The 54,883-nt window shown below is 58.1% G+C and carries 48 protein-coding genes and 8 pseudogenes; 13 read left to right on the top strand and 43 right to left on the bottom strand.

Going from position 1 to position 54,883, the window contains the following annotated elements:
• Positions 1-24: 24 nt before the first annotated feature.
• A complete protein-coding gene (locus PACILC2_RS21960) occupies positions 25-657 on the top strand; it encodes an iron-containing redox enzyme family protein (RefSeq protein ID WP_062494910.1) in 633 nt (210 codons plus the stop codon).
• Between the two features lie 19 nt (positions 658-676).
• Complete coding sequence (locus PACILC2_RS21955) at positions 677-1,123, top strand: hypothetical protein (protein WP_213530834.1); 447 nt, start codon at positions 677-679, stop codon at positions 1,121-1,123.
• 150 nt (positions 1,124-1,273) lie between these two features.
• On the opposite strand, the gene PACILC2_RS28940 is transcribed toward PACILC2_RS21955, so the two are convergent.
• The 11 genes and pseudogenes from PACILC2_RS28940 to PACILC2_RS21910 form a co-directional block, all read right to left on the bottom strand.
• Positions 1,274-1,723, bottom strand: a complete 450-nt coding sequence (locus tag PACILC2_RS28940) for an MMPL family transporter (RefSeq protein ID WP_307860680.1) — start codon at positions 1,721-1,723, stop codon at positions 1,274-1,276.
• Positions 1,714-4,464, bottom strand: a complete 2,751-nt coding sequence (locus PACILC2_RS21950; protein WP_307860679.1) for an MMPL family transporter — start codon at positions 4,462-4,464, stop codon at positions 1,714-1,716. The genes PACILC2_RS28940 and PACILC2_RS21950 overlap by 10 nt, the downstream gene beginning before the upstream one ends.
• On the bottom strand, positions 4,461-4,919 hold the full coding sequence (locus PACILC2_RS21945; RefSeq protein ID WP_213530832.1) for a MarR family transcriptional regulator: 459 nt from the start codon (positions 4,917-4,919) through the stop codon (positions 4,461-4,463). The genes PACILC2_RS21950 and PACILC2_RS21945 overlap by 4 nt, the downstream gene beginning before the upstream one ends.
• 73 nt (positions 4,920-4,992) lie before the next feature.
• Positions 4,993-5,148, bottom strand: coding sequence for a hypothetical protein (locus PACILC2_RS21940; RefSeq protein ID WP_213530830.1), 156 nt, complete (start codon positions 5,146-5,148; stop codon positions 4,993-4,995).
• Between the two features lie 163 nt (positions 5,149-5,311).
• Positions 5,312-6,106, bottom strand: coding sequence for a LutC/YkgG family protein (locus PACILC2_RS21935; RefSeq protein ID WP_244863728.1), 795 nt, complete (start codon positions 6,104-6,106; stop codon positions 5,312-5,314).
• Positions 6,103-7,302 carry a LutB/LldF family L-lactate oxidation iron-sulfur protein gene (locus PACILC2_RS21930; RefSeq protein WP_307860678.1) on the bottom strand — a complete coding sequence of 400 codons (1,200 nt, stop codon included), beginning with the start codon at positions 7,300-7,302 and terminating at the stop codon, positions 6,103-6,105. Before PACILC2_RS21930 ends, PACILC2_RS21935 begins: the two co-directional genes overlap by 4 nt.
• A complete protein-coding gene (locus tag PACILC2_RS28935; protein WP_307860677.1) occupies positions 7,299-7,610 on the bottom strand; it encodes a hypothetical protein in 312 nt (103 codons plus the stop codon). The genes PACILC2_RS21930 and PACILC2_RS28935 overlap by 4 nt, the downstream gene beginning before the upstream one ends.
• The gene (locus tag PACILC2_RS21925; protein WP_062497144.1) at positions 7,607-8,338 is read right to left on the bottom strand and encodes a (Fe-S)-binding protein; all 732 of its coding nucleotides are present in this window, start codon (positions 8,336-8,338) and stop codon (positions 7,607-7,609) included. The genes PACILC2_RS28935 and PACILC2_RS21925 overlap by 4 nt, the downstream gene beginning before the upstream one ends.
• A gap of 135 nt (positions 8,339-8,473) precedes the next feature.
• Positions 8,474-9,208, bottom strand: coding sequence for a FadR/GntR family transcriptional regulator (locus tag PACILC2_RS21920; protein ID WP_213530843.1), 735 nt, complete (start codon positions 9,206-9,208; stop codon positions 8,474-8,476).
• A 187-nt stretch (positions 9,209-9,395) separates the two neighbouring features.
• Entirely contained in the window at positions 9,396-10,358 is a 963-nt protein-coding gene (locus tag PACILC2_RS21915) for an aldolase catalytic domain-containing protein (RefSeq protein ID WP_213530828.1), read from the bottom strand.
• A 191-nt stretch (positions 10,359-10,549) separates the two neighbouring features.
• A pseudogene (locus PACILC2_RS21910) lies at positions 10,550-11,364 on the bottom strand (ZIP family metal transporter).
• 212 nt (positions 11,365-11,576) lie between these two features.
• Here PACILC2_RS21910 and mgrA point away from each other — a divergent pair.
• Positions 11,577-12,568 (top strand): annotated as a pseudogene (mgrA, locus tag PACILC2_RS21905) (L-glyceraldehyde 3-phosphate reductase).
• A 219-nt stretch (positions 12,569-12,787) separates the two neighbouring features.
• Here mgrA and PACILC2_RS21900 read toward each other — a convergent pair.
• The 12 genes and pseudogenes from PACILC2_RS21900 to ilvB all read right to left on the bottom strand — a co-directional run bounded on the left by PACILC2_RS21900 (position 12,788) and on the right by ilvB (position 26,438).
• Entirely contained in the window at positions 12,788-14,305 is a 1,518-nt protein-coding gene (locus PACILC2_RS21900; protein ID WP_213530826.1) for a leucyl aminopeptidase, read from the bottom strand.
• A 55-nt stretch (positions 14,306-14,360) separates the two neighbouring features.
• Positions 14,361-15,730 (bottom strand): annotated as a pseudogene (locus PACILC2_RS21895) (ATP-binding protein).
• Between the two features lie 3 nt (positions 15,731-15,733).
• Complete coding sequence (locus PACILC2_RS21890) at positions 15,734-16,138, bottom strand: ATP-binding protein (protein WP_062494931.1); 405 nt, start codon at positions 16,136-16,138, stop codon at positions 15,734-15,736.
• Positions 16,139-16,264: 126 nt separating this feature from the next.
• Complete coding sequence (locus tag PACILC2_RS21885) at positions 16,265-17,956, bottom strand: anti-sigma factor domain-containing protein (RefSeq protein ID WP_213530824.1); 1,692 nt, start codon at positions 17,954-17,956, stop codon at positions 16,265-16,267.
• Entirely contained in the window at positions 17,953-18,765 is an 813-nt protein-coding gene (sigI, locus tag PACILC2_RS21880; RefSeq protein ID WP_307860676.1) for an RNA polymerase sigma factor SigI, read from the bottom strand. The genes PACILC2_RS21885 and sigI overlap by 4 nt, the downstream gene beginning before the upstream one ends.
• A 145-nt stretch (positions 18,766-18,910) precedes the next feature.
• Positions 18,911-19,336 carry a hypothetical protein gene (locus tag PACILC2_RS21875; RefSeq protein WP_062494935.1) on the bottom strand — a complete coding sequence of 142 codons (426 nt, stop codon included), beginning with the start codon at positions 19,334-19,336 and terminating at the stop codon, positions 18,911-18,913.
• A 179-nt stretch (positions 19,337-19,515) separates the two neighbouring features.
• The gene (locus PACILC2_RS21870) at positions 19,516-20,064 is read right to left on the bottom strand and encodes a peroxiredoxin (protein WP_062494937.1); all 549 of its coding nucleotides are present in this window, start codon (positions 20,062-20,064) and stop codon (positions 19,516-19,518) included.
• Between the two features lie 161 nt (positions 20,065-20,225).
• Positions 20,226-21,305 carry a 3-isopropylmalate dehydrogenase gene (gene leuB, locus PACILC2_RS21865; protein WP_213530822.1) on the bottom strand — a complete coding sequence of 360 codons (1,080 nt, stop codon included), beginning with the start codon at positions 21,303-21,305 and terminating at the stop codon, positions 20,226-20,228.
• A 69-nt stretch (positions 21,306-21,374) separates the two neighbouring features.
• The gene (locus tag PACILC2_RS21860) at positions 21,375-22,904 is read right to left on the bottom strand and encodes a 2-isopropylmalate synthase (RefSeq protein ID WP_280515364.1); all 1,530 of its coding nucleotides are present in this window, start codon (positions 22,902-22,904) and stop codon (positions 21,375-21,377) included.
• A 156-nt stretch (positions 22,905-23,060) separates the two neighbouring features.
• Positions 23,061-24,053, bottom strand: coding sequence for a ketol-acid reductoisomerase (gene ilvC / locus PACILC2_RS21855; protein ID WP_062494941.1), 993 nt, complete (start codon positions 24,051-24,053; stop codon positions 23,061-23,063).
• Between the two features lie 157 nt (positions 24,054-24,210).
• Positions 24,211-24,696 carry an acetolactate synthase small subunit gene (ilvN, locus tag PACILC2_RS21850; RefSeq protein ID WP_062494943.1) on the bottom strand — a complete coding sequence of 162 codons (486 nt, stop codon included), beginning with the start codon at positions 24,694-24,696 and terminating at the stop codon, positions 24,211-24,213.
• Complete coding sequence (gene ilvB, locus PACILC2_RS21845; protein ID WP_213530820.1) at positions 24,693-26,438, bottom strand: biosynthetic-type acetolactate synthase large subunit; 1,746 nt, start codon at positions 26,436-26,438, stop codon at positions 24,693-24,695. The genes ilvN and ilvB overlap by 4 nt, the downstream gene beginning before the upstream one ends.
• Before the next feature lie 551 nt (positions 26,439-26,989).
• On the opposite strand from ilvB, the gene PACILC2_RS21840 reads away from it, so the two are divergent.
• Positions 26,990-27,502 carry a GNAT family N-acetyltransferase gene (locus PACILC2_RS21840; RefSeq protein WP_213530818.1) on the top strand — a complete coding sequence of 171 codons (513 nt, stop codon included), beginning with the start codon at positions 26,990-26,992 and terminating at the stop codon, positions 27,500-27,502.
• On the opposite strand, the gene PACILC2_RS21835 is transcribed toward PACILC2_RS21840, so the two are convergent.
• Positions 27,429-27,941, bottom strand: coding sequence for a hypothetical protein (locus PACILC2_RS21835; RefSeq protein ID WP_372447204.1), 513 nt, complete (start codon positions 27,939-27,941; stop codon positions 27,429-27,431). The two genes, PACILC2_RS21840 and PACILC2_RS21835, sit on opposite strands and share 74 nt — an antisense overlap.
• A gap of 205 nt (positions 27,942-28,146) precedes the next feature.
• Between PACILC2_RS21835 and PACILC2_RS29570 the strand changes: the two genes are divergently transcribed.
• Positions 28,147-28,305 carry a putative holin-like toxin gene (locus PACILC2_RS29570; protein WP_372447203.1) on the top strand — a complete coding sequence of 53 codons (159 nt, stop codon included), beginning with the start codon at positions 28,147-28,149 and terminating at the stop codon, positions 28,303-28,305.
• Between the two features lie 145 nt (positions 28,306-28,450).
• Positions 28,451-28,585, top strand: a complete 135-nt coding sequence (locus tag PACILC2_RS28125; RefSeq protein ID WP_256364498.1) for a hypothetical protein — start codon at positions 28,451-28,453, stop codon at positions 28,583-28,585.
• On the opposite strand, the gene rplT is transcribed toward PACILC2_RS28125, so the two are convergent.
• The 12 genes and pseudogenes from rplT to PACILC2_RS21780 form a co-directional block, all read right to left on the bottom strand.
• Positions 28,575-28,934, bottom strand: a complete 360-nt coding sequence (rplT, locus tag PACILC2_RS21830) for a 50S ribosomal protein L20 (RefSeq protein ID WP_062494950.1) — start codon at positions 28,932-28,934, stop codon at positions 28,575-28,577. The two genes, PACILC2_RS28125 and rplT, sit on opposite strands and share 11 nt — an antisense overlap.
• Before the next feature lie 73 nt (positions 28,935-29,007).
• A complete protein-coding gene (gene rpmI / locus PACILC2_RS21825; protein ID WP_062494953.1) occupies positions 29,008-29,208 on the bottom strand; it encodes a 50S ribosomal protein L35 in 201 nt (66 codons plus the stop codon).
• A 29-nt stretch (positions 29,209-29,237) separates the two neighbouring features.
• The gene (gene infC / locus PACILC2_RS21820; RefSeq protein ID WP_201024158.1) at positions 29,238-29,786 is read right to left on the bottom strand and encodes a translation initiation factor IF-3; all 549 of its coding nucleotides are present in this window, start codon (positions 29,784-29,786) and stop codon (positions 29,238-29,240) included.
• A gap of 322 nt (positions 29,787-30,108) precedes the next feature.
• A pseudogene (locus PACILC2_RS21815) lies at positions 30,109-30,938 on the bottom strand (carbohydrate ABC transporter permease).
• Positions 30,938-31,819 carry a carbohydrate ABC transporter permease gene (locus PACILC2_RS21810; protein ID WP_213530816.1) on the bottom strand — a complete coding sequence of 294 codons (882 nt, stop codon included), beginning with the start codon at positions 31,817-31,819 and terminating at the stop codon, positions 30,938-30,940. The pseudogene PACILC2_RS21815 and the gene PACILC2_RS21810 overlap by 1 nt, the downstream one beginning before the upstream one ends.
• Before the next feature lie 78 nt (positions 31,820-31,897).
• Positions 31,898-33,298, bottom strand: a complete 1,401-nt coding sequence (locus PACILC2_RS21805) for an extracellular solute-binding protein (protein WP_213530814.1) — start codon at positions 33,296-33,298, stop codon at positions 31,898-31,900.
• Positions 33,299-33,758: 460 nt separating this feature from the next.
• Complete coding sequence (gene nagZ, locus PACILC2_RS21800) at positions 33,759-35,402, bottom strand: beta-N-acetylhexosaminidase (protein WP_244863727.1); 1,644 nt, start codon at positions 35,400-35,402, stop codon at positions 33,759-33,761.
• Positions 35,403-35,543, bottom strand: coding sequence for an AraC family transcriptional regulator (locus PACILC2_RS27435; protein WP_244863726.1), 141 nt, complete (start codon positions 35,541-35,543; stop codon positions 35,403-35,405). It abuts the gene before it with no gap.
• A 14-nt stretch (positions 35,544-35,557) separates the two neighbouring features.
• Positions 35,558-37,036 carry a response regulator gene (locus tag PACILC2_RS27430; protein ID WP_244863725.1) on the bottom strand — a complete coding sequence of 493 codons (1,479 nt, stop codon included), beginning with the start codon at positions 37,034-37,036 and terminating at the stop codon, positions 35,558-35,560.
• 55 nt (positions 37,037-37,091) lie between these two features.
• Positions 37,092-38,375: a sensor histidine kinase gene (locus PACILC2_RS21785; protein WP_244863724.1), complete on the bottom strand. Its 1,284-nt coding sequence runs from the start codon at positions 38,373-38,375 to the stop codon at positions 37,092-37,094.
• A gap of 32 nt (positions 38,376-38,407) precedes the next feature.
• Complete coding sequence (locus PACILC2_RS27425) at positions 38,408-38,920, bottom strand: hypothetical protein (RefSeq protein ID WP_244863723.1); 513 nt, start codon at positions 38,918-38,920, stop codon at positions 38,408-38,410.
• Between the two features lie 346 nt (positions 38,921-39,266).
• Positions 39,267-40,503: pseudogene (locus tag PACILC2_RS21780) on the bottom strand (glycosyltransferase family 2 protein).
• Between the two features lie 676 nt (positions 40,504-41,179).
• Between PACILC2_RS21780 and PACILC2_RS21775 the strand changes: the two are divergent.
• Complete coding sequence (locus PACILC2_RS21775) at positions 41,180-41,734, top strand: phosphatase PAP2 family protein (protein WP_372447202.1); 555 nt, start codon at positions 41,180-41,182, stop codon at positions 41,732-41,734.
• Here the strand turns inward: PACILC2_RS21775 and trmB are convergent.
• From trmB to PACILC2_RS21760, 3 genes are all read right to left on the bottom strand, one after another.
• Positions 41,653-42,432: a tRNA (guanosine(46)-N7)-methyltransferase TrmB gene (gene trmB / locus PACILC2_RS21770; RefSeq protein WP_062494975.1), complete on the bottom strand. Its 780-nt coding sequence runs from the start codon at positions 42,430-42,432 to the stop codon at positions 41,653-41,655. The genes PACILC2_RS21775 and trmB overlap by 82 nt on opposite strands.
• Before the next feature lie 231 nt (positions 42,433-42,663).
• Positions 42,664-42,870, bottom strand: a complete 207-nt coding sequence (locus PACILC2_RS21765) for a hypothetical protein (RefSeq protein WP_244863722.1) — start codon at positions 42,868-42,870, stop codon at positions 42,664-42,666.
• 137 nt (positions 42,871-43,007) lie between these two features.
• Positions 43,008-43,232 (bottom strand): hypothetical protein, encoded by a 225-nt coding sequence (locus PACILC2_RS21760; RefSeq protein ID WP_145977268.1) that lies wholly within the window; start codon positions 43,230-43,232, stop codon positions 43,008-43,010.
• Here PACILC2_RS21760 and mnmL point away from each other — a divergent pair.
• From mnmL to PACILC2_RS21740, 4 genes and pseudogenes are all read left to right on the top strand, one after another.
• Positions 43,222-44,190 (top strand): tRNA modification radical SAM protein MnmL/YtqA, encoded by a 969-nt coding sequence (mnmL, locus tag PACILC2_RS21755; RefSeq protein WP_213530810.1) that lies wholly within the window; start codon positions 43,222-43,224, stop codon positions 44,188-44,190. The two genes, PACILC2_RS21760 and mnmL, sit on opposite strands and share 11 nt — an antisense overlap.
• A complete protein-coding gene (gene mnmM / locus PACILC2_RS21750) occupies positions 44,190-44,816 on the top strand; it encodes a tRNA 5-(aminomethyl)-2-thiouridylate-methyltransferase MnmM (RefSeq protein ID WP_062494980.1) in 627 nt (208 codons plus the stop codon). Before mnmL ends, mnmM begins: the two co-directional genes overlap by 1 nt.
• Before the next feature lie 37 nt (positions 44,817-44,853).
• A complete protein-coding gene (locus tag PACILC2_RS21745) occupies positions 44,854-45,252 on the top strand; it encodes a VOC family protein (RefSeq protein ID WP_062494982.1) in 399 nt (132 codons plus the stop codon).
• 51 nt (positions 45,253-45,303) lie between these two features.
• Positions 45,304-46,274: pseudogene (locus tag PACILC2_RS21740) on the top strand (type I phosphomannose isomerase catalytic subunit).
• A gap of 177 nt (positions 46,275-46,451) precedes the next feature.
• Here PACILC2_RS21740 and PACILC2_RS21735 read toward each other — a convergent pair.
• The 4 genes and pseudogenes from PACILC2_RS21735 to PACILC2_RS21720 all read right to left on the bottom strand — a co-directional run bounded on the left by PACILC2_RS21735 (position 46,452) and on the right by PACILC2_RS21720 (position 51,875).
• Positions 46,452-47,203 (bottom strand): annotated as a pseudogene (locus PACILC2_RS21735) (MerR family transcriptional regulator).
• Positions 47,204-48,200: 997 nt separating this feature from the next.
• Positions 48,201-50,082: pseudogene (locus PACILC2_RS21730) on the bottom strand (B12-binding domain-containing radical SAM protein).
• A 237-nt stretch (positions 50,083-50,319) separates the two neighbouring features.
• A complete protein-coding gene (locus tag PACILC2_RS21725; RefSeq protein WP_244863729.1) occupies positions 50,320-51,654 on the bottom strand; it encodes a trypsin-like peptidase domain-containing protein in 1,335 nt (444 codons plus the stop codon).
• Between the two features lie 11 nt (positions 51,655-51,665).
• A complete protein-coding gene (locus PACILC2_RS21720) occupies positions 51,666-51,875 on the bottom strand; it encodes a hypothetical protein (protein ID WP_213530805.1) in 210 nt (69 codons plus the stop codon).
• Positions 51,876-52,129: 254 nt separating this feature from the next.
• Here PACILC2_RS21720 and PACILC2_RS21715 point away from each other — a divergent pair, with 254 nt between their 5' ends.
• Together PACILC2_RS21715 and rlmD are read left to right on the top strand one after the other, a co-directional pair.
• Complete coding sequence (locus PACILC2_RS21715; protein WP_213530803.1) at positions 52,130-52,354, top strand: hypothetical protein; 225 nt, start codon at positions 52,130-52,132, stop codon at positions 52,352-52,354.
• 88 nt (positions 52,355-52,442) lie between these two features.
• Complete coding sequence (rlmD, locus tag PACILC2_RS21710) at positions 52,443-54,218, top strand: 23S rRNA (uracil(1939)-C(5))-methyltransferase RlmD (RefSeq protein WP_244863721.1); 1,776 nt, start codon at positions 52,443-52,445, stop codon at positions 54,216-54,218.
• Positions 54,219-54,883: the final 665 nt, after the last annotated feature.

Raw genomic sequence — 54,883 nt, 5'->3', positions numbered from 1 at the left:
ACATACTATACGAGGAGTGATGAAATGACGTCCAATGCTGCTGAAGTTGTCGAGAGCATCAAGGAAATCATCGACAGCGAGCTGGCAAGAGTGAAGAAGGAAAACCCTTTTTTCCGCCAGTTTCCAAAGGAAGCGAAGGCCGAGCATTTCAAGTGGTGCAGACATCTGTATCATCTGTCGAAACATTTTGGCGAGCTGCTGAAGCTTCGCTGGGAACGGTTTCCGGATGTCGGGCACGATGTGTTCTCCACCCATTACGAGGAAGAGAAAGACCACGCCGAGATGCTGCGCAAATGGATGATCGGCATCGGCCTGGAGGATCCCGAGCGATCGCTGCCGAATTATGAAACGGAGCATTTTATTTCCCTTCAATATCGTGCCGTCGCTTCGATGAGCGAGCAGATGTCGCTGCTCATTATCAACAGCACGAGCGAAGGCTTCGCCCACGCCGTATACCTGCACGCTTACGGCATCCTGAAGGAAATCGGTTTCGACAACCTGGAATATTGGGCGATTCACTGCGAAGCCGATGAAGAGCACAGCGACGTCTACCATCTCATCGGAGGCATGACCGACAAGGAGTTGCGGGAAGCGAAGCATCTTGTCAAATATACGTGCGACACATTGGACAAAATGCTCGCCTCCTGGTTCGAATAAGGAGGAGCAAGCTGGCATTATGGCATCAAATCTCAGACAGAAATTTATTCATCACATCGACAAAGCAAACGAAGTATTCGCCTGGCAAGTGCTCGACAGCCTGACGACGGAAGAAGCGACCGAAGCGGCCGACATTATCGTCCGCTCGGTGAAAGGATTCGCCCCCGTCAAACCGAAGCTGCTCGTGGACAACCGCTTTATGATCCGCAACGGCCGGGCGATCGTATTTTCGCCCGAAGTGAACGACATATGGGAAGATGCGCAGCGCACCGTATTTCCGCTCGTTTCCAAGGTCGCGGTGCTGTGCAGCGGCGCCATTATGAAAATGCAGATGGACCGCATCTCCCGCAATTCGGAAATTGCCCGGGTGAGCCAAAGCTTCTGGAACGACGACGATAGCGTGATGCTCCGCGAAGCGTTCGAATTTCTCGGCATCGCCGCGAACGACATCGTCAAACCGAGATAACGGCTCATAAGACAGCGTTCGCCGGACGGGCCGGACTGCGGCCGGCAGGTGAAACAAGCGCCCGATTCGCTTGCATGCGGATCGGGCGCTTTCTGCTTTCTGCTTTCTGCTTTATGCTTTGCCGCTTCCGCCGGGCGGAATGTCCCTCGCTCAGACGTCCTGCACGGTCCGTCCGGAAGCGGCCGGGCTTTCGTCGGCCAGCCGTTCGCCGCTTCTCATGAACGGCCACCAGTTCGCCTCGCCGAACGTGCGCACCATGACCGGAATGAAGAGCGGCAGCATGACGAGCGCGTACAGGAACAGGCCGACGAGAACGATCGTGGCGATTTGCAGCAGCGACAGCACGCCGGAAGGAAGCATCGCCGCGAACGTTCCTCCAAGGATGACAGCGGCGGAAATAATGACGCCCCCCATCTTCTTCATGGCAGTCAAAATCGCTTCTCCGGGCGGCAAGTGCCGGTATTCCTTAAACCGGCCCATCAAGAAAATGCTGTAGTCGACGCCGAGCGCCATCAGCATCACGAAGCCGAAGAACGGAACCGCCCAACTGATGCCGCTGTATCCGAGCAGATGGACGAAAATCGCTTCCGTCACCGCCATCGACGTGAAAACGTCAGCAGCAGCGACAGCATGACATAGATCGGAATGACGACAGAACGGAACAGCAAAATGAGAATGAGCGAAATCGCCGCAATAACGACCACGACCGTCCGCGAGTAGTCTTCTCCGGATACATGGCTGAGGTCGTTGTTCATGCTCGATACGCCCCCGACCGCAATTTCCGCGCCTTCCAGCGGCGTATCCTTGATGCCGCGTTTTACGGCCTCCTTCACCAGATCGATCGTACCGAGCATCCGTTCATCGTACGGGTTGCCGTCCAGCACGACCTGGAAGGTCGTCATCGTGCGATCGGCGGACATATACGTATCGAGTATCGTCCGGAACTGTTCCGATTGAAGCGCTTCGTCCGGCAAATACCATCCGCTCAGATCGTTGTCGCGCTCCCCGGCCAGACCGTTCAAATAACTTCCCGCCTCCGACAACCCGCCTTTAATTTGCAGCAGTCCGTCAGCGCTTTGCGTCAGTCCTTTCGTCAGCTCCTCAAGCTGGCCGTTCAGCTCGACAAAACCGTCTTGCAGCTCTTTCTGCCCCTCGATCATTTGATCGAAGCCGTTCGTCATCGATGTCATTTCGCCGACGATTCGCCCTTGGCCGGCAGCCGCCCGGGCGATCCCCCGCTGCAGCTCGCCGATGCCGGCGGTCAGTGCCCGCAGTCCCTTCGCCAGTTCCGCCTGGCCGGCGGACGCCTGACGGAATCCGGCATTGGCCTGATTCAGCCCGGACGCAATGCCGGACAACTGCTCGTTCAGCTGCGCAAGACCGTCGCCGAGACGCGAAGCGCCCTGCTCGAGCTCGGATACGGCGCCCTGCAGCGCAATAAAATCTTCGTCCGATTGCAGATCGGGATATTTCCGGGCGAGACCGCTGAGCCCCTGTCCGACCCGGGCCAGGCCGTCCGATAGTCCGGCAGCCTGCTTCGCCGCTTCGCCGTATGCCCGCTTAAGCTGCTGCAGTCCGCCGCCGAGCTGCTCGTAGCTGCGCTGCAGCTCGGCCGCTCCTGCGGCCAGCTGTTCGGCGCTGTCCTGCGCCTGCTTCATGCCGGCGGCCAGCTCCGACGCGCCTTTGCTGCCGTCCTTCAGTCCGCTCTCGATCGCCTTGAGCGCATCCCCGAGCTGCACGACGCCTTGCTTCAATTCATTCGTTCCTGCAATCAGCTGCGACACGCCGCCTGCCGCTTCCTCCAGCTTCGGCGCATTCTCGCCGAGCGCCCGGCTCGCTTCGCTCAAGCCTTCGCCAATTTGTCCGAGCGCTTCCTCGCCTTCGCTGAGCCCGCTGCCGACCGTCTCCATCTGGTTCGCGACGCGGAAATCGTCCGGCGCGCTTCCGGTCGGCCGGGCGGCGCTGCGCACCGCGCTCACCCCGTCAACTTGCATCAGCTCCCGGCTGACGCGTTCGATCGCCGCCATTCCCTGCTGCGTGTCGAGCGGCACCTTCGCTTTCACGACCACCTCGGCGGGCATCGATTCCCCGGGGCCGAAGCTGTCCGCGATCGCGTTGAACGCTTTGACCGAATTGTATTTATCGCCGATTTCCTCCAGCGAATTAAAGGAGGTCAGTCCCTGATAAGCGGCCAGGAACGGCGCCGCCAGCACGGCGATCAGCACGAGCGCCCACAGCGGCCGGCGCAGCGAGAACCGGCCGACCGCTCCCCACAACGCGTTGTCCCGATGCTCCAGCTTCCCTCTGGACGGCCAGAATATCGCCTTGCCGAGCACCGCCATAAAGAACGGCACAAGCGTCACGAGCGCCAGCAGCATGACGGCAATGCCGACCGCTACGGCAACGGCGGACCGGTACAGCGAAAATGCGGACAGCCCGATCGAGGCGAAGCCGATTAGCACGACGGCGCCGGCATAAAGGACCGTTTTCCCCGCCGTCCGGTACGTTTCGACGATCGCTTCGGTCCGGTCCCGGCCGTGCGACAATTCTTCCTTGAAACGGCTGATCAGCAGAATGCAGTAATCGGTGCCGATCCCGAACAGAACCGCCACCAGAAAAATTTGCGTAAAGTTGGACAGCGGGAAATCGACCCAATCCACCAGATAGGCAACGACCGACTGGGATACCAGATAGCTGATCCCCACCGTCAGCAGCGGAATGAGCGGCGCGATAAACGAACGGAATACGATCAGCAAGATGACGAGCAATAGGATGACCGTTATCCATTCGGTTCTGTGCAAGCCGTCCTGGGAGCTCTGAATGACATCCTCGTTGATAAGCCATTCCGCCGTATAATAATGCTCCACGTTCACACCGGCCAGCGCTTCGTACAGATCGTCCCGCAACTCGGCGGCCGTCCGCCCGTCCGCCGCGGCGTTGACGATCGCCAGTACCGTCCGGCCGTCTTCGGCCGCGAACTGCTCCTTCAATTCCTCGTTGTCGAAATGAGTCAGAACCGAGGTGATGCCGTATGTATCCCGGCCTTCCTTCAGCAGCCCGATGCCGCGTTCGATCTCCTTCCAGTCCTCGTCGCGCAAACCTTCATCCCGGTGAAAAACGAGAACCGCCGATATCTCTTTCTCGCCTTCCCCTTCCGACCCGCTCGCCTTGAATTCCGCGAGCAGTTCGCCGGCCACGGAAGACGAATAGCCTTCCGGTAACGTAATCTGCCCTTTGTCCCGCACGAGGGCCGCCATGTCCGGCGCGCCGGCGGCCAATGCCGCCGCTGCGGCGATCCACAGCGCCAGAATCAGCCATCTCAGCTTGACGACGGTTTTCATTCCCTGTTTCTCCTCTCGTCCTCCGCCATGACGGCGGCAAGCTTCTCATACGTTTCGATAAAACCGAGCGCTTCCTTTTCCTCGAAATACCCGATATACCCGGCCAGCATCCGGCCGATCGCCGCTTTGCAATCCGCAACCATCCGCTTGCCCTCCGGCGTCAAATAAAGCCAGATAATTCGCCTGTCGCGATCGTCCGGCTTCCGGCCGACCAGCCCTTTGTCGACGAGCCGCGTCACGATGGCCGTTATGGCGCTTTTGCCGACGCACATAAATTCCGCCAAATCGGACGAATGGCATAGTTGCCGGCTCTCGATGTAGCGGAGCACGCCATACTGCTCGATCGTGAGCTGGGCGGGCATCCGGTCGCGCAGGATGACGTGCAGGCTCCGGTTGACGGAGAACGTCGCCATTTCGTAGCGCTCGATCAGCTGCTCCAGCATGTTGCCGTCCATACATCCTCCCTCTCCGTCTGTTTCTCTTGTCCCAATTCGTTCACCTATGATACAGTTTCATTATTGAACTATATCACAGCAACAGCCCGCTTTCAACCAATCGCGACAGATCGGCCGCGCTCCATATTTCCGCATACCAGACGCCCGAGTCGTCGCCGTCCGGGTCGTCCAGATGAGCGTCCAGCAGTTTTCCGGCATCCCCGCCGCCAGCCCGGACGGCTTTATCCATTGATAATCCCCCGCTTCATGCGTTCGCTCCCGGGTTCGTTCATTGTCCGGTTCGCCCGATTTGCATGAATCATCCGCCAAAAACGCGAACGGACTGCGCGCCCTGCAAGGCCGCAGTCCGTCTTCTTCTTGCCGCTTTGCCGCTGTCCTGCGGCAAGCTCGGGTCACGGGCGAATAATGACCGCGTATACTTTGCCGGGGCCGTGTATGCCGATCGTCAAATCGTTCTCGATATCGGCGCTGCGGCTCGGTCCCGTAATCAGGTTCAGCGATGACGGCATCGACTCCAACGTCGGATGCGCCGCCTTGAAACGTTCGAAAGCCTCGCCCATGCGCGTAACGAGCTGGTCGGCGCGGAATACCGCCAGCAGCGCGTCCGTCAGCAGACTGACGGAGCGGCCTTTGCCGCCATGGCTGAACAGCGCCAGCGTCGCGGTGTTCGCGATCGCGACATCCGGCCAGACGATGCCGAGCCGGCACGTCTCGGCCGCCCGCAGCAATGCGGAACGGCGCGCCCAATTGCCCGCCGCTCCGGACGAATCCGGATTTGCGCCGCCGTCCGCAAGACCGGCGATTTCGGCGCCGTCCGGCCGCCACGGCAGCACGGCGATGCCGTCTTCGGCCAGCGTCTCGTCCAGTCCGAGCTTGTTCAGCTCGGGGTGATCCCAGCGCGCGGCGCGTTCGATGCCGTGCTCTTTGCAAATTTCCCGCGCATACGCCCCGATCGTCACCGCCGCCTCGGCTTCGCTCACAAGCAGCACTTTGCCGCTGAGCGCCATCCAGTTGCGGCTGAATTCCTCCACCAGCTCGTCCCCGTGCAGCTTGCGGTCGCGATAAAATTCCGGCACGCCCTTCAGCATGCGCGCCGGCGCCTCGCGAAGCGGCTCGCTTCGTCCGAGCCGGCGGGCAATATTTTGCATGAATGCTTCCTTCCCCATCATCGTGCCCGGCTTCGTCATCGCTTCTCCTCCTTCCGGGTTCCGTTCGGAGCGGCGCCGTCTGTCTTGCGCTGCGCCAATTCCTGCTGCAGCTCCGCCCATCGGTCGCGGAACGAACGCTTCGGCAGCATCGGCATGAAGCGCGATTGCGTCCAGCCCGACAACGGCGGCGGACCGCTCTTGATCTTGCCCTCCCGCACAAGCGGCAGCTGGGCGTAGTAAGCCGACCGGGTCGCCAGCTTATACAGCGTAATGTTGCCGAACATGGTCGCGTAGGACTTGAATGCGATTCGCTCCGGAAGCGACGTCAGCTTCATCTTCACTTTGCGGTGGCGAAGATGGACGAGCATGTCGTGCAGCGGAATTTTGACGGGACACGCTTCGTAGCAAGCCCCGCACAGACTGGAAGCGTAGGCCAGCGTTCCCGCTTCCTTCATGTCCTGCTGCAGCAGCGGCGTCAGCACCGCGCCGATCGGACCGCTGTAGACGGTGCCGTACGTATGGCCGCCGACATGGCGGTAGACCGGACAGACGTTCAGGCAAGCCGCGCAACGGATGCAATTGAGCACTTCCTGGAATATCGGATCGCCAAGCTGATTGGAGCGTCCGTTGTCGAGAATGATGACGTGCAGCTCCTCCGGCCCGTCGAGATCCCCTTCCTGCTTCGGCCCCGTCAGAATCGACGTATACGTCGTCAGCTTCTGACCCGTAGCGCTGCGCGCCAGCATATTGAGCACCACTTCCAAATCTTCGAACGTCGGGACGAGCCGCTCCATCCCCATTACGACGACATGAACCTTCGGCAGCGTCGATACCATCCGTCCGTTGCCTTCATTGGAGACGAGCGTGATCGAGCCCGATTCGGCCACGCCGAAGTTGCAGCCCGTCAAGCCGATGTCCGCCTCCAGAAAATAATTCCGCAGCTTCTGCCGCGCATATGCCGCGAGCACCTTCGTCTCCGGCTCGAAAGGACGTCCGGCATCCTCCTCGAACAGCGCGGCAATCTGCGACTTGTTTTTATGAATCGCCGGAATGATCAGATGCGAGGGCGTTTCTCTGGCCAATTGCAAAATGTATTCCCCGAGATCGGTCTCGATCGCTTCGATGCCGCGCTCTTCGAGATGATGGTTGAGATGAATCTCCTCGGATACCATCGACTTGCCTTTCGCGACCAGCTTCGCCTTGTGCCGTTCGGCGATGCTCAGAAACGTCTTCACCGCTTCGCGCCCGTCACTGCAAAATAGACATGCCCGCCGCGCTTCTGCACATTGTCGGCAAACTGCCCGAGGTAATAATCCAAATGGCTGATCGTATGCGACCGGATCGCCCTGGCGCGCTCGCGCCACGCTTCCCAATCGCCCAGCATATCCGCCGCATCCAGCCTTCCCTTTCTCAGCTTATCCGTCGTAAAGGCGACCGCCTTGCGCAAAAACTCATCGCCCAGCGCCCGCTTCGCCCGGCTTTTCAGCCCCGAGCCGATCCGCTCGTCGGGATGCGCCGTTCCGGTTGCCGCCGAACCGCTCATCGGCTGTTCCTCCCTTCGTCCAGCACCTGTGCCAGATGCATGACGCGCACCGGCTTGCCTTCCTTGTTCAGCCTGCCGCCGATGTTCATCAGGCAGCCCATGTCGGTGCCGACCAGCACCTCCGCCCCGGTCTCGCAGACGCAGGCGGCCTTGTCGCACACCATCGCTTCGGACATATCCGCCATCTTCACCGAGAATGTGCCGCCGAAGCCGCAGCAGTCTTCCTTGCGGGGCAGCTCTTCATACTTCAAGCCCTCGATATGCTGCAAGAGCTTCATCGGTTCTTCCCGAACGCCGAGCAGCCGCATGGCGTGGCAGGACGGATGATACGTGACGCGGTGCGGAAATTTCGCTTTCAGATCGACGACGCCGAGCACGTTGACAAGAAATTGCGAAAATTCGTACGTCTTGGCCGTAAGCGCTTCCGCCTTCGCCAGCCATTCGGGATCGTCCCGAAATAAATGCGGATAATAATGATGAATCATACCCGTGCACGAGCCGGAAGGCGATACGACATATTCGCTGTGCTCGAAGGCGCGAATGATGCCGCGCGCCACTTCTCGCGCCTCGTCCTGGTAGCCGCTGTTGAACGCCGGTTGTCCGCAGCAGACCTGCATTTCCGGAAAATCGACGTCACAACCGTAATCGCTTAAAATCCGGACGACGCTCTCCCCCACTTCGGGGTAGAGGAGATCCGACAGACAAGTAATGAAGATCGAAACTTTCAATGCGGTCCGCATCCTTTCGTCTACGCTAAAGTCTGCAAAGGCCGTTTGCAGCATGTGACCTTCTTAATTATCAGGTTATCAGACATCTATCAAAAAAGAAAGAGGGGAGCGTAAAAAATAATAGCGTCTCCGCCGCTATCGGTCGCGCGGCTTCATGTCGCCCCCCAGATACCGGAGCAGCACCTGCTCGACATGATGCAGATGTTCCCGCATCCGCTCCTGCGCGGCCGCCGCATCGCCCGCCTTCACCGCTTCGAAAATGGCGGCATGCTCGCGCCACAGCCGGAGGGACACCTCTTTGCTGCTGTACATCTGAATGCGCCGGGTTTCCCGGATCGCCATCTCCATCTGCGACGAGATCGATTCGAGAAGCTTCACCATGATCGAATTGTGCGTCGCTTCCGCCAGCAGCCGATGGAACCGGATGTCGGCCGCTTCCCCCCGCTCCTCGTCGCCGATGCCGTCCTCCATGTTCGCCATAAGCTTCTCGAATTCGGCGACGTCGTCGGCCGTCCGCTTCTCGGCGGCAAGGGCGGCGTTGGAAATTTCCAGCGCCTTGCGCGCTTCCAGCAGCTCCAGCACTGTCTTACGGTTCAGCAGCAGCGATTCGAATTGCGTCAGCCGAAGATCGGCCGAATCCACCGAACGAACGAAGCAGCCCTCGCCGTGGCGGATTTCGATGAGTCCCATCGCTTTCAGCGCGCTGAGCGCTTCCCGCATCGTCGAACGTCCGACCTGAAACTGCTCCGACAGCTCCTTCGTCGACGGCAGTTTATCGCCGGCTTTCCAGCCGCCGCCGACAATATGGTCCTTCAACTGCTCGGCAATCAGCTCATAAACTTTTTTGGTCGACACTTTAGAAAACGCCATAGCCCCCTCCATTCCGCCGGATTCCGGCCTTACGGTCTCATGCCGCCTGCGGCAGTGTCCCTTCTGCGGCAGCCCTTCTGCGCAGTCCCGCCTGCGCAGTCCCGCCTGCGCAGTCACTTCTGCGCAGTCTCTCCTGCGGCAGCCGAAAGCCCGGGCAGCGCCCGGGCTCGATTTATACGGCAATGGCTTACTTGGAATGCGCGACTTCGGGTGTCGTCAGCTTGTCGTAGAAATCGACGCATTTGTCTTTGTCTGCGGAAGCGCGGAGCGCCATGGCGGAACGCGGATGCTCGTCCAGCATGCCGGTAATCATGTACGGAATAAGGTAGCCCCACTCTTCCTTCTCGCGGAGCGGAATCATATACTTCTCGATCATATCGAGAACGGGACGAACGTTGTACTTCGTATTTTGCAAATGCGCCACAAGCAGCTCCGTCGTGCAATTGCCCGCCGCCCGGCCCATGCCGTAAACGGAGGCGTCCAGCAACTCCACGCCTTTCTCGGCCGCCGTCAGCGTGTTGGCGAACGCAAGCTGCATATTGTTGTGCGTATGCACGCCAAGACGTTTATTCGGCAGATGGCTGCGGAACTTGTCCACCAAATATACGATGTCGTTCGGCTTCAGGCTGCCGTAGGAATCGACGATGTATACGACATCGACCACGCTTTCCCGGATCAGATCGAATGCCTCGACAAGCTGATTTTCCATGACGTTCGACAGCGCCATAATGTTGATCGTCGTCTCGTAGCCGCGGTCATGGAAGATTTGAACAAGCTCGAGCGCCTTGTCCACATCCTGGATGTAGCAGGCTACGCGGATCAGATCAAGCAGGCTTTCGCTGCGCGGCAAAATGTCGTTCTCGTCCACACGGCCGATATCGACGAGGGCGGACAGCTTCGTCCGGCCTTTGTTCGGGATGACTTTGCGCAGAAAGCCGTCGTCCAGAAACCGCCAGGGGCCGGCCGAATCGGCGCCCTTCAGCAGCTTCGGCGAGTTTTTGTAGCCGATCTCCATATAATCGACGCCGGCCTCGTTCAGGCATTGATACAAATACTGAACGAATTCGACGCTGAAATCCCAGTTGTTCACAAGGCCGCCGTCGCGGATTGTGCAATCGACGATTTTGCAATGGCTCGTTTTTGAACTCATATGCTGTTGCTCCTTTTCCGGTTACAAGTTATGAATGCTATATCTATTCATAATACTTGAAATGATACCGGAACGCAAAACATTTTGCAGACCATTGGCGGACAATCCGCATCGCAGCTTCATGCGGTAAAATCCCCTTCAGCCGGGCTTCCGGCCTGCCGGGCGAGGCATCGGAAGGCGTCGGCCCCGCTTCAGCCGAGCGCCACGTCCAATATCATCATAACCGCAAATCCGGTCATCAGGCTCATCGACGCCATGCTTTTATGACCGTGCTCCTGCGAGCTCGGAATGACTTCTTCGGCGACGACGAAAATCATCGCGCCCGCCGCGAAGCTGAGCGCATAAGGCAAGAGCGGCTCGATGAACAGGACGGCGGCCGCGCCGATAACGGCGGCGATCGGTTCGAACATCCCCGACAGCTGGCCGTAGAAAAAGCTGCGTCTGCGGGACATTCCTTCCCGGCGAAGCGGCATCGCCACAGCAGTGCCTTCCGGGAAATTCTGAATGCCGATGCCGAGCGCCAGCGCGAGGGCGCCGCTCAGCGAGGCGCCGCTCAGATCGGCCGCTACAGCCCCGAAGGCGACGCCGACCGCGAGCCCTTCGGGAATGTTGTGCAGCGTAATCGCCAGCACGAGCAACGTGCTGCGGCGGTTCATCAGCGGCCCGGTACGAGTGCCGGCCGTCACGGGCGCGTTCGGATGCTCGTGCGGCAAAACCGGTTGACGAGCCACAGAAACACGCCGCCCAGCATAAATCCCGTCGCTGCGGGAATCCAGGCGGGCAGCGGCCCCTCTTCTCCCATCTCGAGAGCGGGAGCGAGAAGCGACCAATAGCTGGCCGCAATCATGACGCCGCCGGCAAAGCCGAGCATCGCGTCCATAAACCTTTCATTGACAGTGCGCGTGAAAAAAACGAGCGAGGCGCCCACCGCCGTCATGAACCAGGTGAACAGCGTGCCCGCAAGCGCCTGCGTCACCGCACCGTGCGAAGCGAACCAGTCCCACATGCTCCATCATCAGCCCCTTTTCCTATCTGCTGCTCACCGCACGCCGCGGCTGGACATCGCCAGAGCCGCATCGACCGGCGGCGCCTACAGCAGAAGCAACTTCCCTTTCGTTTACTAACGAAACCGAATTTCAGTACTTACGTCATTCTTTCGCTTCGATTATAGTAAAAAGAGCATGATAAAGTCTATTTCTTAGATCCCGGAGGTATGATATGGTTTATTCGGCAAACGAGAAACGCTACGACAGCATGATTTACAACCGCTGCGGCCGGACAGGTCTGAAGCTGCCCGCCATTTCCCTCGGACTGTGGCATAATTTCGGCGGCATCGACACATTCGAGAACGGCCGTGAGATGATCCGCTATGCATTCGACCGCGGCATTACGCATTTTGATCTGGCCAACAACTACGGTCCGCCCCCGGGCTCCGCGGAAGAGATGTTCGGCAAGCTGTTGAAAAGCGACCTCGCTCCTTATCGGGACGAGCTGATCATTTCGACCAAGGCGGGCTATTACATGTGGCCGGGGCCGTACGGGGAGTGGGGCTCCAAAAATATCTCGTCGCCAGTCTCGATCAAAGCCTGAAACGGATGGGGCTCGATTATGTCGATATTTTCTACTCCCACCGGTTCGACCCGGAGACGCCGCTTGAAGAGACGATGATGGCGCTGGACGGCATTGTCCGGCAAGGAAAGGCGCTTTATATTGGCATTTCCAGCTATGATCCGGAACAGACGCGGCAAGCGATTTCCATTCTTAAGGAACTAGGCACGCCGCTTGCGATTCATCAGCCTTCCTATTCCATGCTGAACCGTTGGATCGAGGACGGACTGCAGGACGTGCTCGACGAGCACGGCGTCGGCAGCATCGCGTTCTGCCCGCTGCAGCAAGGGCTGCTCACGAACAAATATATACAGGGCATTCCAAGCGATTCCCGTGCGGCCAAGCCGTCGGGGGCGCTGCGTGAAAGCGACGTGAACGAGCGGACTCTCGCCAAAGTCCGCAAGCTTCGCGAAGTAGCCGAGTCGCGCGGCCAGTCGATCGCCCAGCTTGCCCTCGCCTGGGTGCTGCGCGGCGGACGCGTCACCTCGGCGCTGATCGGCGCAAGCCGCGTCAGCCAGATTGAGGAGAATCTGGGCGCGCTGAACAATCTGTCGTTCTCGGCGGAAGAGCTCGCGAAAATCGACGAAATTTTGAGCGAGTAAGCCGGAGTGGGACATGCGGACGGTGCATTGCTTCGCCTCTGCGGGCGGTGCATGATTTCTATTCGCCCGCATCGCGGCCGAAGCGCACCTGCAGGGCTCTATCCGACCGAGGCGTACCAGCGGCGCGGTCTTTAGCGTACCTGCCGTACCAGCAGGTCCCTATCCACTAGCGCCACACCAAAAAAACGGCATCCCCGTTGAAGGAGATGCCGTTTCGCATCAACTCGACGCCGTCGTCAGAAGCTCGGCGAGCGTGCGCACCATGACGCCGGTTGCGCCTTTCGGCTCCCAGCCGCGGCTCTTGTCCAGATAGGCCGTACCGGCAATATCCAGATGCACCCAGGGCTTTTCTTCGGCGAACTCGCCGATAAAGAGCCCTCCGGTAATCGTTCCCGCTTTGCGGCCGCCTGTATTTTTCAGATCGGCCGCATCGCTTTTCAACTGCTTGCGATACTCGCGATAGGACGGCAGCGGCCATATTTTTTCCCCGGTGCGGAACGAGGCGCGCATAATATTTTGCAGGAAAACTTCGTCGTTGGATACCGCGCCCGTCGCCACATCGCCAAGCGCTACCGTAACCGCTCCGGTCAGCGTCGCGACATCGATCAGCCGCGTAGCGCCCCGGCGGATCGCCGTCGTCAGGCCGTCGGCCAGTACAAGCCGGCCTTCCGCATCGGTATTCACCACCTCGACCGTCAGACCGTTCATCATGCGGATGACGTCTCCCGGCTTCAGCGCCCGGTCGGACGGCATATTCTCCGCGGCGGCAATAACGGCGACAACATTGACCGCCGGCTTCAGCTCGCCAATAATTTGCATGACGCCCAGCACAGCGGCTGCGCCGCTCATATCCGAGATCATGTTCTCCATGCCTTCGGCCCGCTTCAGCGATATGCCGCCGGTATCGAACGTAATGCCTTTGCCGACCAGTCCCCATCTTTCGTTATTTCCAGGCGCGCCCTCGTAATGAAGCACAATCATGCGGGGCGGGTTGACACTTCCTTGGCCGACGCCAAGCAATCCGCCCATGCCTTGCTCGGCCGCGCTCCATTCGTCGAGCACCTCGCATTCCAGTTCGTAGCGGGCCGCCAGCTCTTCGGCCTGCTCGGCCAGCCCTTCCGGCGTCAGCTCATTGCCCGGCGTATTGACCAGATCGCGCGCATAGCAGACCGCCTCCGCAAAAATCCGTCCGCGTTCGATCCCTTGCTTCCATAACTCGGCCCGCTTTCCGTCTTCCCCATCCCCTGCGACGGCAAATACGACGGTCGTCTCGGCCGGCTCCGCCGCTTCCTCGCGTTTGCGCGGCCGGCGCTCATATGCGCCAAGCACCCAGCCTTCGACCAGCGCCTGAAACGCCTGCGACGGCTCGCATTTGGATGTGCCGTCCACGGTCTTGGCAGGCAGCACGACCTGTACCCGATCCGCCTTCAGCCGTTTGACCGCCTTCGCCGCGGATGCCGCGGTCAGGCGGAGATCGTCGGCCGCATCGTCCAGACCGGCGAAGATGACGTAATCCGCCGGAAGGAGTCCGAATGTCGGCATCGTCTCCGTCTCGCCCGGCTCGGCCTTGAACAATCCTTTGGCGTACGAATTGCGAAGCGCGTCATCGATTTGCGGGTGAACCCATTCGGCGGCTTCCGCCGCCTCCCGCTGCAATTCGGATTTGGCGACCGGCCGGACAATCGCGGTTGCCCCTTGCGCCGAACCGGCTGAATCCAAACGGAATTCAAACTTCATTCTTCTACCTCCTCGAAACGAAAAGAATCGGGCTTTCTTCCCCGATTCTAACCATTTACATCAGCATTGGCAAATAAATATTGAACTCGGTCCCTTCCCCCGAAAGGCTGTTGACCCGTATCGACCCGCCGTGGTTGCGGATAATGCGATAGCTTACGGATAATCCGAGTCCGGTCCCGGCCTCCTTCGTCGTAAAAAAGGATCGAACAACCGATTCATCGTCGCCCGGTCCATTCCTTTACCGTTATCGCGAACCTTAATTTCCACGTATCGTCCCTCGCTGCGCGCCGACAGATCGATGCGGCCGCGTCTTTCCCCTTTGACGTCCTCGATCGCGTCCATAGCGTTGCGGAGCAAATTGAGCAGCACCTGCTTGACTTGCTTGACGTCGATCGATACTTTCATCTGATCGTATGTTTCGACGTGAATATCGCAATTTTTCATCAGCGCTTCGCTTTCGGTCAGCAGCGTCACTTCCTTGAGCAGCGCATCGACCTGAATCTCCTGCTTCATCGGAGCGGACGGCTTGGACGAATTGAGAAATTCATAAATAATGTCGTTCGCCCGATCGATTTCCGCGACGATAATGCGGGCGTATTCCTCCTTGCCGAGCTGCTGCAAATGCGGGCGAAGCAGTTGGATGAAGCCGCGGATGGAGGTGAGCGGATTGCGAATCTCGTGGGCGATCGCCGCCGCGATCTTGCCGAGCATCGCCAGCTTGTCGTTCTGATAGGCGGTCTGTTCGATTTGCTTGTACTCCGTCACGTCCTTGACGCTGATCAGATAGTCGCCGTCCAGTTGATCGCCGTAGGTGACCGTGACGAGCAAATGTCTGTCGCACGCATCCTGCAATTCATAGTAACGGCTCCGTCGCAGAAACATCTCTTTGTAAAGCCGCAAAATCATCCGCTTCGTTCCCCGCTTCAATTGCGGATGAAGAAGAATTTCGCGTATCGTGCAGCCGACCAGCGTCTTGCGGGGAATATCCAAAAGCTTGGCCATTTGCAGATTGATGAAAGAGAGGATGCCGTCTCCGTCAAACAGCGCAATGCCGCTGTCCATATGCTGCAGAACATTTTCGTACTTGTTTTTGACCATGACAAAAGAACGGTGGGATTGGAACAGCATTTCGCGCATTTCAGTGTATTTTTGTTCGGTAGATTTCTCGGGGTAGTTGCGGAAACGGTACGCGACCATCAATTCGATAAGAAAAATAAACGACCGGTTGTACAGTTGCAACGCTTCTTCTGATTCGACATTGGATACGAGCGTGTGCATGCATTCTTCGTGAATCGCGATAATTTCTTCCGGATGGATATCGTCCAGCAGCTTGCCCAGCTCCGTCGCCTCGTATAACGACGCTTCGCTGCCGCTGCGTATGTATTCGGCAAGCGTTGGAAAATAACGCTTACGAATCGCTTGCATCAATCATTCCTCCCCGGCAGCAAGCACGGACGAGGCAATCAACGCATCCCCGCAATGGGATGGTATAAGCCATTTGCGAGCGGTCGTCAGTGTCCACCTTATTCGATCGTTCTTAACCTCCAGAGCGTCGACTAATCGTTCGGCCCATGCCGAATCGAGTCTGCTCGGGCCTCTGTGATGCTCATACAACCGAACCTCTATCCCCGCTTCCTGCTTTCCTTTGCAAACCGGCTTGATGACCAAATGACCCTGTTCCGGCAGTTCAATCAGCTTTAACGACAGTTCCGAGATCGCAAATGCGATTCTGGTCTGTTCGACCAGTCCGAATCCAAGCGCTCTGGCAATCTCTCGCCCTTTTTGGCGGGCTTTGATTGCGTCTGCTGGCTTTCTGATATGGATGATGTCCATACATTCATCGCCTCCGCTCTCATCGCCTGCATACTATTAAAACTGACAATCCTTAATGTACACCTATCATAGAATTATCGCGCAAGAGGTGTCAACCGGAAAAACTGTCGAACTTTGTTTTTATTGTTAGCGTTTTACAATCGAGCAGAAGTCAAAAACAAGGTCGCAAATTGTTGTTTTCATGCCTTTTCTCATCTGCCTTGACGGCATATCGTTCCGAATTCCCAGATAATGGCCGGCGGGCGGTGCGTCATTTGTCGATTTCCGACTAACATCGTCGGTTTTCATTGTCTTTGTCCTCGTCATGATGGCCGTCTTTGTTCTCCCGATCCGTCTTTCGCTCCTTTGTCTTCTCCTTATCCAGATCCAAATGACGGCGGCTATCGTGATCCTGGGGAATGCCGGCCGGCCTGAAGTATTCTTTTCTTTCCGCATCGTCCTTTGCTTTCCGCTCCCTGCCCTCACAACAAGCCTCCCGGGCTTTCTTGCGGGCTTCTTCGGCCTTCTCTTTGAATGCCTCACGGGCTTTTTGCGGGCTTCTTCGGCCTTCTCCTTCATCGCTTCCCGGGCTTTCTCGCCGACCTTACCGTTAACGTTGTCTTTATTCTGGATGTTTTTATTCTGCGCCGGCCTAGTATTCTTCGAATGTTTGTTCGTTTTCTCGTCCGGCTTCAGCCGGACTTGACGCAGATCCGTATCCTGCTGGCGATTTTCCGTTTGCTTCTGCCCGTTCTTTGCCGTTCCTGCTTTCGCCCCTTGCGCATCCCGCCCGGTTTCTTTCCGGTCTTTCTCCTTCTTGTCGTTCTGTCGCGCTTCTCCTGTCTTCTGCGGCGGCTGTGCCTCTTTCCTGCCGAGCTCTTCCTTCGCGTCCGCCGGTTCGGGAGCGGCGGAGGCTATACCGGCCGACGGCTGCTTGCCGTCGTGTTCCGCTTTGGCGCCGGCCGTATCGCTTCCCGGATTAGCCTCTGCGGCCGTATGTTCCGACTCCAGCATCAGCCTCAACGCTTCCTTGGCCGAATCGTCCGTTCCGGAATGAATCGAGTTTTTCACAATCGCTTCGACGCCGCCCCATTCCGCGGCAATATCATGAATCGAAGTCGTCTTCAGTTCATCGATCCGCAAATCTTTGCCCTGGTATTTCGCCATCAGGTACAGCGCCATTCGCCCCGCCGATACGCCGTTTTGCTGGGCTTCATCCCGCAGCTCCTTCGGCGCATGGAGCGTCGTGAGCTGTATTTCCATCGACTCGTCCGCGAATATTCGCCGTATCGACTCGCGCACGGCATCGTTCACTTTGTCGGTCAATGCCAGTTCATAACCGGACTTGGCGGCGATGTCGGCGTCGACGACAATGCTCGTAATGACGATCTCTCCGCCGAAAGCGCGCGAAAAGCTCGTCTCTGCGACCCGCTCCATGACGACGGCGGCCACTTGCTCGACAGGTTTTCCTTTATAGGCTTTAGATGTGATGCTCGATACAACCTCGGCTCCGCTGTCGTTCAAACCGCGCAATTCCCATACCCGATCGTCCCGATCGATGCCGATTTCAATACTCGGATTGATATCCATATTCAAATAGGCGACAATCGGCTGCGCCGAGGTATGAGGGATGAAGGCGAGCGGCAAGGCAAGCAACAGCAGCAGCGCCGCGGCAGCTGCGGCATAAAACGGACGGCGGGATCGTGCGGAAGCGGGAGAAATGGCGATTTCCTGTCCGATTTGACAAGCCCCGGTCCGGCGCACTTTGCGGAATTCGCCATCACGGGTCATCACAATCAGATGCCGCTTGCCAAGCTGTACTACGATACCGCTTCTCATGTTCCTACTCCCTCCGCCGATTGTTCAGGCTGCAAATAAGCTTGTAAGTAAGGATATTTCCCGTCAAAAATGAGCGCGACCGCAATCAAATATTTGCGGTTTCGCTCTACTGTCTTGCGCGAAACGCCGGACAGCGCCGCCAGTTCCTTGACGGGCAGGCGTCCCTTTTTGCGCAGCGCCTCGAACAAGGGCCTCTCCTCGCAAAGCCGCTTGCCAATCTCAAACAACATTAACCGGGAATCCGCGTGCTTGGGCGAAGATTCCGCCAGCTCCTCGAACGAAATGCCGAACTCGGCCAGCTTGCGGCTGTATTCTTCGATTTCAAGACGGCGTTCCTCGGCTTCCCGCTCCAGCTGAAACCGCTCCAGCGCCTGCTGCGTTTCGATCGGATTGAGCGTCTGCTGGTCCTCATCCTCCGCATCAAAGCTGCTGTAAGGCACCAGATTCGCATGGCGCTGTTCCTTGCGTACGTGATCGATCAGCCTCCTCCGTATAACCGTCTCCGCGAAACCGAGAAATGAACGGCCCGCATCCTTGGCGTACTGTTGAATCGCCTCGTTAAACGCGGCAAGCGCGACGCTGAACTCGTCGTCGCGCGACGGATCGATATATCGTTTGCAGAACTTGCTCGTCACTTTCGCAATATACGGCTGATATTCAGCAATAAATTGATCTCTAAGGCTGTCGTCCCCTGCCTGAATGCAGTTGACGATCTCTTCCGGCGTACTCTTGTTTCGCTTTCCCGCCGATCCGGCGGAACCGGTCTTGCGTAAAAAGCGTTTAAACAAAACGAGCAGCAACCGTTCCACCCCACATTCACACCATTCGTCCGGGCAACGTCAAATCGGTCGGCCAGCGAAACGAAATCAAAAAAAACTCGTTCGATCTTCCTGCGACAAACGGACACTTGCTTCAAACCATAGAAAAAAAAGCCTCCGGAAGGAGGCTGTAAATTCAGCAATAGCCTTCAGAGGTACGGCGCTGACGAAGCTTATTGCGCCGGCCGTTCAACACGCCGAGCCGCTTCTTCAACTCGTCCTGCCACGCCTGGTCGTTCAACTGTTTCGCGAAAATAAGAAGATCCAGCGCCATATCGATCTGGCTTGTCACCACATCCATCGGATCCTCGTTCTCGTTATTGACGCAATTCTCGAATATCCCCTTGTCTTCCTTATCGACATAATCTTGAAAATCGATCTCGGAAGCGCCGTCCCCATGCGCGTATTCAGCCAAAATTTCGTACTCGTTCTCGATCGAATGATGAATTTCGACTCTGTGGCATACGGGACAGAACAAAATCGGAACGTTATGAATATGAGTCCGGTAATGCTTCAATGTGCCTTTTGTTCCGATCATACTGGCTCCGCAGCAGAAGCTCATCGGGAGATTCCCTCCTTTTCCTCGGTCCCGGTCCTTCGCCTGAAACAGGACGCTGCTGCCTTCTTTTACTTTTATTCGCTGCAAGCACCTGAAATTCCTGCTGACAAATCTTTTCAAATATAAAGAGGAAACCCGGACCTGCACGGTCCGGGTTTCAGAAATGTAATAGTTCCAAACGATTACTTCGCAACCAGATGCTTGTCCCCAGGCTTCCAGTTCATCGGGCACAGACCGCCGGATTGGAGAGCTTGCAGCACGCGAAGCGTCTCTTCTACGCTGCGGCCTACGTCGTTGTGGTTGACAACTTGGTATTTCAGTTCGCCTTCCGGATCGATGATGAACAAGCCGCGCAATGCAACGCCCTCTTCTTCAATGAGTACGCCGTAATCTCTCGCGACGTTCTTCGTAATATCGGAAGCAAGCGGGAAGTTCAGCTGACCAAGACCGTTCTCGCTTACCGGCGTATTGATCCAAGCGCGATGGCTGTGCTTGCTGTCCACGCTTACGCCGAGAATTTCCGTATTCAGCGCCTTGAATTGCTCATAAGCTTGGCTCAGCGCGGTAATTTCCGTCGGACATACGAACGTGAAGTCCAGCGGATAGAAAAACAGAACGAGCCATTTGCCTCTGTAGTCGGAAAGGGATACCGTTCCGAAATCTTGACCGTTCCCCAGCGCCGTTTCCATGGTGAAATCCGGAGCCGGACGTCCTACCAAACGTTCTGCCATAATAGTAGCCTCCTTGTCGCTTAATTGCGTTAATTTTTGAAAATGTCACCGGCGTGTGACTTGTCCGATATAAATCGTACCACTACAATAGAAAGCAGTCAAGATTGAAATTGTTTCTTAATGATATTAATTATAATTTATAAATATTCCGTTTCGCGCGTTTATTTCTTCATCGCATTGACGATCAGTTCGCCCATGGCCGAAGTGCCGATCGCCCGGCTCTTGTCGGCCGCGATATCGGCCGTACGGTGTCCGGCGTCCAGCACGGCCTTGACCGCGTCTTCGATCGATTGCGCGGCATCCGCATAACCGAACGTCAGCCGGAACATGAGCGCAACGGACAGTATCGTCGCGATCGGGTTGGCTACGCCTTGTCCGGCAATGTCGGGCGCGGAGCCGTGAACCGGCTCGTACAGGCCGAAGCTGCCTTCGCCCAGCGACGCCGACGACAGCATGCCGATCGAGCCGGTCAGCATGGCCGCTTCGTCGCTCAAAATATCGCCGAACATATTTTCCGTTACGATGACGTCAAAGCTGGAAGGACGGCGCAGCAGCTGCATCGCGCAGTTGTCGACAAGCACATGCTCCAGCTCCACGTCCGGGTATTCGGGCGCGATCCGGTTCACCACTTCGCGCCACAGGCGCGACGTCTCCAGCACGTTCGCCTTGTCGACCGAAGCCAGCTTTTTGCGGCGCGTGCGGGCAATGTCGAACGCCTGACGGACGATGCGCTCCACTTCCCGGACATTGTAAACGCAAGTATCGACCGCTTCCTGGCCGTTTTCGCCTTCGCGGCGGAACTTCTCGCCGAAGTAGATGCCGCCCGTCAGCTCGCGGACGACGATCAGGTCCGTGCCTTCGAGCACTTCCGGCTTCAGCGTGGACGCTTCTTTCAGGCAGTCGAAGATGACCGCCGGACGAATGTTCGAGAACAGGCCGAGCGCTTTGCGAATGCCGAGAAGCCCCGTCTCGGGACGCAGCTCCTTCGGATTGTTGTCCCATTTCGGCCCGCCGACGGCGCCCAGCAGCACGGCATCGGCGCGGCGGCACATGTCGAGCGTCTCTTCGGGCAGCGGCGTACCTTTTTCGTCGATGGCGATTCCCCCGAACAGGCCGTGCTCCGTCTCAAACCGGTAACCGAACAGCTCCTCCGTCTTCTTCAGCACTTTCAACGCCTCGGCCACCACTTCGGGGCCGATGCCGTCCCCGGCGATTACCGCGATCTTTTTCACATCTGCCATATCTGTGCTCCTCTCCCTCTTCGCAAACTTCACCAATATCTGCCGGATATTCAAGCTGGCGACCGCAGATCAGATCAGGCTCATCTTGTCCCGCCGTCCCGGCGTCTTCCGCTTCTCGATCAAGCGGTTCAAAGCGTCCACATACGCGCGGGCGCTCGCTTCCAGAATGTCCGTGCTGACGCCGCGCCCCTTCGCCGACACTTCGTCCTGCCTGAGCGCCACATGGACTTCGCCGAGCGCATCCTTGCCGTGCGTAACCGATTTGATCGAGTAATCCTCGAGTTCCACCGTCTCGCCGGTCAACGCGTCGATCGCGTTGTAGATGGCGTCTACCGAACCGTTGCCTTCCGCCGTTCCCTGCAGCAGCTTATCGCCTTCGACGCGAATGCCGACCGTCGCGCTCGGCGTCGAACGGTTGCCGTAACGGACTTCGATCGTATCAAGCGCATACACTTCCGGCGTATCGACAATTTTCTCTTCCAGCAGCGCGCGGATGTCTTCGTCGCTGACGTCCTTTTTCCTGTCGGCCAGATCCTTGAATTTCGCAAATGCGGCGTTCAGCGCTTCTTCTCCCAGATCGTAGCCGAGGTCGATCAGCTTCTCGCGGAAGGCGTGGCGGCCGGAATGTTTGCCGAGCACGAGCTTGGATTCTTTCAAGCCGATCGTCTCGGGCGAAATGATTTCGTAGGTCGTCTTCTCCTTGAGCATCCCGTCCTGGTGAATGCCGGATTCATGCGCGAAAGCGTTCGCGCCGACGATCGCCTTGTTTCCCGGAACGGCCATGCCCGTCAGCTTGCTTACCAGCCGGCTCGTTCTGGCGATTTCTTTCAAATTCAGCGTCGTCTTGGCCTGGAACACATCGGAGCGGGTTTCGAGCGCCATCGCCACTTCCTCCAGCGCCGTATTGCCGGCGCGTTCGCCGATGCCGTTGATCGTCCCTTCGATCTGGTCAGCGCCGTTCAGTACGGCCGCCAACGCATTGGCCGTCGCCATGCCGAGATCGTCATGACAATGCGCGCTGAGCTGAATCCTCTCGATGCCCGGCACTTTCTCCCGCAGCGTCTTGAAAATGTTGCCGAACTCAAGCGGCGTCATATAGCCGACCGTATCGGGAATATTGACGACCGTCGCGCCGGCGCGAATCGCCATTTCCGTTACCTGGCACAGAAAATCCAGCTCCGTGCGGCCCGCATCCTCCGGAGAAAATTCGATTTTGTCAAAATACTGCTTCGCGTAACGAATCGCCCGTTCCGCCGTTTCCAGCACCTGCTCTTTTTCCATGCGCAGCTTGTATTTCCGGTGAATCGGAGACGTCGCCAGAAACAGATGCAGACACGGATCTTCCGCGCCCTTCAGCGCTTCGCGGGCGGCATCGATATCCTGTACGCGCGAGCGGGAAAGACCGATAACCGTCGCGTTCTTTATCGCTTTCGCGACCGCGTTCACCGATTGCAGGTCGCCGGGCGACGCCGCCGGAAATCCGGCTTCGATCCGGTCGATGCCGAGCTTCTCAAGCTGAAGCGCAATCTCAACCTTCTCTTTTGTGTTCAGATTGACGCCGGGCGACTGCTCGCCGTCGCGAAGGGTAGTGTCAAACAAATAGATTTTCGCAAGTGACGCACCTCCAGGAACAGAATGACCCGGACGCGCACACGCCTTCGCACCTTCCCTCGTTAAGAAAGAAGCGCGAAGGCTTGTATAGTCCGGGATATCGGCTTGCTCTACGATTTTTAGACTATGACGCGGCGGCCGGAATTATTTCTTGATCCAGTGCATCAGCTCGCGAAGCTGGCTGCCAACCTGCTCGATCGGATGCTCCGCTTCGCGGCGGCGGGTTGCCGTGAGCACCGCGCGGTTCGACTGGTTCTCCAGAATGAAATCGCGAGCGAAGCGGCCGGATTGGATATCTTCCAGCACGCGCTTCATTTCTTTCTTCGTCTCTTCCGTCACGATGCGGGGACCGGTTACATAGTCGCCGTATTCCGCCGTGTTGGAGATCGAATCGCGCATGCTGGCCAAGCCGCCCTCGTACATCAGGTCGACGATCAGCTTCAGCTCATGCAGACATTCGAAGTATGCCATCTCCGGCGCATAGCCCGCTTCGACAAGCGTTTCGAAACCTGCTTTGACGAGCGCGCTCGTGCCGCCGCAAAGTACGGCTTGCTCGCCGAACAAGTCCGTTTCGGTCTCCTCGCGGAACGACGTTTCGATGACGCCTGCGCGGGTGCAGCCGATACCTTTGGCATAGGCAAGGCCGATGGCGAGCGCATTGCCTGTCGCATCCTGCTCGATCGCGATCAGGCCGGGAACGCCGAAGCCTTCCACATACGTGCGGCGCACCATATGGCCCGGCGATTTCGGAGCAACGAGCAGCACGTCCGTGTCTTTGTTCGGCACGATTTGGCCGAAGTGAACATTGAAGCCGTGGGAGAACATCAGAGCCGCGCCTTTTTTCAGATTCGGCTCGATCTCTTCCTTGTATACTTTGGCCTGGGTTTCGTCAGGCATCAAAATTTGTACGACATCGGCCAGTTTTACCGCTTCGGCGACCGACAGCACCTCGAACCCGTCGTTTTTCGCTTTCTCGGCCGATTTGCCCGGGCGCAGACCGATGATGACTTTCAGGCCGCTGTCGCGCAAGTTTTGCGCTTGGGCGTGGCCCTGGCTTCCGTACCCGATAACGGCGATCGTTTTTCCGTGCAGCGCGCTAAGCTCTGCGTCTTTTTCGTAGTACATTTTTACTGCCATATGAATGAATGCCTCCTTATAATATATGGACCCTTTTGAGCGGGTGGGCAAGGTGGGAACATCCGTTGCCGTTCCCCGCCTTGCACTCCCGCTCAAAGGCGGGTCGCCCTTTGCGAAGCGATAGGAATTTCTCAACCGCAAACCGCACGCGGACGCGTTAGCGGTGGCCGCTGCGATTCATCGCGGTGACGCCGGTGCGGCACAGCTCGCGTATGCCGTAAGGCTTGAGCAGCTCGATGATGGCGTCGATTTTCTCGGTGTCGCCGACGGCCTGCACGATAACGGTCGACGGACTGATGTCGACGATTGACGCGCGGAACGTTTCCACAACGCCGAGAATTTCCGGGCGGGCGGACGGCTCGGCGTTGACTTTGATCAGCGCCAGCTCGCGCGCGACCATCGGCGCGGAGCTGACGTCGACGACCTTGATGACGTCGATCAGCTTGTATAGCTGTTTGGAAACTTGCTCCAGCGTCTTGTTGTCGCCGGTCGTGACGATGACCATCCGGGAGAGGCCGGCTTCCTCGCTGGCCCCTACCGTGATGCTCTCGATATTAAAACCGCGTCGGCCGAACAGGCCGGATACCCGCTGCAGAACGCCCGGCTGGTCATTAACGAGAATGGCGATCGTATGCTTGTTCATTCCGCATCCCCCATGATCATTTCATCGATCGTGTTTCCTTGGGTGACCATCGGATACACGTTCTCCTCTTTGCGGACGACGAACTCGACGACGGCCGGTCCGGGATGACGGAGCGCCGCTTCCCAGGCGGAACGGGCCTCCTCCTTGTTCGTCGCCCTGAACCCTTTGACGCCGTAAGCTTCGGCCAGCTTGACGAAATCGGGGCTGCCGGCCAGATCGATATGGCTGTAGCGATTGTCGTAAATAATTTCCTGCCATTGGCGCACCATGCCGAGCACCTGGTTGTTGATAATCGCGACTTTGACCGGGATGTTGTTAATGGCGCAGACCGCCAGCTCCTGGGCGCACATCTGCATGCCGCCGTCGCCGTTGATCGATACGACGAGCCGGTCGGGATGCGCCATCTGGGCGCCGATCGCAGACGGGAAGCCGAAGCCCATCGTGCCGAGACCGCCGGAGGTGATCCACGAGCGCGGCTTGTTGAACCGGTAAAATTGCGCCGCCCACATCTGATGCTGGCCGACGTCCGTCGTGACGATCGCGTCGCCGCCGGTCGTATCGTGAATCATCTCGATAACCCACTGCGGTTTCAGCTCGGTGTCGGAATCTTTATATTTCAGCGGCACTTCTTTCTTCCATGCCTGCGTCTGCGCCCGCCAGGCGTCCGCCTTGGCCGCCGGCTTCGCCTCGCGGTTGATGATCGTCAGCACGGTCTTGATATCGCCGACGATCGGAATATCCGTCGGCACGTTCTTGCCGATCTCGGCCGGATCGATATCGATATGGGCAATCTTGGCGTTCGGCGCAAAGCCGCTCAGCTTCATCGTCACCCGGTCGTCGAAACGGGCGCCGATATTAATCAGCAAATCCGCCGCCTGGATCGCCTTGTTGGAGGCGTAAGTGCCGTGCATGCCGGGCATGCCGAGCCACAGCTCGTGTCCGCTCGGGAATCCGCCAAGGCCGAGCAGCGTCGTCGTAACCGGAATATTGGTTTTCGTCACAAATTCATACAGCTCTTCATGGCCCCCGGAGTAGATGACTCCGCCCCCGGCCAGGATGAGCGGACGCTCGGCTTCCGCGATCGCTTGCAGCAGCTTGTCGATCTGCGGCTTGTGCGGCGCAACGGTCGGGTTGTAGCCGCGAATGTTGACCTCGGTGACCGGTTTGAACAGCGCTTTCGCGGCGGATACGTCTTTCGGTATATCGATCAGAACAGGACCTTTGCGTCCCGTATTGGCGATATGGAAAGCTTCGTGAATAATGCGCGGCAAATCTTCAACCCGGCGCACCAGGTAGCTGTGTTTCGTGATCGGCATCGTAATGCCGGTGATGTCCGCTTCCTGGAAAGCGTCCGTTCCGATGGCGCTGGTGGCCACGTTTCCCGTAATTACAACCAGCGGCACCGAATCCATATAGGCGGTAGCGATGCCCGTGACCAGATTCGTCGCTCCCGGTCCCGACGTGGCGATGCAGACCCCGACCTTGCCGCTGGCGCGCGCATAGCCGTCGGCCGCATGTATGGCGCCTTGTTCGTGACGGGTGAGCACATGGTGAAAGTCCTTGAAGCCATGCATGGCGTCGTAAATGTACAGAACCGCTCCGCCCGGGTACCCGAACACGCATTCCACGCCTTCGAGCACAAGGCTTCGAAGCAGCATTTCCGAGCCCGTTATCACTTCGGGCTTCTTCATTCTTTCGATGATTTCTTCTTTTGACTTCAGCGTTGCACTTTGCGTGACCATCAGTCATCCTCCTTTCGTAAAAACAAAAAACCTTTCGCCTCGGGCGCCTATGCCAGCGTCCGGGACGAAAGGTTAATCTTCCGTGGTACCACCCACCATTTGCTACGCACCTCGCAGTGCATAGCCTCACCAGGTATGAAACGATCCGTCGTTCATACCTTTAGCACGGTAACGCGTGCCTCGCGATTCCCCCTAATAAGCCTTGAAGCGAATGCTTGGGCGGTTCAGGGAAACAGCTCCGAGGTGAGCTCGTCGAAAAGGGATTTTGGCGCCGGTCGCAGCATATCCGAACGCTCTCTGAGCAAAAGAGCCCTTATCACTTCGTCCTCATCATTGCCGATGTCGTATTAGCTTAGAACCAATTATATGCCTTGGCCGACAGTTCGTCAAGGATTAGGTTGGCTTCGGAACCAAAAACTTATGTGTGCCAAGTGCCGCGAACGAACGGCGCCGTGCCGGCATAAAATACACCAGCCCTCGCGGCGGAACTACATTGCCCGGAGACGGAAGGCGCTTCGGCGCTGCGCTCCGCATGAATGGAAGTGACCTTCATGATTCGGCTTCGGCAGCCTCGAAGCGACGATAAGGAAATTATGCGGCTCATCCGTTCGGAACTGATCCCGTACTCCCACACCGCCCAGACCGACGTGGCGCTCACGATGCGCGAGCTGCCCAAACGGCTGCGTCAAGGCGTGACGTTCGTCGCCGTCCGGCGGCGTTCCGATCCCCTGATCGGATTCCTTCACGTCGTCGTTCTCGGAAACGTTCTGTATATCGACATGCTCGCCGTCCACCCCAACCACCGCGGAAGCGGCTGGGGAAAACGGCTGATGGAATACGGCGAAGCGTACGGCATATCGCAGCAATGCTCGACCGCGCGGCTGGTTGTGGACGAATCGAATCCGGGAGCGCAGCGGTTTTACTGCCGCATCGGCTACCGCGTCGGCGGATACGATCCGCATATTCGCTGCCGCAACATGTTCAAGCCGCTTAATGCCAAGCCGTTCCCCGGCCAGGAAACCCGAGGCGGCGGTGGTGCCAGCAACAGTGATCCGGCCGGTTAATAATACGGATTTTGTATCCGTATGGGACGCCGCCGAATCCCCCTCCGTAGGGTCCTTGCCCGTAGGGGCCGAATCCCGGGTTGTATCCTGCTTTAAATCCCGGGCCGTACCCATTGCCAAAACCAGGGCCGTACCCATTATCGAACCCCGGGCCGTATCCCGGTCCGAAGCCTGAGCCGAACCCCGGGCCGAATCCTGGACCGAAGCCCGGGCCGAAAGCGTAAGGAAGCGTGCCGATCGCGAGCAAATCGAACAGAACAAGCGGTAATATCGCTCTTACGGCAACTTGCTTGCCGTCCTTCGGGCCGAAAGGCCTGAGCATCAGCCGGTCGCCGCTGACGCGGACGAGATTGCCGGTAACAACCGAGCCGTCCTTCCGGACCGCATAGATTGATTTGCCGATCAGCTTGCGGGCTGCCGCGCTTGAAACGCCGCGCATGCAATTCCCTCCTTTCCCGTAATTCTATATCGTATTCAGAAAGAAGGGATCACGTCTGTATCATTGTCCCGCAAGCCGAACGGAACTATCCGCCATTGACGGACCGCATATATCTTTCCGATTTGCGCCCGTACGCGCGGCGTACCGTACGGCATCCGAGATGCGAACATTTGTTCTGTTCAAATAGCGGGGTTCATGCTACAATATGGACAAGCGCAGCGCTTTCGGCTGGCGGCAGCAGCGGCGGCCAACTTCCCGCAGGGAAGGAGTGATGCCGGTGGACGTATATCAAAGTTTATCGCTGATGATATCGTTTGCGACGCTTGTCCTGCTTATTCTCACATCATCAAACAAAAAGAAATAGACCGTCCCGTGCCAGGATTCCGGTCTATTTCCCGATGCCGCTCCTTGCCGCCCGCCGGCGGCAGGCTGCGTCCAACGGAAGCCGGCGGCCGCCGGCTTCCGTCCGATGTCTAGGTCTATCATACCATTTTCGAGGCGAACAGACAATGAGAAAAAAGACTGCCGCAGCCCTGGCGCGGATGCACGGCGGGCCGGCGGCAGGCCTTTCATGCGGCAGCGCCGTCCCGGTCGACGGAACGGCGCTGCCGGACAAGTCCGAACGGATCGGACTTAAGCGTTGATTTTTTCCTTGGCGATGCCGACGAGCGAATTGAACGAGTTGATGTCGTTCACTGCCATATCGGCCAGCATTTTGCGGTTGACTTCCACGCCGGCCAGCTTCAGGCCGTGCATAAATTTGCTGTAGGACAGACCGCTTTGGCGGGCGGCTGCATTGATCCGTACGATCCACAGCTTGCGGAAGTCGCGCTTCCGCTGACGGCGGTCGCGATAAGCGTAGAGCATCGATTTCATCACTTGCTCTTTCGCCGTTTTAAACAATCTATGTTTGGAACCGAAGTAACCTTTCGCGAGCTTCAAAATTCTTTTCCGACGACGTGCGCGGACAAAGCCGCCTTTCACTCTTGCCATTGATGGAAACCTCCTGTAGGTTGAATAAAGTCGATAACTGCGGACGAATGATGCCCGTCCGTCTTCGCGTATGCTATTTCAGATTGGCCAGACCTTGCTGCAGACGGCGCTGATCTCCCTTGGCCAACAGCGGCTGCGTGGAGAGAACGCGCTTCTGGCGCGCGGATTTTCCGGAAAGCAGATGGTTTTTGTACGCTTTGAACCGTTTTACTTTGCCGGTCCCGGTAATTTTAAAGCGGTCTTTCAGACTGCTGTGAGTTTTCATTTTAGGCATGTCAATATATCCTCCTTAAAGAGCTTGCGTTAGTTTTTGGGAGCCAGAATCATAATCATGCTGCGGCCCTCAAGCTTCGGCATACGTTCGATGTTGCACAGCTCGGCGACGGCTTCTTCCTTGGCCAGCCGGTCGAGAATCCGCTGTCCGATCTCCGCGTGGGTAATCTCGCGCCCCCGAAACCGTACGGATGCCTTCACCTTGTCGCCATCCTTCAGAAACTTCACCACATTGCGAAGCTTCGTCTGGTAATCATGCTCCTCGATATTCGCGCGGAACCATACTTCCTTCAGATCGACGATCTTCTGATTCTTGCGCGCTTCCTTTTCTTTCTTCTGCTGCTCATAGCGGAATTTGCCGTAATCCATAATCCGGCATACAGGCGGTTTGGCCTGCGGAGCAACGTTGACCAGGTCCATATTCATGTCGATCGCCATCTGAAGCGCTTCGCGCAGCGGCTTGATTCCGATTTGCTCCCCGCCCGGACCGACGAGACGAACCTCTCTGGCACGAATCTCGTCATTGATTTGATGTTCCCTGCTAATGTCCTGCCACCTCCAAGCATAATTTCCATAAATTCGCTGCAAAATTTCTGCAAAAAAATGCGAGCCCGCACCGGACCCGCATCCCATGAACCGATTGATGACACGATCCGGCGAAGGATCGCTCTCCAAAAGTCAACAGTCGCAACCAGCCGGCATTGCCGGTCAGGTGAGAAGCGGGCGCCTCTGCTTGTGCGTAAACATATAACACTGCCAAAATAATATACCACAGCTGCCGACCAACTGTCAACGCGTTTTGCAGATCCGTCATGGCGCCTCCGTGCCCTTATCTGCCGCGGCTTCCCAAATCGTCCGCACGGTTGCGATTGAGGCTCGCCGGTTTTCGCTTGCGCAAATGTCAGCCTTTTACGCTGCCCGCCGTAAGGCCTTCGATTATTTTTTCTGAAGAAAGGTATAAATAACGAGAACCGGAACGACGCTGTACACGATGCCGGTGCAGACAAGCGCATAGTTGGTCTGGAAAGCGTCGCGAAACCCTACCATGCCGGTCGGTAGCGTGCGCAGCGAATCTTTGCTCAAAAAGAAGTTCGCCAGCAAATATTCGTTCCAATTTCCCAGGAAATTGATAATAAACACGGTCACAAGCGCGGGAACCGTAAGCGGCAGTACGATTCGCAGAAACAGCCCCGGCGCGCGCAGCCCGTCGACGATCGCCGCCTCTTCCAGCTCCCCCGGAATCGAGCGCATGAACGCCGCGATCAGCAGCACGCTGAGCGGCAGCGCGCCGGCCGTATAAGGCAAAAACAACGACCAGTGCGTATTCAGAATGCCCATGTTGCGCACGAGCAAGTATTGCGCGATAAACAGGACGTTGCCTGGAATCAGCATGCCGATGAGCACATATTGGTAGATCCAGCGGCTGACCGCCTCGAATTTCATGCGCACCAGCGCAAAGGCGGCGGCAGCGGCGAGCAGCACGCCGACGGCGGCGGACGAAAGCGACAAATACAGGCTGTTCCAAAAATAAACGTTGATTTTCGCCTTCACCCAGGCCTCCTTGTAGTTCTCGAACGCCCATGTTTTCGGTAAGCCGAACGGCCTCGTCGCAATCTCGACGTTGTTCGCTTTGAACGAAGAAAACAGCACGAACAGGAACGGAAGCAGGATGACCGCCACATACGTCAACATGACGGCATGAGGGAACGCTTTTTTGATTGCCGCCGGCATCAGTATTCAACCCTTTCCTGTCTTCTCGCGATCAGGATCTGGTACAGGGCGGTCAATACGAGCGCAATAACGAAAATGATGATCGAAAGCGCCGTACCGTAGCCGTATTCCCCGTATTTGATCGCCTTGTTGACCATGTAGGAGGCCATCACTTCGGTCGCTCCGGCCGGTCCCCCGCCCGTCATGACCAGCACGATGTCCACGACGCGCAGCGCTCCCGCGATGGACAGCATGATGACGACGTTGATCACCGGCTTGATCAGCGGCACCGTCAAATGCCACGCCCGCTGCACGCCGGTCGCGCCGTCGATTCCGGCCGCCTCGTCGATATCTTTCGGGATTGCCAGTATCGCCGCCAGCATCAGCACGATATAAAAACCGACCCACTGCCAGGCATTCGTAATCAAAATCGCGAACATCGCCCACTGCGGCTCCGCCAGCCAGTATATCGGACCGGCGCCGAACAACTTGAGCAAATTGTTGAGCAGCCCGACATCGGGATCGTAAATATAGCCCCATAAAATGCCGATCACCGAGGTGGACAGAATGGACGGCATGAACACGGTCGTTTTGTAGAAGCCCTGCAAACGTCTGACGCCGGCGATGACCAAAGACAGGACGACAATGATCGGCACCTGTACGCAGCAGGAAAACAGCAAAATATAAATGTTGTTCAAAATGGAGGAGCGAAATTCGGGATCGCTGAAAGCCGCAATGAAGTTGTCCAATCCGATAAAGTTCGGTTTGCTCAGACCGTCCCAATCCGTAAATCCGTAATAAACGGACATGAGCATCGGATAAATGAAAAACAGAAAATAAAGCGCGATCGCCGGCAGGACAAACATCAGGTAAACATATGGATTGCGAAGCGCGTTTTTCACAGGCATTCCTCCGCCGTCGTATAATGTCCGACGCGGAAGGAGCCGCCCGCGACCGGGCGGCTCCTTCTCGCAGGCCGTTTATTCCGCTGCTGCGGCCGCGTTCTCGGCGTCCTGCACCTTCTGGATGGCGTCGGCCGCCTCCTGCGGCGTCACGTTGCCGGCAATCAGCTTTTGCAGCTGCGTTTCGGTCTCGGTGTACACCTTCGACTGCACGACCGAGTCGAAGTGCGGGAACGTCGCGCCCGCGCCGTTCAACACGTCCAGCACCTGCTTGACGAGCGGATCGCTTACCTGCGCGACGGACGCCTCCGACAGCTTCATCGAAGGCAGTACGCCATCCTCCAGCAGACCGCGAAGCTGCATTTCGTCGCTGTACATGTTTTTGATGAAAGCTTTGACGGCCTTCAGCTCATTGTCGTTCAAATCGGCGGAGAAGCCGTACCCTTCGCCGTAATTGGCGTTGACGGACGTCTGATCGCCCTTGCCGTTCGGCAGCGGCGGCAGCGAAACGAACGCGACTTTGCCGGCGACGGCAGCCCCGACGGCGTCGTTCTTGAACGCCGAGGAGCGCCACGAGCCGTCGAACATCATCCCCGCCTTGCCGGCGACGAAATCGTTCAGCATATCTCCGTACTCCTTGCCCAATTCGCCTTTGGTGAAATAGCCTTTATCCACCCATTCTTTATACAACGTATAAGCGGCTACGACGTCCGGCGAATTCCATTTTGCGGCGCCCGTCGTGAAGCCCGTGATCGTTTCCGGCCCGGCCAGCCTGCCGATAAACGTATTGATCGTCATGTTCGGCACCCACGCGCCCTTGGAGCCGACGGCAAACGGCGTAATGCCGTTTTCCTTCAGCGTGTCCGCCGCCTTGATCAAATCGTCCCACGTCGTCGGCGGGTTCAGCCCATATTGCTGGAAAATGTCCGTATTGTAGAAAATGCCTTCGGCGTTGCCCCCGATGGGCAGGCCGTATACTTTGCCGTCGACCGAGAACGGATCGAGCACGTTGAGGAATTTGTCCTTGAGGCCAAGCTCCTCGAGAATCGGCGTCAGATCGAGCAGCCGTCCCGCCTTGGCGTATTTCTGCGCATCGCCCGCGCCGCCGAAGAGGGACATGATCTTCGGAGGATTGCCTGCGGCCATCTCGGCCGGCAGCTTCGTAAACCGGTTGACGCTGTCTTCCAGGCCGTCCAGCTCGAATTTCAGGCCCGGCACTTCTTCTTCCGTTTTCTTGACGACGTCGTCGAGAATCGCTTTCCGAAATTTCTGCGGCTCGCCAATCTGGATATGACGAAGAGACATCGTAAATTTCTCCACCTTGTCCGTCGAGCCGGATTCGCCCGAGGAAGCCGGCGGGCTCGAGCCGGTATCGGTGCCGCCGGTTGAGGCCGGATCGCTGCCGCCTCCGCCGCATCCGGCCAATAGTGCGGATAAAGCGAGCGTTGCGGCCAGGACGAACGTACATGTTTTCTTCACGCTTTGGACCCTCCTTAAAGATGTTAGGGGTTTTGCTGCCGTACTTTCATTGTAAAGGGCAACGGCGCCGAAGTAAGTGCGTCATTCCGATAAAAAAGGGATACAATCGTCTTCACAGTCCCGTTCCGTATAGACGGGCGTCCCGTTCGAAGGAATGACGCTCGTTCACCCCCGCACTCGCAGGAAAGGTCCGGGGGACAAAGATCTGCGGGGAGGGCAGGGATGGCGAAGATGGGCCGGTATCCGCCAAGCGGCCGGTTAAGCTGGCGGCAAATGCAAAAGAGCCTCTCTCCGCTCTCGATTGCGGGGAGAAGCTCTTCTGCCGCATACGCCGGTGCGGCTGTCCCGATGTCTGCCGGGCACGCCCTGCGGCCGGGCCTCGTACGGGCCGCGGAAAGGGGCTCACATGCGGTTGACCGCCGCCATGCGGCGAGCTGGGAGCCCGCGCGCGGCTCTTTCGTCAGGTGCGGCTCCCGCGCGGATAGGGGCCGATTGTGACCGGCAGGACGCCGCGAGCCGGCAATCGCCCCGACAGAACGCCGGCCAGCGCGTTCATCATCGTCGGTTTATTCTCGTAGGTGCATAGATAAAGCGGAACCTCCGGCACCGCCAACAAATCGTAAGGCGTTCTGGCCGCGACGAGCGCGAAAGCTTTGTCCGGCAGTTCGTTCAGTTTGCGGATCAGCGCAATCTGGCCGGGCGAAAATGCCGCGTCATAGGAGACGAACACGATCGTGTCGGCCTTCGCGGCCGCGCCAAGCGCGGCGGCAGCCTCGCTTTCCGCCGGGTCGAGCCCGATCCGCGTTTCTTCCGCCGCATAGCCTTCGTCCTTCAAGGCGGCGGCCAGCGTGCACTCCTGTTCGATTACCTCGACAACCTCGGTGCTCACTCGCGGTTCCGCCCATACGACCAGCGTACGGCCGCCGCGATCAAGCGGCAGCCGTTCTCCGCCTTTCACAACCGTTACCGCCGCTTCGGATATACGGATGGCCGTCTCCTGCGCAGCCGAGCGCACTTCCGCCCCCGCAGCTTCCGCCCCCGCAGCTTCCGCCCGCTGCGGTGCGGAGCCGGAGCCAGACTGTCGGATAAGTCCCCTGCGCTCCTTCAGCAGCCATACCCGCTCAACCGCCTCGTCAATGCGGGAAAGCGGAATCTCGCCGGCTAGCACCGCGTCGTGTACGGCTTCAAGCGCCGCCAACTGGCGGTCCAGACGGTGGCTGACCAGCACCAGATCGGCTCCTCCTTTGACCGCTTCCACCGCGCCTTTCGCCACGCCGATCGTTTCGGCGATCGCGTTCATTTCCAGGCAGTCCGTCACGACGACGCCCCGGTAGCCGAGCCGTTCGCGAAGCAGCCCCGTCAGAATGCGCCGGGACAAGGTGGCCGGGATATGATCGGGCTCATACGCCGGGAACACGACATGAGCGGTCATAATGGCGTCGACCCCGGCCGCGATCGCCGCCCGGAACGGCAGCAGCTCGACTTCGTCGAGCCTCTCCCGCCCATGCGGAACGACGGGCAGTTCGAAATGGGAATCGGCGGCCGTATCGCCATGTCCGGGAAAATGCTTGGCGACGGCCGCCACGCCGCTGTCCTGATAACCTTGCAGCGCCTTCACGCCCAGCAGCGCAACGGCGGACGGATTCTCGCCGTACGAACGCACCCCGATGACCGGATTGTCCGGGTTGTTGTTGACATCGAGACAAGGCGCCAAATTCATGTTGATGCCGATCGCTTTCAGTTCGGCCCCCGACCGCCGCGCAGCCTCGTATGCGAGCTCAGGGTCGCCGGCCGCCCCGATAGCCATTGCGCCCGGCATGACGGTAACGCCCTCCTCCAGCCGGACCACCATCCCGCCCTCCTGATCGATAGCGGTCAATAGCGGAACGGCTGCCAGCTCCTGAAGCTCCGCCGACAAAGACGCGACCTGCCGGGCGTCCCGCAAATTGCGGCGGAAATAGACGACGCCGCCGATGCCGTACTCCGCGATGAGCCTCGCGATTCCCGGCGTCGGCCGGTAGCCGTCGAAGCCGCAAATGAACAGCTGCCCGATCTTTTCCTTTAATCCTAACTCACGCCATGATTGCGCTTTTTTGGTCATCATTCATTTCTCCTTGTTGTTCCAGCCGGAAAGTACCGGCTTGTCATGACGCCGATGCGATATCTCGCGGTACTCCGACGGAAGCATGCCCGTATATTTGCTGAACACGCGCGTAAAATAGCGGCGTTCCGAGTAGCCGACCATTTGTCCTATCGCCGTTACGTTTTGTCGCTTAAAGCCAGCAGCGATTTCGCCATCTCCATCCGCTGCCTGGTGACATATTCCACGAAAGTCTCGCCGAAATGCTGTTTGAACAGCAGGCTGAAATAACTGCCGCTGATACCGAGGTAGTCGGCCAGCAGATCGATGCTCAAATCCGACGACAGGTTGCGTTCGATGTAATCTTTGGCCGCCAACATGAGCACGTCGCCCGTTTTCTTTTTCATCACGCTGTCGATGGATCGGTCGATCAGCCGGTTGATGATCGCCAGCGTTTCGCGGATGCCGGGACTGCAGTCGATTTGGCTCCAGTATTCGGCTTCTTCGTCCCTGCCGATGACGTCCATCGCCCGCATCTCCCGCAGCAGATGAAGGCAGACATAATGCAGAATCGGCCCGATCCGCTCGAACGATCCGTCCGGCAGCCGGCGGAAACTTTCGTTCAGCTCGCGCAGCGCGGCTTCCGTTCTCCGCCTGTCGCAGCGTTTGAGCCCCGTAACCATCTCTTCGATCCGGTCCCACAAGCGCTGCGTCTCCTCCCCGCCGACGCGGCGGAACTCGGGCACGATGACGCTTCCTTCCGCGCCGGAGCTCAGATGCAGCGAGCGCTGCAAATGCTTGTAGGTCTTGGCCAGCCGGTCGAGCGGGACAGGGACCGGATGCAGCGCCATGCGGGTGTCCAGCTTGAGATAGAGGCCGATCTTCCGGCGCAAATTTTCGGCCCATGACGCGCATTCGTTCCGGTCGAACGACTCCGGCGGCACCCGTTCGACCAGCACGCACCATTCCCCGCCGCGCACCTGCAATACAGCGTGCGGAACTTCAAGATCGGCAAAATGCTCCTGCACAATGTTGCGCACCGCGAAGTTCCACAGCTTGCGCTCCCGCTCGTCCCACCGGATATCCCGTTTGGAATAGTCCCCGATATCGATAAGCAGCATCGCAAACGCCAAATTTTCTTCCGACAGTACGCTGAGCTTGAGAAACGGCCCGGCCGTCCCGTCTCCGATATCGACCAGCAAATCGTACAGCGCCTTTTCGTAAGCGAGCCGGTACATCTGCCGCCATTCCTGCTGGATCGTCTGCCGCTCGGCGTTTCGCTCGCGGATGCCGGCCGCGAGCCGCCCAATCGTCCGGGTCAGTTCCTCGTAGTCGATCGGCTTCAGGACATAATCCCTCACTTCATAGCGGATAACCGACCGCACGTAGCTGAAATCCTGGTAACCGGTCATCATCATGACCTCGGCGTCGGAGTCGAATTCCCGCAGCGCGCCCAGAAACGCGATCCCGTCCATGACCGGCATGCGGATGTCGCACAGAATGAGATGCGGACGGTGCTCGCGGGCCAGCTCCAACGCGACTTCCCCGTTTTTGGCAAGGCCGACGATCTCCGCGTTCAATTCCTCCCAAGGCACGACAGCCTGAAGATTTTTCAAAATGTTGATTTCGTCGTCGACCAGCAAAATCTTCAGCTTCATGGCTCATCCCCTCCTCGGGAAATGTCGTGTTCCGCTATGCCGTCTGCCGCCAGGGTCAGGATGCGGACTTCGGAATGAGGCATTTGATGACCGTGCCCATCCCTTCCGCGCTGCATAGGAGCAGTCCGTAGCCCGGACCGTAATGGATGCGGAGCCGGTCGTTCACGTTGCCGACCCCGAGTCCGCGCCTTTCGCCGGTCTCCGCCGGCTCCCCGTCCAGCGCTTCGAGCGCCGTCGCGCCGCCGGCGGCGAACATGGCCATCTTGCGCTGCGGAATGCCGATCCCGTTGTCCGCCACATAGAAGGCGATGTTGTCCCCTTCCTCGACGGCGCTGATGCGGATGCGGCCGAGGTAATCGATGCCTTCAAAGCCGTGCTGGACGCAGTTTTCCACAAGCGGCTGCAGCGTCAGCTTCAAAATCCGATGGTGCAGCAGCCGGTCCGGCACGTCGATTTCGTATTCGAACAGTTCCTCGAACCGGAATTTCTGGATCTCCAGATAGCTTCGCACATGCTCGAGTTCCTGATCGATGCGGATTTCTTCCTTCTGCTGAATGCTGATGCGGAAAATATTCGCAAGCTGCTGCACCATGCGGCTTACTTTGCGTCCGTCGTTGCGGGCGGCCAAAATGTTGATCGATTCCAGCGCGTTGAACAGAAAGTGCGGCTTGATCTGCGCTTGCAGCAGCATCATCTCCGCCCTGCGCTTGCGATGCTGCTCCCGGACGACCTCGTCGAGCAACTCGGAGACGCGCGCGACGAGACTGTTGAAGCCTTTGGCGAGAATGACCGTCTCGTCGTTGCCGGTAACCGGCACTCTCGTCGTCAGATCGCCGCGTTCGACGCGCCGCATGGCGCCGGCCACGCGGACGAAAGTATTCACGGTTCGCCGGACGAACATCAGGTTGAAGACAAGCGCGCAGGCGAGCGAAGCGGCCGTAATGCCGACAACCCAACTGAGAATCCGCGTCTGGTCCCCGGACAGGTAATCCCAGTCGGTCACCGTCACGAGCGTCCAGTCCCCGGTGCCGAGACGCTTGATTTCCGGGAGATAGTGGACGGAGACGAGACTTTTTTGGCCGAGAAAATCCATCTTCGAGCTTTGGTAGCGCTGCGTAAGATCGAGCCGTCCGCTTATGCCCGCTTGCCGATAGAAATTTTCTCCCGCCAGCTGCTCCCCGCTGTCGTAAATAACCGTGCCGCTCCGCCCGACAAGCAGGAAACGGCGGTTGCCGTTTGCTTCGGTATTGTAAAAATCGAATATCCGGCTCAGCTCGTTCATCTGGAACCGGATGACGAGCAAGCCTTTGCTTGCAAGCGTGTCGATGTCGAGCAGCACCCGGATTTGGGTAAACAGATTGTTTTCTCCGGTCAGCAGCCGGTCTTCGTAAGGACCGATCCAGACGGGGGCGCCGTTTTGGCGAGCGCTTCGGCGTACAGCGGATTCGTCTTCAGCTGCTCGAACGGAGCCGGCGTATCGGGAATGAACCGGACGTTGACGACTTTGCCGTCGTCGCCGTACAGCGTGACCGATTTGATGCCCGGATACGTCAGCAGCACCCGCTGACTCAGCTTTTGCCGCTCCACCATTTCTTCGATATACGGATCGTCTGCCGCCGGCGGCGGAGCGCTTCCCATCCCGATCGACTGCTCGACGCTTTGCACGCTGTCCTTGGTCGTCACCCAAAAATCGGAGAAATAGTTCGCCTCCTTGATCATGTTGGTGATGTTGCGTCCGATAGCGTTCATGGACAGTTCGAGCTGCTCTTCGTATTTCTCCCTCGTCACATGCTGGAAGGCGAGGGAAGAGACGGTGCCGAGCACAACCAAAGGAATCATGACGAATACGAAAAAAGCCGTAAATACCCGTTTCCCCAAACTCATCGTCCTCGCGCCATCCTTTCGGCCGCCTGTTATTGTCCGGTACAGCAAGAAGATGCTCGCACTTTCATTATAGGGCGGCGAATCGGCCGGTTTAAGTCCTTATTTGCCGATAGAGGGATAAAAATGTCTACACGGTGGCCTAAGCCAACAAATTCGATAGCTCGCGCGCCAAACCCTCTTTTGTCCGGTATCGCTGCAGCGGGAAAGGCGGTGCGGGCGTTTCGCGCTGAAGTTACGCGGATCGCAAGGCCCGTCAAAAACAAAATGCAGCCCGTCTCCCAAAGGAGAACGGACTGCATCGGTTCGTGATGCCATAGGTCGCAAATATTCGGCACGACGGCAAAATCTACACCTGTTTGCTTTGCACTTCTTCGAGCCGGATGACACGCGTATGCTTCGTATGGCTCCATTGCTTGTTGTTCTGCGTAAAGAAAGCATAAAACGTAATCGGCAGCCACGAAAGCTGGAACAGCACCATCGGCACAAGACTTGCGTACATTTTCCACGATTTGACGCCCTCGAGCATCATGACGAGCGGGAACATCGCGACGGTGCAGAAAATCGCCACACCCGGAACCCACCACGGGAGGTAGGCGTAAATCGACACAAGCTTGTCGTCCTTCGGGATGATGTAATCGATCCACAACACGAGCGTGCCGATCAATCCGAGCAGCGTATTGTACACCGATATCGAGTACAGCGCGGCGTCGAATTTGACGAAATTGCGTTCCTTCAGACTGGCCCACAGCAACGGGAAGAAGTAATGGCGCGCCACCGTAAAATGTCCTTGCATCCAGCGCAGCCGCTGGCGGGCGGAAGCCTTGAACGTTACCGGCTTCTCGTCGTACACCTTCGCATCGTAGTTCAGGACCGGATAGACGCCGCGCTGAACGCAGCGCATCGAAAACTCCAGATCCTCGACAAGACTGGTCGCGCCCCATCCCATTTCCTTGAGCAGGCCGGCATCGAAGCACATCCCCGTGCCGCCGAGAAAGTTGCTCATGTTCAAATTTTTGCGCGAAAGCTGCCACAGCCGGTTGCAATACCAGTACGTAATGCCGTACGAGGCTGTAACCCAGGAATCTCCCGGATTTTTCGTGTCGAGATAACCTTGAATCACCTTGTGCCCTTCGCACAAATCGTTGTTCATATGCCGCAGAAAATCGGGATTTACGAGGTTGTCGGCATCAAACATGACGACCGCGTCGTATTGGCGCGGCATTTTCCACAATTCCTTCAGCATCCACTCGATCGCATAACCTTTGCCGCGCAGTTTGCGGTTGTTGCGCACGCATGCGCGAACGCCGTAGCTGCGGACGATTTCGGCCGTTCTGTCGGTACAGTTGTCACATATGACGAATATGTCGTACAGTTCTTTCGGATAATCGAGATTTTTCAGGTTTTCGACGAGCGCCCCGATCACTTGCTCTTCGTTGTGGGCGGCGACGAGCACGGCAAAGATTTTGCGGCGCATGCGATTTGCGCCCGGACTTCTTGACGATGCCGAACAAGGCGATCGTAAACTGGTACAGCCCGATAAAAGCCAGAAATACTTGCAGTGCGATCATGACTGCGTTCAAAATCATATTCGGTTTTGCCCCCTTGCGACCCCATTTTTATATTCTCTCTGTCTGGTCTGCTTCGTGTTCGACTTGTCGGTTGTCGCGAAACGTTGCTTCCCCGCCATGCGGCGGAGCCGCCGTTTACGCTTATCTGTTTCTGTTCTCTGTGTTCTCTGTTTTTTAAAGTTCGCACGCCATTCTGATTTTCCACGCTTCGGAGCGGTTTGTCAAAAGTGGAAATACTCCCGATACCGTCCTTATCCGCAGGAAAAACGCTTGCACGGGCATGCAACGGTTGCGTTCCCCTGATTTCCACACGCACAACCTTATTTTCATCCATTTGCAGCCTTTTTAATTCTTTTGACCTTACATACGACAGAATCCGCAAAAAAGTTGTGACGAGTCGGTGAAAAACTTTCGATGAATCGCGTAAGACCGCGGCGCTCCCGCCGAAAAATGAGACCGAAGCCCTAATTTTCGGACAGCCGGTTCCGCTCGTTCCGGTCCGCCGGCTTCGAAGCTCTCCATATTATTTTTACCATCGGCTGCGGACGGTTAAACGTTTCATGAACGAAGCGCGGATAAAAACGTTTACAAAAAACAACGAGCGCGGATGATATTTGCCGAACAAAATCATGGTACAATAGAACAACCTAACTTGCATCAATTGTCGGCATCGGGGAGGGGAATGGCGAAGGTGGGATTTTGGAAATGGTTGCGGACGCGCGAGAAGCGCCTGCTCAAATGGGCGAACCGCCGTCCCGTTCGTCGGTGGCTGAAGCTCGGGATCGGCGGCTGGCTCAGCACGGTGACGCATATGGGGGGCGCCACGTTCACGCTTTCAAGCTCGCTATTGTGCGCCATTGCCGCGCCGCCCCCGTGGAACACGGCCGGATGGCAGAGCCTGACGGCGGTCGTGCTCAGCCATGTGCCGGTAGCCGTCGTCAAGCGTACGGTCCGGCGGCTGCGGCCGTATCAGGCGATGCCGGACGTCATTACCGGCAGAAATCCGCTGATCGATTCTTCTTTTCCTTCAGGGCATACGACCGCCGTGTTCGCCTGGTTGACGCCGTTTCTGCTGATGCAGGACGCGCTGCCTTCGGCTCTTGTGCCCGTCGCCCTGTTCGTCGGCTTATCCGTCGGCTGGTCCCGCATGTATCTCGGGCTGCATTATCCTTCCGACGTCGTCGCCGGGCTGCTGCTCGGCTCACTGACGGGATACGGCGTGTCGGCCTTGTGGCCCTCGACTTGACGGCGCATCGCCGCGCGATGCTCGGCCAGCGCCTCGCGGCCGACCACCACTTCGCACCGGTGAATCGGCTGTCCCTGCTCGATGAATTTGCTCTCATATTCCGTCAGCACCAGATCTTCGCGAACGCCTCCCCGGTGCAAATCGAGCGAAATGTTGCGGAGCTGAAGCCCCATATCGGAAAAGCTGTTGAGCGAAAATTCGAACAGCAGCTTCGAGTCCGTCTTCAAATGAATTTCGCCCCGCTCGTTCAACAGCTCGATATATTTCGCCACAAACCGCGGGTGCGTCAGTCTGCGGCGGGCATGCTTCGCTTTCGGCCACGGATCGCTGAAGTTCAGGTAAATCCGCTCGATTTCGCCGGGCGCGAACATCGTCTCGATCCATTCGATATTGGCCCTCAGAAGCGCCAAATTCGGCGGACTTTCGACTCCCCGCTCCGCCCAGACGGCCCGCGCCTTCTCGCTTGCTCTGCGCAGCAGCTCGTCGTACATATCGACGCCGATGAAGTTGATGTCCGGGTACGTCGCGCTCATCGTACTGATGAAACGACCTTTGCCCATGCCAAGCTCGATATATATCGGACGGTCGTTGCCGAAAAACTGATGCCAGCGCCCGCGGTGAGGCTTCGCGTCCAGCACGACCAGATCCGGCTGATTCTCCAAACTTTCCCGTATTCCTTTTCTTCCTCTCAAACGCATGCGGCGTCCTCCCTGTCACATCTTTCCATTGCGGCTTGCCTGCGGCTGCCGTCTGCCTTCTGCCGGCGCCCCGTTTCGAGCGAAACGGGCGATTCTGGCCCGTCCCTATTGTGCCTTACGGGCGCACCGGATGTAAAGGGGCATCGTCCGCGATTACTGCGCCGCAAAAGGCGGCTGCCGGATTCCGCTGAACCCGGCAGCCGCCGTTATGCGAAGTTTCGTCATGCTAATTCAGGAATGGCGAAGTCGTCTCGCCATGCTTGCCCGTCTTCTCGATCTCGTAGGTCGACTCGATCGCCTCGTTAATTTTTTCTTCGCCGCGATCTCCACGTCGTGATTGTTGTGGAAGCGCAAGCCGGCAAGCGCCATCAATTCCTTGACCGTCAATTCGACCGTTACTTTCTGGTCCCCTTGGGGAATTTTTACCGCTTCGTTCATCTCGCATCACCTCGTCCAGGTTTTTAAACAGTTTTCCCGATTGCGAAATGCGTTATTACGATGGATACGACGAAGAGGCAGGTATATAAAAATGTTGATTTTTCGCTCTTTAAATATAACATATCATGTAAGATATATCAAGTCTGAATTGAAATAAGGGCGCCGCGGCCGGTCAGACGAAACCCGCGATTTGCAGCCGGATCATGGCGCGCGAAGACGGTTTTCGCTACAATGGAAGAGGACAATCGCGCAAGGCCGATGCGGCTGCCCGAAACGGCTGCCCTGACGAAGAAAGGATTATGCGCCTCTTCTGGCGAAAACATCAAGACGATAAAAAAGAAGGTGTTTGCGATGTTGGCCAACCGATCGCCGATAGCGGCCGAACAGCCGCTAATGTGGGGCGACAAACGATTCCATACATGGAACTACGAAATGAGACGGCAATTCGGCGGCAAAGTGTTCAAGGTCATGCTGGACGCCGGCTTCACTTGTCCGAACCGGGACGGGACGATCGCCACGGGAGGATGCACCTTCTGCAGCGCGCGCGGATCGGGCGATTTCGCCGGAAGGCGACGCGACGATCTCGTCACGCAGTTCGCGACGATCCGCGACCGCCAGCACCGGAAATGGCCGAACGCCCGCTATATCGGTTATTTCCAGGCCTATACGAATACGTATGCCCCGGTCGAAACGCTGCGCGAGTATTATGAGGCGATACTCGAGCAACCGGGCGTCGTCGGACTGTCGATCGCCACAAGGCCGGACTGTTTGCCGGACGATGTCGTCGACTACTTGGCCGAATTGAACGAGCGGACGTATTTGTGGGTGGAGATGGGGCTGCAGACGATACACGAATCGACGTCCAGGCTGATCAATCGCGCCCACGATACGGCTTGCTATATCGACGCGGTCCGCAGGCTCCGGGAGCGGGGCATCCGGGTATGCGCCCATATCATTTACGGACTGCCGCAGGAGGACCGGGACATGATGCTGGCGACCGGACGCGCCGTCGCGGGGATGGACGTGCAGGGCATCAAGATCCACCTGCTGCATCTGATGCGCAAAACGCCGATGGTCAAGCAGTACGAAGCCGGCCTGCTGCGCTTCCTGGAGCTGGACGAATACGTCGGCCTCGTCGTCGACACGCTGGAAATGCTGCCGCCGGACATGATCGTCCACCGGCTGACCGGCGATGCGCCGCGCGAGCTGCTGATCGGCCCGATGTGGAGCCTGAAGAAATGGGAAGTGCTGAACGCGATCGACGCCGAGCTTCGGCGCCGCAACACGTGGCAGGGCAAATTCGCGGAGGCGCGCGGCTGATGGGCTTGCTGTCGGTTCTAAGCATGGCGCACCGCTGGATCGCCGAACGGGTCGCGCCTGGCGACACCGTCATCGACGCCACGGCCGGAAACGGCGTCGATACGCTGTTTCTTGCCGAGACGGTCGGCCCCCGCGGAACGGTGATCGCCTTCGACGTTCAGCGGCAGGCGCTCGATCGCACGCAGGCAAGGCTGGAACCGCTCCGCGCCGCCGGACGGCTGCCTGACGTGCGGCTCGTGCTCGGCAGCCATGCCGGCATGGAAGACGAGGTGCCGGCGGCGAAGCGCGGACGGGTCGCGGCCGTCATGTTCAATCTCGGCTATCTGCCGGGGGCCGATCCGTCCGTCATCACCGAGACGGCTTCCACGCTCGCCGCGCTGGAAGCATCCATGACGCTGCTCCGTCCGGGCGGCATCGTCACCTGCGTCCTCTACCCCGGCCACGAAGGCGGGGAGACGGAAGCGGCAGCGGTGGAGGCGTGGGCCGCCGGGCTGCCGCCGGATCGGGGACAGTCGGCCATATACCGCCATATCCAGAAACCCGCCGCCCCTTATCTGATTGCGGTGGAGAAGCGGAAACCGCGCCCGGCCGATCCGGAAGCACCACTTCCGGTCCGGCAAAGCTGAATCAAACATTTTTCGAAAATCGGGAGGAGAATGAAGCATGGCCGTCAAAAAAATCGAGCACCTCGGCATTATGGTCCGCAATCTGGAAAAGTCGATCGAGTTTTACACTACCGTCCTAGGGATGAAGCACCGCTACACGATGACACATACGAACGGCGTTATCCGGCTCGCCTTCCTCAGCTTCGAGGATGCGGCAGAAACGGAACTCGAACTGATCGAAGGCTACAATCCGGATTTGCCGGCCGAAGGCAAGGTCCATCACGCCGCCTTTACCGTAGACGACGTGGAGGCGGAATTCGAGCGGATTCAATCGCTCGGCGTGCCGCTTCGCGATACCGAAATTACGACGCTGCCGAACGGAAGCCGCTATTTCTTCTTCTACGGCCCGGACGGCGAGCTGCTGGAGCTGTTCCAGCCCGGACGGCCGCTGGGTTGATGCCGGGCCGGTGTTATCCAAATCAAGATAAAAAGTGGGGAGATTACAAGCATGACAGTACAACCATATCCGCTGCAATTCGAACCGGTGTTTAAAGAAAGAGTTTGGGGCGGCCAGGCGCTTTCCCGCTTCGGCCTGAACATCCCGGAAGGAGCGATCGGCGAAGGCTGGATGATCGGCGATCACCCGAACGGGACGACCAAAGTCAAAAACGGGGAGCTGGCCGGCAAAGGTCTCGACGAGATACGCGAGGCGTACGGCCGGGAATGGTTCGGCTCGAAAGCGCTGAATGGAAAATCGGGACGTTTTCCGCTGCTGATCAAGCTGCTGGACTGCAATGACGATCTTTCCGTCCAGGTTCACCCGACCGACGATTACGAACGCCTGCCGCAGGGCGAGCTCGGCAAAACCGAAATGTGGTACATTCTCGACGCCAAGCCCGGAGCGAAAATTATTTACGGGCTGAAAGAAGGCGTGGATCGCGCGGCGATGGAGAAGGCGATCCGGGAAGGCTCGATTATGGATACGCTGCAGGAGGTGCCGGTGGAGGCGGGCGACGCTTTCTATATTCCGGCCGGCACCGTTCACGCCCTTTGTTCCGGCGTTGTCGTGGCGGAAATTCAGCAAAACTCGGATACGACATACCGGCTCTACGATTATGACCGGCCGGGACTGGACGGCAAGCCGCGCGAGCTGCATATCGAAGATTCGCTCAATGTCATCGCATACGAAGGCGCCGGCGCACGCGGATGAAAACGCAGGGAACGCCGGCCGGGCAATGGCTGACGATCGCCTCGTCCCCTTACTTCCTGGTGGAGAAGGGCGTCGTCGCGGGACCGTGGGCGCTGTCCACGACACCGGAGAGCTTCGTCATTCTCGTCGTCGCCGAAGGCGAAGGCTCGCTGAAGTGGAACGACGGCGAGATCGCGCTGCGGGCGGGCGAATGTTTCCTGCTCCCCGCCACGCTCGGCAGCTATGAGCTGAACGGGAATATGACCGTTCTGCGCAGCACGCTGCCGTAAGAGCCGGGCCGTTCGGCGGCAAGGCATCATCGTAGCGTCGCTATGTACATGCAAAGGCCGACCGGGTCGCATCCGGTTGGCCTTTGCAGTTGTATGGAGGAAAGCTGCGGCACAGTTGCCGTTATCGAAGCGGAGTCCTTTCGATTTTGTCAAGTCGGCCTGCTCTGATCGCCGCCTTTACTGGCCGGCTTGCTTTTTACCGTTATCCGCAAACACGGCCATCGCATCACGCATGAATACCGCCAGCCCTTCGCCGAATTGATCGATGTTTTTCGTGAAGCGTACGTCGTCGACGTACATTTGGCCCAGTCCCTTAAATGCGTCGAGCGAGTAATGGCCCATCCGGTTCAGGAGCTCAAACCACTCTCGAATCGCGTCCTGCGCCGCTTCCGATGCGGGCGATTCATGGCGGAGAGACGCCAGCTTGCGGTATATCGCGTTCATTTCCTCTCCCAACGCCTCCTGTTCCGCCTTGGACATGCTCCCGAGCTTTGCTTTCGACCGGTCAACCGCCTCGTCCCCCCAGCGCTCTCGCGCCTCTTGCTCGTAAGGATTGCGGCTGAAATCGAAGCCTTCGAATTTTTCCGCATTTGTCATTTCGATTTCTCCTTTCACATGCCGGATCGTTTTGTCCAGCGTAGCGATCATTTTGTCGATCCTGGCCCGCTTCTCGAGCAGCATGTTCCGGTGAAGCTCCAACGCTTCCAGCCGGTCGAAGGACGGATCGCTTACAATCGCTTTAATTTTTTCAAAGGAAGGCCCATTTCCCGAAAAAACAATATCTGCTGCAGCAGTTCGAGATTGTCGTCAGAGTACAGACGGTATCCCGATTCGGTGACCGTATCCGGCGTCAGCAGTCCGATTTCATCGTAATAATGCAGCGTGCGCACGCTAATGCCGACCAAATCGGCCACTTCTTTCACCTTCATTGCGGTTGCCCCCTTCAGCGTTCACTATAGCGTATCACGCAACGTGAGAGTCAATCGCTAATTTATATGATGATTGCCGCCCACGATTTGGATACGTTTCCGGCCGGCACCGGGGGCTCTATACGGACGCGGCACTCCGGCCGCGCGGGCAATAGCGCAACAACTCCCCGATTCCGCTCCTAGGTCACGACCATAATCAGACGAAACGTTGTTTCTCAGCTGCCACGTTACTCTCAGACAGAACTCTCACCTCAGACGGAACGTTACTCTAACGAAAATCACAGGCTTTATTTTGGCCCATAAGCCGCTTTTTGGGATGTAACGAATCTGAGCCACTTTATTTACGATATACCGCCTGGATTTGACTACTTTTTAAGCAAATAGCGTTGCTCATATTCGTTACAATTCCGGAACTTCGATTTTTCGCCAAATAGCGCTCGTCAGATTCGCTAGATCGTTTTTTCCTTGGTGCAGGGGAGGTCTCCCAAGTTCTCTGCTCCATCCTTCCTGTCATGCCGTTCCCCTTGCGCCGGAGGAGTCTTCGCTGCTGCTCCAAGTCCTTGGCTAGCTTTCTTGGCCTTCGTCCATATGCACGAGACTCGGCTCCCACTTGTCCCTCTTGCGAGGCTTTTTTGGCGGTACGGCAGGATTCACTTCATGTTACGGCCTGACAAGTTGCTTGCTCTGTCTTTGACAGGTACTATTGTCGATACGCTTCTACGCACAGAATTTCGCCATACGCAGGTCTCCGAGCTGCGCGGGGGCTTGGCCCCTCCCGCGACCGGATTTTCACCGGCTGGAAGATGCGTGCTTAGCTGGGCACGCTGCACAAAAAAAACGCCTGACGGCGTTCATCTGCGTATAACTTGTCTGCCATTCGCTGCTGCGAACGGCAGCAGCGGGAGCCGCCGCAGCGGCTCCTCTGTCTCATGTCGCGAAAATCATGAGACGGTAAAACCATGGCCGGCTCCGGCTCCTATTTTATCGGCTCTCCGCACTATGCCTGAACGGCATCCGCTTCCTCCGGCCGGATGCGAAGCAGGAACGGCCGCGCCGAACGGCCGGCGCTTCCCGCCTCGGCTCCCCTTCTGCCGCCGGTTGCATCGGCGCCCTCGCCTGAGCGTTCGCCGCCCGCGGTCATCCCGGTGTCCGCGCCGTACAGCACGACGAGCAAGGTATGGGCGTCCCGGCGAATTTCTCCGCATTCCAGGTAAGCGCCCAGATCGAACGGCAGCCGTTCGATGACCGCCCGCTTGTGCAGCTCCTTCTCCGTCAGCGCCATGGCCGCGAATGCGTCCGACACGTCAGCCGGACGCTCGGCAAGCCGCCGCAGCCAATAAGCGGCAACCCGCTTTTCCATCGTGAACGGCCACCAGATTTTGCGCGGCTTGTAATTGTGGTTCAGGAAATAGTCGTATTTCATCAACGCTAATGCGACATCCGGCTCCAATGCGGCGGGAATCCGCTCTCCCCCCTCCGTCAAAAACGACCAGAGCCGCGAGAACAAATCTTCAAGCTGATGGCCGATTTTTGCCAGCCCCGCTCCTCCCAGTAATCGCCGAACGCCTGGAAAAATCGAACGGCGATTCGAATACCCGATCCACCAAATATAGCAGCGTCCGGTCCATACGGTGCGCATTCCAATATTTTTCCAGCACATCCTCGACCCGCTTGATGCGGACGATGTCCGAAAACGGCAACACGTCGTTGCCCAATATTTCATACGGCGACCGGTCCATGTAGATATAGCCGTATTTGTCGGCATTATGGCGCAAGCCGGTGCCGCGCAGCATTTTGAGAAAACCGAGCTGCAATTCTTCCGGCCGCAGCGCGAACACGTCGTTGAACGTTTTGCGGAACGTGTCGTAATCTTCGTGCGGCAAGCCGGCAATCAGATCGAGATGCTGATCGATCTTGCCCGACTCCCGGATCGCCGTTACCGTTCGCGACAGCTTGGCGAAATTTTGCCGGCGCTTCACCGCTTCGTTCGTCGGGTCGTTCGTCGATTGGACGCCGATCTCGAAGCGGAAAATGCCCGGCGGCGCATGCTTCGCCAAATAGTCCAGCACCTCCGGCCGCATAATGTCCGCCGTAATTTCGAACTGGAACACGCAGCCGCGGTGGTTCTCGATCAGAAACTTGAATATTTCCAATGCGTAATCCCGCTTGATATTGAAAGTCCGGTCCACGAACTTGATCAGCTTCGCACCGGATTCGATCAGATAGAGCAAATCGGCCTTCGTCCGCTCCATATCGAAGTACCGGACCCCCACCTCGATGCTGGACAGGCAGAACTGGCACATGAACGGACAACCCCGGCTCGTCTCGAAATAGACGACGCGGTTCGGCAATTGCGCGACATCTTCGGGAAAACGGTGCGGCGACGGCAGCCGCGACAGATCCAGCTTCGGACGTGGCGGATTGATAATGATCTCTTCTTCGTCCCCGCGGCGTTTGCGGTAAGCGAGCCCGAACACCATATGCAGCTTCTCTTCGCCCTGCAGTTCGGTGAGCAGATGATGAAACGTTTCCTCGCCTTCCCCGACGACGATGCAGTCGACTGCGGGCAGGCGGCGCAGCCAATACTCGGTGTCGTAGCTCACTTCCGGACCGCCGAGCACGATTTTGACCGATGGTTTGATTTTGCGCAGCATGTCGATGACGACGATCGTCTCCTCGATGTTCCAGATGTAGCAGGAGAAGCCGACAACGTCCGGATCGCGCGAAAACAGATCGGAAACGATGTTCATCGGCGGGTCTTTGATCGTATATTCGGCAATTTCGATATGAAAATCCCGTTCGCTGTACGCCTTCAGACAGCGCAGCGCCAGAGACGTATGAATGAATTTGGCGTTGAGCGTAGCCAGTACGACGTTCATTTTGTTTTTACCCTTTCTCTTACGTTACGGCATTTGCTTGCATCGTCTCCCATTGTACCAGAACCGCACCGACAAAAGAACCGGCAAGCCGTTTTCCGTTACGGGCAACTTTTCCTGCAGCGCGCCCCCGTTCGTCCCGAAACCGCCGATGCCGGAGCGACAAATAAAGGCACCCGCCGGCAGCGGCCGGAAGATGCCCGTATAAAGGAGAATGATGGCATTTTACCAATTTACGATTTAAAAGCGCGTTTCGATATGCAACTGTTCTTTTACCTGCAAATGAATGACGGGATAGCGGACCTTCCATTTGCCGTTGCCAAGATCGGTCACTTCGTCCGCGTTCAGGCCGCGGGGCTTGAAGTCGAAGGTGCGGTCGTAGTAGACAATCAGCTCAACCGCTTCGTCCGGCAGCAGGCCGCTTACGGTCAAACCGAGATTGATCGCCCAATTGCGAAGCTCTTCGCGGCTGCTTTCAATATAATATGTGTAAAATAGCGGATCGATATTGGCGGTCAGCACAAGCCAGCCTTCCGCGTCGCGTTTCGCCTGCCAATCTTTTATTTCCGCGGTTCCCTGGCTCGTCTGGACGTAAGCGAACTCCTTCTCCAGCAGCTTCACGATCTCGCTCTCCGAAGCGCCCTTCAGCGTCGACGGCAGCTTCGAAGGAAGGAATGCCGCTGTATTGGCTTCTCCGGATGCGATCTGTAAAAGAAGCCGATGCACATGCTCGATGCTGACGGCAAAGTTCAGATCGGCGTTCACCTTTTGATAGCCGGATGTGGTTATGCCGATAAGCTCGCCGCTTTCGTTGAACAGCCCGCCGCCCGAGCTGCCGCTGTCGATCGGAGCGCTCGTCTGCAAATATGTCACGCCGTTCTCGCGGATGATGTTGCTGATCAGCCCTTCGCTTACCGTATTGCGCAGCCCGTGCGGACTGCCGATCGCCACGACCGTATCGCCTTTGGCGATCGAATTCGGCGAGCCGAACTTTACGCCTTGGGCAGGCAATGGTTCTTTGGTTTGAATGATGGCCAAATCGGCATTTTCATCGTAAGCGATCACCCCGGCAATTTCATAGATCCGGTCGTTTATCATCACCGCATGGCCCGAGGTCGCGCCATCCATGACGTGATAGTTGGTCAGAATCAGATCGGGGCTAATTACGACGCCGCTTCCCTGCGCTCGATTCGTCGCAATCATGACGACGCTCTCGTCATTTCGCTCGACAATTTCGGCCGGGGTCAGCTTGGCTGACGGCTTCGCCGGCTCCTGCTTCAGCTTTTGCTTCCGCTCGGCGGCCAGCGCTTCGGCGGACTTGATGCGCACCGTCTTCGTCTTCGCATCCCATTTCACATCGGCGCCAAGCGCCTCTCCGACGAATCGCAGCGGCACGAGCGTGACGCCCCCGCGCACTTCGGCCGGCGCATCGAGCGCCATTTTCTTCCCGTTGACGATCGCTTGCTTGCTTCCGACCTTCAGGGTGACGACGGTATAGCCTTTACGCCCGATAACCGTCTTCGTCTCCGGTTCCCATACGACATCGGCGTGCAGCGCCGCAAAGACGGAACGCATCGGCACGAGCGTCACGCCATGCCGGATGACAGGCGCGCTCGGCAGTTGTATTTTTGGCCGTCGACATCAATTCGGATTTCGCCAGCCGCCGGAACGGTTCGTGACGCTGCAGCGCTGGGCCGTTCCGCAGCGGACGCCGAACCGCCTCCTGCAACCGGCGCCAGGACAAGCACCGGCACAAGCCATGAATAAAGCAACGTTTTGACCAGCAATTTCTTCAAACTTTAACGCTCCCTCTCCGATTTTCCCCAATTTCCCACGATTTACATCGTACCACCCGGACAAGCGACTGTCTACGTCATAACGTGAGATTACTATAATATATCGGCATTTTCGAACGCGATAAAAAGAGGAATTTCATAAGCGGAACGCACACGACGAATAATGGACTGAAAACGGTTTAAGGAGACGGAAACGATACATACTATATGATAGAGCGACTGTCGGAAAGACAGTTGCAAAGGAGGTCCGTCTTATGATAAAACGGGAAAACGATTTGATGGTCGGCTTGTTCAATGGCATGCTGCTTGCATTGCCGTTCTGGATATGCGCCGCGCTTCTGTTTTTCGCTAATGATGGATTCTTCTCCTCCTCATCTGTTGCTTCTAACGGCATCTTCCGCGCGTCATGCCACAGGGGATGCCGTTCGTGCATAATCGAGCCCCTCATTCGTGACAAGAAAATGGTCCGCATGATATAGTGAGGACACAAGTTCAACGATAACGGACGAAACGCAAACCGATTGTCCGGTTGATGGTTGGAAGAGAAGGACGGAGGATCAGGCAAACATGAAGCGGGATGGACAATACGCCGGTTTCACCGGCAATAGCCGGCGGGACGGGCAGGCGCAAACGCGGGGCGGTGCGGAACGGAACGGAAACGGCGGAAAACCGCCGCAGCGCGCACAGCAGCAGGAGACGCATCGAAGCGGGCGAATGAAGACGGGAGCGTTGACGCCGGCGAACGCCGGCAGTGCGGACGGCCGGACGCGCAGCGCCAAAGCGGGCGCTAATGATCCGCAGGCGCGGCCGCCGGCAGCGGAACGGCACCGCCTCGGAGGCGACGGCGGGAAGCGCCGGGGTGCGGCGCAAGCGACGGCAGCCGCGCAAGCGGTGACAGCGGCGCCGGCAGCGAACGCGGCCGGTGGCGGCAAGCGGTCGCCAAACTGGTCGGAGCGGCGGCCTTCCGCCGAAGATGTGCGAACGGGCGACCGGATCGTCGTCACGATCAAGCGCATCGGTATTAACGGCGAAGGCGTCGGCTACTACCGCCGTAAGGCGGTATTCATCGACGGCGCGCTGCCGGGCGAGGTGGTCAGGGCGCGCGTCATAGCGGTCGAGCCGAAACGGCTCGTCGCCGAAGCGGTCCAGACGGAGAAGCGCTCGCCGCAGCGCGTCGATCCGCCATGCCCGATCTACGAGGCATGCGGCGGCTGCCAGCTGCAGCATCTCGCCTACGACGGCCAGCTTGCGGCCAAGGAAGAGCTCGTGCGCGAATCGTTCGTGCGCTACGCCGGGCTGGATGGGGCGGCGCTGCCGCTGCGCCCCATGCTGGGCATGGACGAGCCTTGGCGCTACCGCAACAAGGCTCAGCTGCAGGCGGGACGGGGCGCGGACGGCCGCCCCGTCCTCGGGCTGTACGAGCCGGGCAGCCGCCGGCTCGTGGACATCGTCGGCGCGGACTGCATGGTGCAGCAGTCCGCGATCAATGCGGCGGCCGCCAAGGTGCTCCGGGTACTGGAGCGCCTTGGCGTGCCGCTGGCCGAGCGCAGCCCGGGTACGGGGCTGCGCACGGTCGTGCTGCGGGTCGCCCAGGAAACGGGCGAGCTGCAGCTCACGCTTGTGGCGGCGCGCGAATCGTTCGCGCCGCACGGGCCGCTCGTGGAGGCGATCCGGCAGGAAGCGCCGGAGATCGCCTCCATCTCGCTCAACATCAACGCGGGCGATACGCCCGTCGTGTTCGGCGACCGCACTGTCACGTTATGGGGCGCACCCGCGCTCAATGTCTCGCTCGGCGACTTGACGTTCGCCCTGTCGCCGCGCGCGTTCTTCCAGCTGAATACGGTACAGACCGTCAAGCTGTACGATGCCGTGCTGGAAGCGGCGGCGCTGACCGGTCGGGAAACCGTGGTCGACGCCTACTGCGGCACCGGCACGATCGGCCTGTGGCTCGCGCCGCATGCCCGGGAAGTGCGCGGTGTCGAAACCGTCCGGGAAGCGGTCCTCGACGCGCAGCAGAACGCCGCCCTGAACGGGCGGAACAACGCCCGCTTCTATGTCGGCAAGGCGGAAGAACTGCTCCCCCGCTGGGTGCGCGAGGGCTTCCGCCCCGACGTCATCGTCGTCGACCCGCCGCGGACCGGCTGCGATGCCCGCCTGCTGAAGGCGATCGCGGACGCCCGGCCGAAACGGCTCGTCTACGTTTCCTGCAACCCGTCGACGCTGGCCAAGGACTGCCGCTATCTGCTCGACGCCGGCTTCTCCATCGAATGGCTGCAGCCGGTCGACATGTTCCCGCAGACGTCGCATGTGGAGTGTGTAATATTAATGGTTCGTAATGCCTGAGAGGTGACAATATCGCTTAAACAGGGAAGCTTCACTCGTCAGAGTGGGGCTTCCCTTTTCGGCTTAATACTCCGAATCAAATCGAGGACGTTTAATTACGATGCGATTGGATCAAGGTTTGGGCGGCTTGAACAACATCTACCGGAGGGGGGGGCTGTCCGGGCCAATTAAACTTGCGGTTATGCAGAAGCCTTCCATGAGAACAAACAGCTGCCGCGCAAGATGATCAGGCGATTTCAGTCCGGATTGCTGGCAGATGTCTACCAAGCGGGACACAACCGATTTTTTATGACGGCTTGCCGCCTGATTCACGATATGTTCTGGGAATGGATATTCGATGGCGACCGCCTGATAGAGACAGAAGGTCGATTGCGGAGATTCGGAATGCTGACTGGCAATCGTTTTGAAAATACTCAATAAAAGCAGCGTGCCGACCGTCGCTCGTATATTTGCTCCCGTGCCTAGTACTCAGGCAAGCGCATTGGCGTAGGGCTTGACAAAAACGTTCATAGCAACGAAACTCACACGCCTTATTTTCGCAAATAAGCCACCTTTTCAGATGTAACGAATCTGAGCCGCCTTATTTACGATATTCCGCCTGAATTGGACTGCTTTTAAGCAAATAGCGTTGCTCAGTTTCGTTACATTTCCAAAACAGCGATTTT

It is taken from the genome of Paenibacillus cisolokensis (assembly GCF_018403665.1).
In the GTDB taxonomy this organism is placed as follows: domain Bacteria; phylum Bacillota; class Bacilli; order Paenibacillales; family Paenibacillaceae; genus Paenibacillus_AH; species Paenibacillus_AH cisolokensis.
Note: the sequence above shows the minus strand (reverse complement) of the source record. Positions and strands in the feature narration are given on the sequence as shown.

Bases quoted from the DNA above. Each gene is read 5' to 3' on its own strand.
- PACILC2_RS21960 (WP_062494910.1), top strand. From the start codon at position 25: ATGACGTCCAATGCTGCTGAAGTTGTCGAGAGCATCAAGGAAATCATC.
- PACILC2_RS21955 (WP_213530834.1), top strand. From the start codon at position 677: ATGGCATCAAATCTCAGACAGAAATTTATTCATCACATCGACAAAGCA.
- PACILC2_RS28940 (WP_307860680.1), bottom strand. From the start codon at position 1,723: ATGGCGGTGACGGAAGCGATTTTCGTCCATCTGCTCGGATACAGCGGC.
- PACILC2_RS21950 (WP_307860679.1), bottom strand. From the start codon at position 4,464: ATGAAAACCGTCGTCAAGCTGAGATGGCTGATTCTGGCGCTGTGGATC.
- PACILC2_RS21945 (WP_213530832.1), bottom strand. From the start codon at position 4,919: ATGGACGGCAACATGCTGGAGCAGCTGATCGAGCGCTACGAAATGGCG.
- PACILC2_RS21940 (WP_213530830.1), bottom strand. From the start codon at position 5,148: ATGGATAAAGCCGTCCGGGCTGGCGGCGGGGATGCCGGAAAACTGCTG.
- PACILC2_RS21935 (WP_244863728.1), bottom strand. From the start codon at position 6,106: ATGACGAAGCCGGGCACGATGATGGGGAAGGAAGCATTCATGCAAAAT.
- PACILC2_RS28935 (WP_307860677.1), bottom strand. From the start codon at position 7,610: ATGAGCGGTTCGGCGGCAACCGGAACGGCGCATCCCGACGAGCGGATC.
- PACILC2_RS21920 (WP_213530843.1), bottom strand. From the start codon at position 9,208: ATGGCGTTTTCTAAAGTGTCGACCAAAAAAGTTTATGAGCTGATTGCC.
- PACILC2_RS21915 (WP_213530828.1), bottom strand. From the start codon at position 10,358: ATGAGTTCAAAAACGAGCCATTGCAAAATCGTCGATTGCACAATCCGC.
- PACILC2_RS21900 (WP_213530826.1), bottom strand. From the start codon at position 14,305: ATGAAGTTTGAATTCCGTTTGGATTCAGCCGGTTCGGCGCAAGGGGCA.
- PACILC2_RS21890 (WP_062494931.1), bottom strand. From the start codon at position 16,138: ATGGACATCATCCATATCAGAAAGCCAGCAGACGCAATCAAAGCCCGC.
- PACILC2_RS21885 (WP_213530824.1), bottom strand. From the start codon at position 17,956: ATGAGAAGCGGTATCGTAGTACAGCTTGGCAAGCGGCATCTGATTGTG.
- PACILC2_RS21875 (WP_062494935.1), bottom strand. From the start codon at position 19,336: ATGAGCTTCTGCTGCGGAGCCAGTATGATCGGAACAAAAGGCACATTG.
- PACILC2_RS21870 (WP_062494937.1), bottom strand. From the start codon at position 20,064: ATGGCAGAACGTTTGGTAGGACGTCCGGCTCCGGATTTCACCATGGAA.
- leuB (WP_213530822.1), bottom strand. From the start codon at position 21,305: ATGGCAGATGTGAAAAAGATCGCGGTAATCGCCGGGGACGGCATCGGC.
- ilvC (WP_062494941.1), bottom strand. From the start codon at position 24,053: ATGGCAGTAAAAATGTACTACGAAAAAGACGCAGAGCTTAGCGCGCTG.
- ilvN (WP_062494943.1), bottom strand. From the start codon at position 24,696: ATGAACAAGCATACGATCGCCATTCTCGTTAATGACCAGCCGGGCGTT.
- ilvB (WP_213530820.1), bottom strand. From the start codon at position 26,438: ATGGTCACGCAAAGTGCAACGCTGAAGTCAAAAGAAGAAATCATCGAA.
- PACILC2_RS21840 (WP_213530818.1), top strand. From the start codon at position 26,990: ATGATTCGGCTTCGGCAGCCTCGAAGCGACGATAAGGAAATTATGCGG.
- PACILC2_RS21835 (WP_372447204.1), bottom strand. From the start codon at position 27,941: ATGCGCGGCGTTTCAAGCGCGGCAGCCCGCAAGCTGATCGGCAAATCA.
- PACILC2_RS29570 (WP_372447203.1), top strand. From the start codon at position 28,147: ATGGACAAGCGCAGCGCTTTCGGCTGGCGGCAGCAGCGGCGGCCAACT.
- PACILC2_RS28125 (WP_256364498.1), top strand. From the start codon at position 28,451: ATGAGAAAAAAGACTGCCGCAGCCCTGGCGCGGATGCACGGCGGGCCG.
- rplT (WP_062494950.1), bottom strand. From the start codon at position 28,934: ATGGCAAGAGTGAAAGGCGGCTTTGTCCGCGCACGTCGTCGGAAAAGA.
- rpmI (WP_062494953.1), bottom strand. From the start codon at position 29,208: ATGCCTAAAATGAAAACTCACAGCAGTCTGAAAGACCGCTTTAAAATT.
- nagZ (WP_244863727.1), bottom strand. From the start codon at position 35,402: ATGATGACCAAAAAAGCGCAATCATGGCGTGAGTTAGGATTAAAGGAA.
- PACILC2_RS27435 (WP_244863726.1), bottom strand. From the start codon at position 35,543: ATGGTCGGCTACTCGGAACGCCGCTATTTTACGCGCGTGTTCAGCAAA.
- PACILC2_RS27430 (WP_244863725.1), bottom strand. From the start codon at position 37,036: ATGAAGCTGAAGATTTTGCTGGTCGACGACGAAATCAACATTTTGAAA.
- PACILC2_RS27425 (WP_244863723.1), bottom strand. From the start codon at position 38,920: ATGAGTTTGGGGAAACGGGTATTTACGGCTTTTTTCGTATTCGTCATG.
- trmB (WP_062494975.1), bottom strand. From the start codon at position 42,432: ATGCGTTTGAGAGGAAGAAAAGGAATACGGGAAAGTTTGGAGAATCAG.
- PACILC2_RS21765 (WP_244863722.1), bottom strand. From the start codon at position 42,870: ATGAACGAAGCGGTAAAAATTCCCCAAGGGGACCAGAAAGTAACGGTC.
- mnmL (WP_213530810.1), top strand. From the start codon at position 43,222: ATGTTGGCCAACCGATCGCCGATAGCGGCCGAACAGCCGCTAATGTGG.
- mnmM (WP_062494980.1), top strand. From the start codon at position 44,190: ATGGGCTTGCTGTCGGTTCTAAGCATGGCGCACCGCTGGATCGCCGAA.
- PACILC2_RS21745 (WP_062494982.1), top strand. From the start codon at position 44,854: ATGGCCGTCAAAAAAATCGAGCACCTCGGCATTATGGTCCGCAATCTG.
- PACILC2_RS21725 (WP_244863729.1), bottom strand. From the start codon at position 51,654: ATGCGTTCCGTCTTTGCGGCGCTGCACGCCGATGTCGTATGGGAACCG.
- PACILC2_RS21715 (WP_213530803.1), top strand. From the start codon at position 52,130: ATGATAAAACGGGAAAACGATTTGATGGTCGGCTTGTTCAATGGCATG.
- rlmD (WP_244863721.1), top strand. From the start codon at position 52,443: ATGAAGCGGGATGGACAATACGCCGGTTTCACCGGCAATAGCCGGCGG.